Here is a 57,157-nt window from a genome sequence, read left to right on the forward strand (position 1 = left end):
ACGACGTCGCCACCAACGACGTCGCCGCCAACCACATCTCCACCGACGACGTCGCCACCAACGACTTCGCCGCCAACTACATCTCCGCCGACGACGTCGCCACCAACGACTTCGCCGCCGACCACACCTGCGCCTACTCCGCCGCCAACTACGCCGGAGCCGCCGCCGCCATCGACGCCGTCGACACCGGACCCCGATCCGGCAGAATGGCGCTTTGTGGCCGAAGCAGGCACCTATGACACGCTCATGTTGGGTGACGAGTTTACCCTGGATGGCTGTGGGTCAACGTTTGAGGCTCAGCTCTATTGTGAGCTGACAGACCTTGAAGAATTTGACCTTGTCTGGATGCTGGGCGACACGCAGATCGGCATGGGCAGAAGCCTTGACCTGACTGCAGGACTTGGTCTCTTTGACCATACCGGTGAATATACTGTGACGCTTCGGTGGCTTTATAACGGCCGCCTGTTGAGTGACAGTGATGTCATCACGGTGCCCACAGGCATCAACAACAACTGGTATTCGCCGGGTGACCTGATCTTCACGAGCCTTGATACGGCGATTATTCGTATCATCTCGGTACCGGTGCCGGAGCCTGCAGGCTTCCTCCTCCTCGCCCCCGGCCTCATTTATGTGGCGCGGCGCGAGAAGAAAAAGAAGCAGGAACGAGAAGCGCGGAAGAAGGAATAACCTTCACTGCCTGAAACGAGAAAAGAGCCGCGATTGCGGCTCTTTTTGTTGATGCATACTGAGAGCAGCCAGCCCAAAACAGAAAAGCGCGACGGTAGCCCGCCGCGCTTTTTATTCCTGAACCACGACCTGACGAAAGTCAGCCGGTCGCAGCCTGATTACATGCCGTATTCGTCAACGCCGCTCGCGAGCAGGCGTGCAAGACCAAGCACTTTCTTGCGAATGCGCGGGTCTGCAATACGGTAGTAAGCTTCTACAAGCTCCTGGGTTTCCTGACGCTCGAACGCGTCGCCGTCCAGGCCTTCGCTTGCAGCATTATAGCCCGGAAGTTTGGTTTCCGCGCCTTCGAAGAAATAGGATACCGGCACATCCAGAGTGGTGGACATACGGAACAGGCGGCTTGAACCAATACGGTTCGTACCACGTTCGTATTTCTGGACTTGCTGGAAGGTAACACCCAGTTCTGCACCCAACTGGGTTTGGGAAAGACCGAGCATCTTGCGGCGTGCGCGTACTCGTTGACCGACATGAACGTCAATCGGATCTGGACCTTTCGTCATTGTACTCTCTCTCTGGTGATTGGCTGGCCGCGTTTTTTTGGCGTAGCCGATTACTATCTCTAGTATAAAACACTGCAGGAACGGCTCGTGCTTCCGCCCTTGCTACTAGCTGTACATTCTCGACCCAATTTCCGTTCGGAACCTATAACTAGCCAAATATTCCACCAGATTGCAACATATAGTATTAACTTTTGCGACGAACCGATGCACTTAGCATGCGAGTTGGTTGAAACTGTGCTTTAAAGGCACCGTTTTGCGTTCAACCGAGCGATTTATCCACAAGTTCGCGTACATCGTCGCTTTCCACTTGTGCGCGTAAGCGTTCAAGCGCCGTTTTCATCAGCACTTGCCTGTCTTCACCCATCCGGCGCCAACGGCCAAGTGGCGCCACAAGGCGCGCAGCCGTTTGCGGGTTGATCTTGTCCACCCGCGCGATGGTATCGGCAAGCAGGCGGTAACCAGAGCCGTCCGCCTCATGGAAGCGCGCCTGATTGAGCATGGAGAAGCTGGTCACAAGCGAACGGAGCCGGTTGGGGTTCGCCAGCTTGAACGCCGGGTGCTGCATCAGCTCAAGCACCCGGGCAACCGCATCCTTGCGGGTGCTTTGGCCCTGCACGGCAAACCATTTGTCGATCACAAGGTCATCGTGCTGCCACTCGGTGTAGAATGCCTCAAGCACGGCTTCGCGGTCCGCCATGTCGCTGCTCGCGATCATTGCAAGCGCCGCAATGCGGTCGGTCATATTGTCGGCACCGTCCAGATGCGCACGCAGCACATCATCGGCGCCCGGCAACTGGCTGATGTAACGCAGCAGCGCGTTTCTCAGCCGCCGCTGAGCCTTGCTCTCCTGCTTGAGGTCATAACTGCCGGGTTTCAGGCTCATGTAAAGGCTTGTAAGCGCTTCACTATTTGCCTTCGCAAGCCCCGCAAGCAGTGCCTCGCGCGCGTCAAATATCTTGCTCGGCTCCAGCACATCCATGCGCTGGCCGATCGCGATTTCAGACGGCAAGGTCAGCAGTTCGGCAAGCAGAGCCCGATCGGTCACCGTATCCTTCAGCAAATGACTGAATGTGGTGCTGATCTCAGAAGGCACATCTTTCACATTTGCCTTGCCCGCCACGCAGGCGAGCAGGAAATCACCGTACATATATTGCGCCGCTTCCCAGCGCGCAAAAGCGTCCCGGTCGTGTTTGACGAGGAACGCAAGCTCAGTCGGCGACAGGTCATGATCAAGGCTGACGGGTGCCGTGAAGGCGCGCAGCAGGCTTGGGACTGCGCCATCTGGCACGTCGCGGAAGCGGTAAGCCTGGTGGGCTGCCGTCAGCTCAAGCAGGCAACCGTCTTCGGTCCAGACGCCCTCACCCTCTAGCGCGGGCTGAATTTCATTGCCGTCCGCGTCAAGCCAGCCAACGAGAACCGGCATATGCAGTGGCTTCTTCTCACCCTGCCCCGGCGTGGCTTTGGTTTGCTGCTCCAGCTTCAGGATAAGGTCAGTGCCGTCGCGCTCCCGCTTGATGGTGAGCGACGGCGTGCCGGCCTGCGAATACCACAGGCGGAAATGCTTGAGGTCAACACCGCTCGCATCTTCCATGGCGCAAACAAAATCTTCGCAGGTAACGGCCTGTCCGTCATGACGCTCGAAATAGAGGTCCATGCCGCGGCGGAAGGCATCGGCGCCGATAAGGCGGTGCATCATGCGGATCACTTCCGCGCCCTTGTTATAAACTGTCGCCGTATAGAAGTTATTGATCTCGATATATTTTTCAGGCCGCACCGGGTGCGCGAGCGGGCCGCCGTCTTCCGGGAACTGGATCATGCGCAGCGTGCGTACATCATCAAGCCGCTTGACCGCGCGCGATGTCATGTCGCTCGAGAATTCCTGATCGCGGAATACGGTCAGCCCCTCCTTGAGGCTGAGCTGGAACCAGTCGCGGCAGGTAACCCGGTTGCCGGTCCAGTTGTGGAAATATTCGTGGCCGATGACCCCTTCAACATGGTCAAAGTCCGCGTCTGTGGCCGTGGCCGGGCTCGCCAGCACATATTTGGTGTTGAAAACGTTGAGGCCCTTGTTCTCCATCGCGCCCATGTTGAAATCAGACACGGCGACGATGTTATAGACATCAAGGTCATACTCTAAGCCAAAGACCTCCTCGTCCCACTTCATGGAGCGCTGGAGCGACGCCATCGCGTAATCGCATTTCGCGAGGTCAGCTTCAGCCGCATAGATGTTCAGGGTTACTTCCTTGCCTGACGCTGTTGTGAAGCTGTCCGTCAGACAGCCAAGTTTGCCTGCGACCATGGCGAACAGATAGGCGGGCTTGGGGTGTGGGTCATGCCATTCGGCAAAATGACGGCCACCCGCGAGATCACCCATGGCACCAGGGTTGCCGTTCGAGAGCAGAACCGGAAATTTCGCCTTGTCCGCCTCGATGCGCACATTATAGCGCGCAAGCACATCCGGCCGGTCAAGATAATAGGTAATGTGGCGGAAGCCTTCCGCCTCACACTGCGTGCAATAGTTACCGCCGGAGAAATAAAGCCCCTCAAGCCGGGTATTCTCCTTGGGCCGCAGCTCCGTCACCACGGTGAGCGTGAAGGCATCGGGCACTTCATGAATGCTCAGGCTTTCGCGGTTCAGCGTATAAGCATTGCCGCCAAGCTCAACCCCATTGAGCGCAACGCGCTTCAAGCTCATATAGGGACCGCCATCAAGCGTGAGTGACCTAACGTCACCCTCACGCTTGAAATTGCTTGTGGCCTCAACAACCGCGACCTCGTCCTCAAGACGGAAAACAAGGTCGATTGTCTCAATGGAGAAGGCTGGCGGCTGATAGTCCGCGAGCCTGATTTCCTGTTTGGGTGCGTTCGCTGAGGCCCTTGCGTCCACGATCAGCCCCTCCTGCGGCGGGATTTATTCTCGTCGATCGCATAATCAAGCGGCAGTGCGGTCGTGTATTTGATGCGCTCCATCGCGAAAGAGGAGCTCACATCCGTCAGCTGCACTTTCTTGATCAGCTTTTTGTAGAAGGTGTCGTAGGCAGCCATGTCCGGCACCACGACGCGCATGAGATAGTCGATCTCACCGCTCATGCGGTAAAGCTCAACCACTTCCGGGAATTCGCACACAAGGCGCGCAAATTCATCCAGCCAGTCGAAGTTATGCTCGTTGGTGCGGATCGCTACAAAAACGTCCAGCGGCACGTTGACCTTGTTGCGGTCAACCAGCGCCACGCGGCGGGTGATAAAACCTTCCTGCTCCAGAATCTGGATACGGCGCCAGCACGGCGTCGTCGACAGGCCAACGGCTTCTGCAATCTCGGCGGTGCTGAGTGTTGCGTCCTTCTGCAACAGGTTCAAAATCTTGCGGTCTATTTCGTCCATTTTATTATCCTTTTAAACAGCGTATCCCCATCTGTCTGCCTGCCGTATTAGCCTATTTTTCTAGGGAATGAACAGAAAAATAGCTCATCCGCCTATTAAGCGGGGCTAATGTGGACCGCTTCTGCTATTTGGGCTCCCGGCTGCGAAATAAAAGATGGTCGAGCGAAATTTTACCGCCGCCCAGCATCACCACCGGCAAAAGCGCAGCAAGCCACGCGGCGTGCTCGGTAAAGTGAGTGGGGTATACAAATATCTGGATCACGAGGGTCATGCCCACAAGCCCCAGGCCTGACAGGCGCGACAGGAGGCCGAGCATCAACAGAAGCGGCAGGAAAGTCTCTGCATAGACCGCGAGGGTGGCAGCAAGTTCCGGCGGCAAGAGAGGCAGGTCATATTCGTATTCGAATAGCGTAAGCGCGCTATCAGACGGCGTCAGGAAACCATCCGCAACTTTGGTGCGGCCACTAGCATAAAAGATATTCGCCACCCAAAGGCGCAGCCACAGTAGCATATAGTCCCGCATGGCAAACATGGTTGCCGCACGAATTAAAAGTGCGTTTAACCGACCTTGCAGTTCCTTCATCACTTGCCCCTTCCCTCAGGCCTTCCCGGCCAGGACCCCCATGTCCAGCATACGTGCGATGCCCGCGTCTTCCTTTGCCGCGCCAGCTTCAAGCGCGACGAGTAACGCTTTCTCAGCACTGTCCAGCGCCATTATACGCACTTCACCAAAGGCCAGCACCACCGCCGCACATTGCCCGCCAGCCTTGAGGTTCACAGCCTCTGGCGGAATTTGCCCCGTGCCTGCCATCCACAGGTTCAGGACCGGGTAGCGGCTGTCAATGACCCGCGCATTGGGTGACAAGCGAACAGGTCCCTCGTCCACCACGTGTTCGTTTGAGACCTGCAGCTCATGCACGGCCCATTCAAGGCGGACGATATCCGGCAGGTAAGGAGCTTGCGCGACCGGTGGAAAGCCATCCAGAAAGTCTGCGAACGTCGCGCCGTAGGCCGACAGCATTGGCGCGCCCGGCGGCTCGCTGGTGATAAATTTACCCGCAACACCTTTCATGAAGGCTTCGCCGACAAAAACCTGTGCGACGGGGAAAATAGCCAGAAGCGCGGATGTTAGCGTCTGCCTGAAATTGTTCTGATGCACGCGCATGCGCTGCGCGCTCGTGAGCTTGCCCGCGACCACAGCCTCAAGCAACGCCGTGTCCGGCTCGCCCCCCTTTACGATGGCGGCTTTCATACCAGCTTGAATGCGCGCGAGGTCAGACATGCGCTGCCTCCAGCGCATTCATAACGGCCTTGGCCTTCTCGGCTTCTGCCACGAGTATGCTCAGCGGCGGGATATCCGTATCCCATTCAACCAGCGTTGGCTTTGGCCCCACGCGTGTGATCAGGCGCTCATATAGCGCCCATACGTCAGGTGATACCGCACTGCCGTGGTCATCAATGCGAAGCTCGACACCGTCGATATTCTTGACCGCATGGCCTGCGAGGTGCACCTCGCCAATCAGCGATGCTGGCACCGCGTCGATATACTCCTCGGGCGAGGTTTCCATATTGCGCGCGGATACATAAACATTGTTCACGTCCATCAACAGGCCAGCGCCTGTGCGCTCAGCAAGCCGGACAAGGAACTCAAGTTCCGGTATCTCGCTTGATTTGAAGGAGAGATAACTGGACGGGTTTTCCACAAGGACGGAACGCCCGATGGCTTGCTGCAGCGTATCGATATTACGCACGACCACATCAAGGCTTTCCACTGTTAGCGGCAGTGGCAGCAAGTCATTGAGGTATGTGCCGCCGGAGACTGACCAAGCCAGATGTTCCGACACAATAGTAGGCCTGTAACGCTCGACCACTGCTTTAAAGCGGGCGACATGGGCCGGGTCAAGCCCCTCGGCCGAGCCCAGCGACATGCCTACTCCATGCACAGAAAGCGCATAATGCGCGCAAATTTCTTCAAGATAGCGGTGATGGGCACCGCCTTCGGTCATGTAATTCTCGGCATGGACTTCGAGGAAATCAACCGCCGGGCGGCTTGTCAGAATATCGCTGAAATGCTCGGTCTTGAGGCTGATGCCAGCCGGCCTGCCTGTGCCTTTCGGCTGCCAAAGATAGTCGACGCTCACAACACTTCCCTCTCACCCATAAAACTGGAGCAGCATAGCATTCCCCTGCCACACTGCTCCAGCCCAACTCGTTCGCTCGCTACTTAGCCGTCGTGGCTCAGGACTTTTTCGGCTCCATCGAACCGCCCGCGATGCGCTCGCACATGCCAGCAGGCACATACATCCACTCTTCCGGGTGCTGGTCCTCGCTGGCTTGACCGGCGCAGCTATGCGCGGAGGTTGCGCAGTCGTTCATGCCCTTGGCAACAACGCCGTAGCATTTCTCTTTCTTGCCTTTCTTGTCATCTGCGGACACAGCGCCAGACGCCATGGTCAGTGCAAATGCAAGTACGCTTGTGGTTGCGACAGCCGTTTTGGCAAATTGATTGATCTTCATGCTCTCATTCCCCTGTTATGTAATGAATGGGTTAATCGTAATGCGGCTTACTGGATTACCGCCCTTGCAAAATCATCATCGCCCAGCCGAGCCAATTTGGAAAATAATATCCCTGTCACGAGTTGGTGAGACAAACGCGAGCATGTTTTTCCAGCATTTGAGTGATATTTGCCCTGCACTATTCGGCGCGTATCAACGGCAAGGTAACCGGCACGTTACCGGCCAGAGCTTGAAAAGTCGCTACGGTAATCGCGCATGAAGGATTGCAGCTTCTCGACACTTGCGATCTGGCTGGCGATTGCCCCCAGTTCACGGCCCGAAAGTTCCTGATCGTTGGTCAACAGGTCAAAGGCCTGTGCGAAATCGCCGCCCCGCATTTGTGAACCATAGCGCCGACGCATCTCAATCAGCCCTGCACGATCTTCCATGAAGGTAAGCGCGATGGTGAGGCGGATCAGGTTCAGGCGCTCAAGCGGGCTCAGTGCCTCATTGCGGCGCCAACCGTCCCCAAGCAGGTCTTTCACGGTGTTGGAGAAGCGCGACCAGGCCTTGGAGCCCCAGAAGATATCAGCGCGCAGCTCATTGGCTTCTTGGCTGCGGTCGCCTTCAAGCAGCACCTCGGCCTCCTCATAGCGGCCAAGCTCAATCAGCGCGCGGGTTTCCACGTGGCGCCGCGTGGCATCAATATCCTCCGGCAGGCGCGGCTCCCGCGTGGCACGCATGATCTCAAGCGCCTTTTGCGGCTGCTCATTAAGGATATGGATTTTGGCGAGGTTGGCAGCAATCTGCGCTCGTGCCGCGCCTTCGGTGCGCACCCGCACCTGATATTCCAGCAGTTCGGCGGCGCGGTCCAACAGGTCAACTGACACCAGACGGTCCGCAAGGCGGCGGATCATCAGGTCACCTTCCGAGCCAAGCGGCGTGAGGTCACGGAATTTATAATAGAGGCTGATGGCGGCGATAGGCGAAAGCTCGTCAGCGCGGCCACTAAAGAACAGTTCGCGGAACATATTGGCGGACCGGGCCACCATCTGTTTCTCGCGCGCGAGCTCAGGGAAATAGGAAATACCCTGCCGCAACGCCTCAAGCCCCAGTTCATACTGCTTGGTATCAAAATAAAGGTCAGCCAGATCGTCCAGCAGTTCCGCTTCAAACCGTGCGCCGCGCCAAGCAAAGCGAAGGCGCTCAAGCTGGTCGATGGCATCCACTGCCGTCAGATCACCATTCTTGAGCCCCTGTTTGGTGCGGGCATAACGTGCGCGCGCTGAAATCCAGCGGTAGGGCGCGTCGGCCAGGTCATCAAACTGCGCAAGCGCCTGGTCCATCTGGCCCTGCATCGCGGCGATACGCGCGCTTTGGAACACTGATTCTGCCAACTGCTCATCATTGAGATTAAGGCCGTTCAACAGATCCAGTTCACGGATCGCAAGCTCGATACGGTCAAGCTCAAGCGCCGAGCGCACGACGGCAAGCTGGATTTCCGCACGGTCATAGTCGTCATAGGTGCCCATGACATCCTTGCCGCGGCGGTAGTGCTCAAGCGCGGCGTCATACTGGCCGCGCGCTTCGGCCACAAGGCCGCGCCACAGTTCCGCGTCCTGCTCCGCCTCAAGGCCACGGGTCGCAAGATCAACAGCCGCTTGTTCAAGCCGCCCCTGTTTGAAATTCGCAATACCGCGGATGGCGAGATATTCGCTGTTTTGCGCCAGCAGCGGATCTTCCGCCATCATGCGTTCCAGCACGCCAAGGGCTTCGGCTGCACGGCTGTGTGCCAGATAGAAGCGCGCCAGCTTCCAGCGCGCCGCGTTCCGGTCATCCATCGGCTGGAGCGAAAGCTCATACAGCAAGATCGATTTATTCTTGCGGTATTCCCACTCGTTACCAATGCGCCACGCCGCAAAATCAACCAGCCGCTTGAAGTCGCTTTTGTTCGCGCGTGGGCCAGCGCCCGTATCACGCGACAGATTGGTAGCCGACAGCATGTTGTTGCCGGTGGTGCGGATAGCGATACCGTCGGTGAAGCGTTCCACATCGACAAAGTCGGACTTGGGCATCACGACGACACCCTGTGCGGTCTCCAGAAGTTGCGACGACGCATAGCTATATTCCTGCGCCATACCACGGCCTTCGCCAATCATCGGCAGCACAACGAGGAAATCGCCAATGGCCGGGTCCTCGACCTCGATCTTACGGCCAATGTCGGTTGCGGGCACAAAAATCTGCTGGCCCTGCACACCTTCAGCCTGCCGGGACGGTTCAAGCGGGAAACGTGGCTTGGCGGGTGTATGCTTGAGGCTGATGAGCCATGTGTTGCCGTCACGCTCAACAACAAAATACTGGCCCTGCACCACGTCAAACCGCAGCACAAGCGCATCCTTGTTGTCATGAACTTCCGCGGCGGTCAGGTATTTTTTGAGCATACCATCAGCTTCACGCAGTCCGCCGGGGTCGAGCTTGTACGGCCGGTCAAAAATGACCCACAGTACACCGCTGCGCTCAAACACGGCGGAGCCCACTTCTTCATCCCACGGGAATTGAAGCTGCAGACCATCCTCAACCTCAAGCGGGAGGACGGGCACAACTTTATCTTCAGCCGTAAACGCGGTCACACCGCGTATCTCGATACCTGTCTGGGGTTCGCGCACAGGCGGCTGTGCCCCACTTGTCGGCAGAGTTGCTGTCTCGTCCCCCACGCCAGCCGGGTTACCGGAAGGCGGTGTGGCCGCGTCATCTGCTGCGGTCTGTTCGTCCTGCGGCTGTGCTGCTTCGTCGTCAACCGGCTGTGGTGCGGTCCCGCCGGGCGCGGCGATGCTGCTGTCTTCCTGGCTGCCCGATACGGTTTGCGGGCGCGCGGCATTCTGGGAATAGACATCGACGACCAAGAACTGGCCGGACCAGAAGTCCCGTGTGCGAGCGTCAGCCGGAATATCGAACTGTACTAGCGTGCGGGCGCCAAGCCTGCGGAAGCGCGGATTGGTTGCCTGCCTGAGCGGCGAGCCAGCGAGCGCACTGAAATTGAAGCGGAAATCCCCATCAAAGGTAATGAGAAGCTGGTTGCCCTGCGTGGCCACGGTATAATTTGTGCCCACAGGTACAGTGAACGCGAGCCGAGCGGCATTGGACTGCTGAGCACCCTGAACCGACACAAGGCGGCCCGTTTCATCCTGCGCATAGATGGCCGGTGCGGCACACAGAAGTGCCACGACAGAAACAGCCCCTAAACTCTTATGCCGCCTAGAAAATGTCATAGGTGCCTTGTTCGCGTTTTTCATTAATCAATACGATATCGATACGTTCCGCCCATTCATAGCGGCTTTTTACATTGTTGAAATGTTCAAGGCTTCTGAGGCGTGTATCGGCATAACCGAGAACGGTCATTGGTTGCTGGTAACCGGCGTTCGAAAGCGTGCCGGCAACAACCCGCGCGCGGGTCAGCGACAGCTCCCAATTGGAGCGGAAAAGCCCGGTCTTGACCGGCGCACCATTCGTATAGCCTGCCACTTGCACCTTGTTGCGCACCTGCACAAGTGCGCCTGCGAGCGCACGCAGCGCCCGGTTGGCGTCTGGCGCAAGTACCGCCAGCTTGGGCTCAAACAGCAGGCTGGCGGGCAGTGAAATCACCACAGTATCCTCAACCCGGTGGACCACCGCTTCCTGAAACAGCGGCACCTGCTTGAGCTGCCGGTCAAGCAGCGCTTCAAGGTAGGTGAGATTGAGCCCCGGAATGCTGCGTGTCATCAAGGACGGCGGCGTGTCATGCGGCAGGATCTCAACCATCGGGCGCTTGGGGTTGAACTCCTCGTTCATGGTGTGCACCACCGCTTTCCAGCTTTCATACTGCACCGTGTTCATGGAGAAGACGAGCACAAAGAAAGTGAGCACCAGCGACAGCAGGTCAGCGAAGGTGAGAATCCACGGCGCAGATGTATCATCTTTGCGGCGGCGTGCGGGCTGGGAGTGCGGCATTATTGCGGCCCCCCATTCAACGTTGCGGTCGTACCGTCCGCAGGCACATTGCGGAAGACCGCAAGGATCTTGCCTTCCTCGATACCCACAAAGCCGGTGATGAACGCGCCGTCCTGCACACCCTGCCCTTCAAGGTAACGCGCGAGCGACCCTGCGCGGCGTACAGCAACCTCTTGCGAGCGTGTCATGTCACGCGAGACCGGCGCGACACCTGAGCCAAACATCAGGGCCAGTTGCTGATGTCCTTCGCTGATGCCCTGCCTTTGCGCCTCAATAAGCTGGTCCAGGAAACCATGTTTATCAGGCCGCACATTAAACGAACCCGGGGAAAACAGATATTCCTCCGGAAACTCGACCTCGAACACGTTGCCGCCCCTATTGGTAAAACGGCCCTCGAGCTCGAACTCGGCATAAAACAGGTTTCGGATTTTCTGCAGGGACGCATCGTTCGATGGGTCATGGCTTGCCCGCGGGTCAAGATTGAAGCGCTTGTTGTCGGTCTTGCGGTCAAAGGTATTGTTCACGCTGTCCATGGCCATCACGGCGCGCGGGGCTTCCTGCTGTGACATGGCGGTCAGCACAATGAAAAAGGCAAGCAGGATCAGGTACAGTGCAACAAAAAGCCCAAGGGTGTTGTCACTGCCAAAGATGCGTTTTGTGCGTTCCTGCTCAATGAACATTGTGCCTGATTACCCCGCGAGCAGGCCGGTCAGTCAAAACTGGCGAGAATAGCGTCAATCTCTGCCTGACTGTTGCCTTCACCTTCGAGCTGCGGACCGTGCAGAAGATCGCTATCGTCTTTCGCGACACCTTCATCATCCACTTCGATCACCTCTTCCGGCGGCTCGATATAATCGTCACCGATCGCGTCTGCGAGGGCGTTGAGGCGTTCTTCCAAATGGCCAAGCGTGCGCATAACCTTGGTGATGCGCTGGCCGGTCAGATCCTGGAAGCTTGATGCCTGGAACAGCTCGGTCGAGACTTTCTCCAGCTTTTCAGCCATCTCGCCTTCCGCTTCTTCCGAGAGCATGCCCACGGTTTCAGCCGCGTCCATGATGGTCTCGGCGGCGTCTTCGGTAGATTTCACAATAGCGTCGAGCTGTTCACCCGCGTCCGGAATATCACGGTTCGAGAGCGATTTGGGCTGCATGCCCATAAGTTCGTTCTTGGCCGCCCCGATGTAGGACAGAAGTTCGCGCAGTTCGGTCGCGATCTTGTCAACCTCATCATCATGGGTCGTGCCCTTGACGAGACTGCCCACCACATGGGTGATATCGTCAATTGCTACATTGTCGCCCCGGTTCTGCCGAAGCGCTGCCGCTCTATCTTCCAGGCTTACTGCTGCTGCCTGTTTTGCCATTCCCGCTACTCCTCTGCCCCCAAAGGTAATTACACGCGGCCGCCTTGCGGCTGGCCCCAATCTTTTACCGGTTGTCCAGTTCCTCGACGCTCGGTGGCTGCGCCAGTGTCGCAAGCTCGGTCGTCAGGACGGATGCTTTCTCCGGTGTCATCTCCCCCATGAGTGCGGCCACCTTGGTCGGCTTCATCCGGGTCACAAGGTCAACCTGCGTCTGCAACGCCAGCGCTTCAAAGCGCGGGGCGGCATCTTTCGGCTTCATGGTCTCATAGACCTTCACAATACTTGCCAGCTTCTCGTCCTCGGCCTTCTCGAAGATGCGCAGATGCTCCTTGATGCGCGTCTCGAGCACCTGAAGCTGGGAAATCTTGTCGTTGATGCGTTTTTCTGTGCTCGCAAGCAGCTGTTCCTGCAGGTCGAGCTTGGTGGCGCGCGCCTCAAGCTCCTCCCGGCGTTCGCGAAGCTGGGTAATAAGTTCCATTTCTTCGTTGCTTGGCAGGCCAACCACAAGGGGTTGTGGGCTCGCGGCCATACGCTGGGCCTCGGCGTCCGTTGTGTCACCCGGTTGACGGGTAGCCTGCTCGGTCGCAGCGTTGTCGCCTGACGTATTTTCCTGGTCCTGCGCGAAGGCAGGGTCGGTCAGCAGGTTATAGCCGGTATAGAGGTCAATGCCCCGCAGCCCAAGCGCCACAAAGGACACAAGGATCAGAAGGGGGAAAATACGCACCCTGCTTAATATGCTGCCGTTCATCTCAACTGCCCTTCACTGGCGCTCTAGCACACATCAGCGTGCTTCCCTCAGCGCCGCAAGAATTTCCTGCTGCTGCTTGCTGCTGGCCTTCTCGGCCTTCGGCTGCGCAGCTTCACCGCGGTTTGCACTGGTCAAACCACGTTCAATCCGGTCTGCAAGATTGTTGCCAGCTTCGGTAATCATGCCCAGTTCATCCGCCAATGCACTGGCCTTCTGAACCCGCGCCTGCAGGATTTCTTCAATCTCCACCGCGGATTTTTTGAGGCCGGACACACTTGACTGCGCGTTCATGACCGCGCGGTTAAGCTCGTCCACCAGCTCACGAAGCTGGGCCTGCCCTTCACGGATGGTGCCAAGGCGCTTGTAGACGATGATCGAAACAATGATCGCCGTCACCAGCAGCACCGCCAGCACACCATCAACAATCATTCCTGAGACCAGATCCATATCGGTTCCTGTTTTCTAATCAATCGTCCGACGGCGCGAGCCGTTCGGCTGTATGCCGTACCTGCACCGCCATATGCTGGCCAGCGCGGCCAATGGCGCCGCTGACCATGGGGACATCACCGCATTTTAGCACAACTTCGTCGTTCGGGGTCTTGTTAAACATGATTGTTTGACCAACCTGAAGGTTCATCACCTCCCGAAGCGACATTGTGGTCTCGTCCATAATGGCATGAAGGTCCACATCGGCGCGCCAAAGCTCGGTCGCCAGGTGGGTTTCCCAGATGCTGTCACGGCCGAATTTCTCACCCATGAAGCGCTGCAGCAGAAGCTCCCGCACCGGCTCAAGCGTTGCATAGGGGAACAGCACCTCAAGGCGCCCACCGCGGTCTTCCATGTCGACGCGCAGTTTGATCAGGATCGCGGCGTTTGGCGGCCGGGCGATCGTGGCAAAGCGCGGGTTGGTCTCCAGCCGGTCAAAGGTGAAGTTCACCGGGCTCAGCGGCTCAAACGCGCCGCACATGTCCTTGAGCACCACCGAGATCATCCGCTCAACAAGCGTCTGCTCAATCGTGGTATAGGGCCGGCCCTCAATCCGCATGGCGGCGGTACCGCGGCGCCCCCCCAGAAGTACGTCCACGATGGAGTAGATCAGGCTACTGTCGATGGTCATCAGGCCATAGTTATCCCACTCTTCCGCGCGGAACACAGCCAGCATGGCCGGCAGCGGGATCGAGTTCAGATAGTCACCGAACCGCACCGACGTAATGTTATCGAGCGAGACCTCGATATTATCGGACGTGAAGTTCCGCAGGCTCGTGGACATCATCCGCACCATGCGGTCGAAGATGATATCCAGCATCGGCAGACGCTCATAGGACACCAGCGCGCTGTTGATAAGCGCGTGGATGCCAGTCATCTCACCGGCGTCACCGTCCCCGTCGAAGCCAAGCAGGCTGTCAATCTCATCCTGGTCGAGCACACGGCCGGGTGATGGCCCGCCGCCGTCGTCCTCTTCCTCGGCGCCGGCCATAGCCTCCCACTCGGCGGCCATGGCATCCTGGTCGGTGTCATCGTCGTCACCGCCACCACCGGCCATGGCTTCCCATTCCGCGGCTACGGCTTCGTCGTCAATTTCTTCATCGTCAGCCATAATCTCTGTCAGACCCCTGCGCGAACCTTAACCACCCTGCACCAGGAATTCCTGGAACAGCACATCCTTGACCCGTGTCGGCGCGACCGACTGGTTGATGCGCATCAGCAGTTCTTCCTTCAGGCGGAAGATGCCTGCAGCGCCGTCAAGGTCCTCGGGCCGTAGTTCACGCATGTAGACGTTAAATTCATCCAGAATACGCGGCAGCTTTGCATCAAGATCGGCTTTATAGCTTTCCCGGTCCACTTCAAGCTGGATTTGCACACGCAGGAAGCTGGACCCCTGCCCGCCCGTATTCAGGTTATATTGCTGCATCGGCAATTCGTAGAAGAGCGTCTTCAGCTTCTCAGCCGGCACATCTTCTTCAAGTTTCGCCTGCTCGCGCTTGGCGGCGGCATCTTCCGCCATCTGGTCAAGCGGATCTTCTTCATGTGCTTCGTCGCTACCGCCCATGAAAGACATGGCGCCAAGCACGGCCAGAAGGACAACAACGGCGCCAATAGCACCGATAACAACCTTCTTGCCGCTCAGCTTCTTGCGTTCAAGCCCTTCAACAAGTTCCGCTTCCCCAAGCGTATCGTCCATATTATCGGCCATGAAACTTCTGCAATCCTTTTGCCTGACGGGTCCTGCGCACGCACACGACCTCCTGCCCCTAATAATGGCATCAACTTTATCTTTATTTATACATAGTTAACAAGCCGTGAAGCCGTCGTAAAGAAATGAGAGCAGATAAAATCGCTTTAATTCGGTCAAATCTGCCGGGCCCGGCAAAAATGTCGACCTTTTCCGCCCCCTCGCGCCCCGGCACAAATCACCGAACCCTCCATAACCATTTGAAAATAATGGGAAAAATTTTTGGCACGCTTCCTGCTTATTGATGGGCAAACAAGTTGCGAAAAGCAGCGTCTGCAAAAGCAGGAGAAAAATTATGGATACCGCACTTTTTGTCGGGTTGGCACATAGAAGCGCACTGAAGCGGCGCATGGACGTGGTTGCACACAATATCGCAAACATGTCGACAACAGCTTTCAACAAAGAACGCGTGGTTTTCCGGCAGCACCTGATGGCTGCACCGGGCGCCGCAGCCACCACCGGTGGCAAGATTGCCTACGTTATGGATGCAGGCGTAAGCCGCAACACAGACACAGGCAACATGATTGCATCGAATAATCCTCTTGATGTCTTCATCAAGGGCCGGGGTTACCTCTCCGTCAAAGGAACTGACGGTCAGACGGTCTACACCCGCAACGGCCGCATGATGGTCGACAAGGATAGCGAACTGTCGCTGCTGTCGGGCGAAAAAGTGCTCGATGACGGTGGTCAGACCATCCAGTTCGACGAGGAAGACACCGAGATCCATATCGCAACGGACGGCACCATCAGCACCAACAATGGTGAAAAAGGCAAGATCGGCCTCGTTTCCTTCGCCAACGAGCAGGACATGAAGCGCCGCGGTTCCTCTCTCTATGAGACGAGCCAAGCCCCTGAGCCGCCAGAGAACATGACCGATGTTTCGCTTCGCGCGAAAGCTTTTGAAGGCTCGAACGTGAACGCCATCGAATCCATGGTCGAGATGATCGACGTGATGCGGGCTTATGAGCGCGCCTCCAAGAACTCATCTGGCTACGAAGATATGCGTAAGGACTCCCTCGACCGGCTTGCCCGCGTGCAATAACCGGCCTCCCCTGACGGGTACTTGAGGAAAGGATTAAGACGATGAAAGCACTTAGCACCGCAGCGACCGGTATGCTCGCTCAGCAACTGAATATCGAGGTCATCTCGAACAACATCGCCAACATGAACACGACTGGCTTCAAACGCCAGCGGGCGGAGTTCCAGGACCTTCTCTACCAGAACATCGAACGCGTTGGCGCCAACTCGTCAAACGCTGGCACCACGGTACCGAGCGGTATCCAGGTGGGTGTGGGTGTACGCGCCGCTGGCGTTTACCGCATCACTGACCAGGGCAGCCTCTCCAGCACCGGCAACCAGTATGACGTTGCGATCAACGGCCGCGGCTTCTTCAACATCCAGCTGCCGGATGGCCAGAACGCTTATACCCGCGCTGGTTCCTTCCAGGTTGACCAGGACGGCCGCCTTGTAACCCCTGAGGGTTTCCCGGTGCAGCCGGTGATCAACATCCCGCAGGACGCGATTGACGTTACGATCAACGAACAGGGTGAAGTTGCCGTCAAACAGGACGGCCAGACCAACCCGGCTGTGATCGGCACGCTTGACCTCGTGACCTTCCCCAACGAAGTGGGCTTAGAGGCTATTGGCGGCAATATGTACCTTGAAAGCCAGGCATCTGGAGCCCCGAACGTCAGCCAGGCTGGCCTGCCCGGTTTCGGCAAGATCGTTCAGGGTTACCTTGAAACCTCCAACGTGAACGCAGTTGGTGAAATCACCGCAATGATTTCTGCACAGCGCGCCTACGAGCTGAACTCCAAAGTCATCCAGACCTCGGACGAGATGCTCCAGGCTGCCAATAACCTGCGCTAATTAGGAGGCGGTAATGCTTAAGATCGGCAAAAAACAACGGCACGCAATCATCGCTGCCCTGCTGTGCGGGGCATGCTCCCCGGCAGCTTTTGCCGCTGACCTGCGCGAGAACCTGACGGTGATCGACCCGGTTATCAAACTCGGTGACCTGTTCACGGGTCTGGGTGCAGAAGCGGAAACCATCATTCTCGAGGCTCCGGCCCCGGGCAAGGCCACGCAACTGAGTTCCTACGAGCTTGATCGCATTGCCGAACAATACAGCCTGGATTGGGAGCGCCCGACCTACCTGAAGCGCGTCAGCGTTTTCCGCGAAGGCACGGCTTTCACCCTCGCTGACCTTGCAGACATTGCCCTGCGCCATGTGCAGGCAGAAGGTGTCAGCTCGAATGTCGAGATTGAAGTTTACGGTCGCCGTGACGGTCTCTTCATCCCGGCAGACGCCAGCGTGGACGATATCGAGTTCGAGAACTTCCGCCTCTCTGACCGGCAGGACCGCTTCACCGCTACGGTGGTGATCCCGACGGGCAGCAACCAGCCTGAACGCCTGAGCATCACCGGCCGCATCCAGGAAGTGCGCATGGTTCCGACCCTCGCCCGCATGGTGACGCCCGGTGAAGTGATCACCGAACGGGATATCGAGTGGACGAAACTGCCGGCGCGGCAAATCAACGCCCGCACCGTGATTTCCCCCAAGGAGCTCGTGGGCCAGTCGGCAAAACGTGCCCTGCAGCCGGGCCGTGCGCTCTACTCGAGCGACGTGATGCCGCCGGTAGTGGTGGAAAAAGGGACGATCGTGACCATGGTTCTTCAGGTGGGCAACCTGTCGCTGACCGCATCGGGCCGTGCGCTCGAGAACGGCGGTGACGGTGACACCATCCGGGTCATGAACATCAAATCAAAACAAACGGTAGACGCGAAGGTCCTGAACGCGGGCCAGGTCACCGTTACCAGCAACAGCCTTACGCTCGCCGCGATGTGAAGGAGGCAGCCATGTTTAAACAGATTGTGAAAAAATCCATCCTGCTCGGTGCTGTTATGTCGCTTGCCGCCTGTGGCGCAGCGGACCGCATCTCCAACATTGGCAAAGAGCCTGACCTCACGCCAATCAAGGACATCAAGGCGCCGGTGGCCCAGAAATCCATCAGCCTGCCGATGCCGCACAATGCGCCGGACAAATACCAGCCGAACTCGCTGTGGCGCACCGGTGCCCGCGCCTTCTTCAAGGACCAGCGCGCGAGCAACATCGGCGACATCCTGACGGTGAACATCAATATTTCCGACAGTGCACAGATCGGCAACTCGACCGCACGCTCCCGCACCACGGCGGAAAGCGCGGGCCTGCCGAACTTCCTCGGGCTTGAGCAGGCAATTCCTTACGCGCTTTTCAACCAGCGCGCAGCCGCAGCAGGTGCTGCAAACGGAAACGCCGCTGCCGCAAACGCCTTCGACCCCAGCACGATGGTTGGTGCAGACTCCGGCTCGTCATACGCTGGCACCGGCTCGGTTGACCGCTCTGAAGCGATCAACATGACTGTCGCCGCCATCGTCACCGAAGTGCTGCCGAACGGCAACCTCGTGATCCAGGGCCGCCAGGAAGTGCGTGTGAACTTTGAAAAACGCGAGTTGCTGCTCGCTGGTATCGTCCGCCCGGAAGATATCTCCAGCGGCAATACCATCTCGCACACCCAGATCGCCGAAGCCCGTATTTCCTACGGCGGCAAAGGCCAGATTACCGATGTGCAACAGCCACGTTATGGGACCCAGCTGTATGACATCATCTTCCCATTCTAATCGACTGAAACCAAGGAGGACTATGGAGAGAGACTAGGAGTAACTTTTACCGAAATAAAGCCAACTAGACAAAGGCCGGGCACATGTCCCGGCCTCTTTTTTTGCCTGTTAGGACTCCTAACGAATCGATTCGGAACGTGACGTTTCCAATGATGCACGAATCTACATGGGAACCGCGCACAAGCGCCACACTCACCTGTCCGATTTGAGGTGACGACCCCACCAAAATCCCATAGGATTTTCCTGTTCCAAGAAATATATCGTCATTTCGCTGATGGGGGATTTGACCAATGAAACTGTTCCTGAGCACGTTTCTTGTTGCCGCGCTTTTGGTGAGCACGGGTTTTACCGATGCGGCATTTGCTGACAGCTGGGAAAAACGCAAAGAGCTCGCCAAACGCTATACGCGCGAGCAAGACGCCAAAAAGCGGCTGAAGCTCGCCGACCAGCTCTGCAAGCTCGGCGAAGCCAAATTCTGCCTCTATGCCGTCACGGATGAACCATCACCCGAGAAGAAGGAAAAACGCCTGCGCGCCGTGTGCGATGCCCGTGCGCTTGACTGCGTCGAGGCTGCGGAAAGATATGCCCCTACACTGGCACTGCGCGACGAACTGCTGCAAACCGGATGCACCCGCGGCGCCAGCGAAGCCTGCGAAATACTTTTCTACGACCTTGCAACCCGAAGCGCGGACGGCAGCGATATCCCTAAGGCTCAAAACCTTGTGGCCCCCACCTGCCGCCGCAGCAGTAGTAACTTGAGTGACACGTGGACAAAAATATGCGCAGCCGCAAAGGACCTGAGCGAGCCAACCTCCCTCGCGTACCGCATTGCAGCGAAGACCGCGGAAGTGCGAAGCAGCCGGGAGTCCCTCGTTAACGCAGGTATCGCCCGTACGGGCAAGGTTGAGATTAATGGCGCCAATGCCGACACGTTGCTGCTCTGGTGTGAGGCCGGCAACATCGCCGCCTGCGACCAATATGTGCACAACGCACCATACACGGTTGAAAAGAACCGGAACTTCTACCTGCGCATGTGCAGCCTTGGCTCTGCCGCCGCCTGCGGGTCGGCGGATTCTGACGGCGCGCTCGAACGGGGCTGCTTCAAGCTTGGCTGGGATCATTTGTGTGAGAACTATTCGGCAAGATGGTCATCCAGTAACCCCGAAAAGGCAAAACTGGCTGCCGACGCACAGATGGTCGCCTGCGGTCTCAAGAATGATTTTGAATGTGCGTCTTATACCACTGTTGCCGCGCGCCTGGGGATCGAGCCCACGCCAGATGGCGGTAATCTGCCCACCATGGCGATCCTGAGCCACGAGGAGGCTGCACGTTTTGCCCGCTGGCGCGACAGGCGCCTGCCCGAAGGGGCCCATGAGGTTTGCCTCGTGCAGGAAGCCGACCGGCTGGCGGCGGCAGTGACACAAAATCCGGCGGCAAGCCGGCAAGCCCTCGATAACTTCTTGCGCAAATGTTCCGGTATTTATGACGCACGGGCCATGGCCAAAATTTGCCCGGCACGGGAAGAGCAGCCCGACGCCGGGCGGCTGGTTTGCGCCCTGCCCCAACTGGGCCTTGATACCCTCAAAGTGGGTGACCAGACGCTCGACGCCCGCTTCGCCAGCCTTCACTTCCAGTTCAGCTACCCGCGCATTCCGGGTAGCTCTATCACGCCGGACACTGTGTTCGGCAGCGCTGTATCCACCGCATCCGGCATGCAACCGCGTCTTTTCCCATGGGTAGGCAATACTCGCACAATCGGGATACTGCACGGCAAACCCTATTTCTTCTCCATCGAGGACAATATCATCCGGGTGATTGTGCCTAGCAGTTCGAGCGAAGTTGCCACGGCGCGAGACCCGTTTGGCTGGCCCTCGAATGGTGTCCTCTTTCAAACCTACAACTTGAACACCTTCATCTCACCTTACAGCAGCAGAAGTTCTGTGGAAGACCGCTTTAGCTGGGACGAAACCCGTGAGAACTGGGTGGCTGAAACCCGGATCACCTACACGCTCAATGAACCTGTCGAGGCGCTTCTCAAGCGCCTTGGCGACAAGGATATCTACTTCCTGCCTGTGCTGTTTGTGGATGAGTATCAGCAAGGCATCGTGCCATTCGCGTCCCAAGGCGAGATTGCCGAAGCTTATGGCCGCAGTTATTTCCGCCGCTTTTATGGCGGCGAGATAACGCCCGCAATCGCGAGCGCCATGCGCCAAGCCATGTTGCAACCCCCAGGCAGTACGATTGAAGAGGCATGCGGATACAGGCCTGGCGTGAACATAGGTGCGGTGCGCGGCGAATTTGGCGGGCTGAATGACGACCGCTACACCCTCTCCCGCCTCGAGGGGGAATATTACCAGCGGCTCGACTGGATGGACTGCGCTTTCCGTCACTACCGGGGAACACTGGCTGGCGCGCGTGACTATGCAAAGTCGCACGGCAGTGCACGACTGGACCAACCAGAACGCTGGATCGCTACCCGGCAAATGGAACACGCTTCCAACGTTGAAAAGCAGTTTGTCAGCGAACAGAAGGCTTTCGGCACTATTGGCGATCAGATGGGGCAGCTGTCAGAACAACTGAAGGAGCAGCGCCGCGCCACCCGCGCCGCCAACCGGCCGCGCGTAAGGCGTGAAACTGAGGGACAACGTTATATGCGCGCTATCGGCCCGGAACCGCATATGGAATGCCTTGCCCGGTCGACCACCTATGCCGCGCACCAGAACTGCTGGAACAACTGGCTGGGTGTCGACATGGATGCCGTAGCGCAGGATTATTACCAGTGGCATGACGATTATGAAGCCGCGCGGCGTGCCATGGAACAACAATGAAAAACGTGAGGCCGGGACGATGAATCCCGGCCTCTTTTTTTGCCTGTTAGGACTCCTAACGACTCGATTCGGACCTCAGGCTCTTCGCGGCGGATACCATGGCGCTGAGCGCGGGCTTCACCTCGTCCCATGCGCGGGTCTTGAGGCCACAATCCGGGTTCACCCAAAGTTGTTCCGGCTTCAAAACGGTGGCCGCTGCGGCTACTTTTTCGCGCAGTTCACCCGCTTCCGGGCACCTTGGTGAGTGGATGTCATAGACACCGAGGCCGATCTCGTTGCCATAGTCAAATTCGCGGAACACGCCGAGGAGCTCCATGCCGGATCGTGATGCTTCGATCGAGATAACATCGGCATCAAGCGCGGCGATAGACGGCAGGATGTCCTCGAACTCGGCATAACACATATGGGTGTGGATCTGCGTAGCCGCCCCCGCCGCACAGGCAGAGATGCGGAAGCAGTCCACCGCCCAATCAAGATAGCGCTGCCAGTCGGCCTGCCTGAGCGGCAAACCTTCCCTGAGGGCGGGTTCATCAATCTGGATGATGCCGATGCCCGCGGCCTCAAGGTCACGCACTTCGTCATGGATGGCGTAGGCAATCTGGCGGCAAGTCGCCTCTCGTGGCTGGTCGTCACGCACAAAGGACCACTGCAATATGGTCACAGGGCCCGTCAGCATGCCCTTCACCGGCCTGCTCGTCAGTGACTGGGCGTAAGCCGACCATTTCACCGTCATGGGCACGGGACGCGACACATCGCCAAAAATGATCGGCGGTTTGACGCAGCGCGAGCCGTAGGACTGCACCCACGCCTTTTTGGTGAAGATGAAGCCTTCCAGCAGCTCACCAAAATATTCCACCATGTCATTGCGCTCAAACTCACCGTGCACCAGCACGTCAAGTTCCACGTCTTCCTGAAAGCGGATGGCTTTCTCGGTTTCCGCACGGAGGAATTCGTCATACTGCGCATCTGAGATCACGCCTTTCCGGTAGGTAGCGCGCGCCTGCCGGACCGCCTGCGTTTGCGGGAAGGAGCCGATGGTGGTGGTAGGATAAGCAGGTAGGCCAAGTTTGGCTGCCTGCGCCTCTTCCCGCTCTGCGCGGGGGGCGCGGCCATCCAGTCGCTCGTTCGCGAGGCGGGCTGCCACCACCGGGCTATGCACCCGGCGCGACGCACGGCGTTCGGCCACCGCATCATCCGCGTCATGGAAGGCTGGGGCATAAGCTTCCCTGCCCTCATCAGCGGCACCGGCCAGCACCACCACTTCATCAAGCTTCTGCTGCGCGAACGCGAGCCAAGGGCGGATTTCCGCGTCCAGCGCTTCTTCCACATTCAGGTCCACCGGCACGTGAAGGAGCGAACAACTGGGCGCGACCTCAAGGAACTCGCTGCCCACAACGCTGCGTGCTTTCGCGGCCAACTTAAGCGCGGCGCTAAGGTCAGTGCGCCAGATATTGCGGCCATCCACCACGCCAAGGGACAGGGTTTTACCCCGCGGCCACAGGTCCAGCGCGCCATCGAGCTGTTCGGGCGCCCGCACGATATCGAGATGTAGGCCAGCGACAGGAAGCGTGAGCAGCGCAGGAAGCTTATCCGCGACGCTGCCAAAATAGGTTGCCAGCATGATATTGGGTGCCGCGCCCGCAAGCGCGCCGTAAGCCTTGGTGGCGGCCGCAAGCCAGTCATCACCCAGATCAAGGCAGAAGGCCGGTTCATCTACCTGCACCCAGCTCGCACCCGCGGCCTGAAGCGCGGCAAGAATTTCCGCATAAACCGGCAGCAGGCGGTCAAGGTAGTCAAGCGCGCCTTCGTCACCTGCCTTCACCTTGGCGAGGCGTAGGAAAGTAATGGGGCCAATGATCACCGGGCGGGCGTCAAAACCCTGCGCCTTGGCTTCCGTGAACTCATCCACAATGCGGCTATCGGCAAAGCTGAACGTGAGGTCCGGCGACAGTTCTGGCACAATATAGTGGTAATTGGTGTCGAACCATTTGGTCATTTCCATCGCCGGCAAGCCCGCCGTGCCGCGCGCCATGGCGAAATAGCGGGCGAACGGCGCGTCAAGCCCCTCCCCCCTATAACGTGCAGGCACAGCCCCCAAAGTGGTGATCATGTCCAGCATCTGGTCGTAGAAGGAAAAATCGCCACAGGGGATAATATCAAGCCCCGCATTCTTTTGCCGGGCCCAATGCGCACGGCGTAGTACTGCGCCCGTCGCCTCCAAATCCCGCGCGCGGGTTTTACCCGCCCAGAAGGCTTCAAGGGCGCGTTTCAGTTCACGGTCCCCACCGATGCGCGGGAAACCAAGGTTGGCAGATTTACTCATGATATTCAGTCCTCAATAAGGGACAAACTGATGCAAACGCACGCGCGCTTGCCGCGCATCAAAGATGCGGGACACACGGGTGCCATGCTCGAAATCGGGAAAGCGCCTTATGGGCGCGGGGGCATTCGTTTGCTCATCAGCTTATCTCCACCGGTTCACCCCGACCGGACACAAGATTAAAATTGCGCCGCAGGTAGGTCTCCTGGCTCGCGGACCATAGAATGCCCGCCTTCCCGGTGCATGCACACCAGTGGCAATTATGGGCATCCGTCTCCGCCAACAGTTGCGGGGGCAGCTTCGGACTGGGGCGCACATCCTGCACCCGGCACCGAATTCCCTGTTATTCCCTTGCGGGAACCAACGGCAAGAAAACAATATAAAGAAATCTTTATGTTTTCAAGAAAGATATAGTTGGCCAACAAAAAAGGGAGCCGAAGCTCCCTGAATTTTGTTCACTTGCGCCCGCGGCTTAGTCGTCGCGGTGTACCTTCTCGGCACGCTCATGCGCTTCTTGCGCTTCGATCGTCATGGTCGCGATCGGGCGCGCGTCAAGGCGCTTGAGGCTGATCGGCTCGCCGGTCACTTCACAGTAACCGTATTCACCGTTCTCGATCCGGCGCAGGGCGCTGTCGATCTTGGAAACCAGCTTGCGCTGGCGGTCGCGGGTGCGCAGTTCTACCGACCAGTCAGTCTCGGACGAGGCACGGTCCGCAATATCGGGCTCGCGCAGGTTGTCCTGCTGAAGGTTCTGCAGTGTTTCAGCGCTTTCGCGGAGAATATCTTTTTTCCAGGCTTCGAGTTTGCGCCGAAAATATTCGAGGTGGCGCGGGTTCATGAATTCTTCGTCTGGCGACGGCACATACCCCTCAGGCAATTCGGTCGCTGTCGCAGTTAAGGTTTCCGTCATTGTCACTCCCTAACAAATACACATTGCCAATACATACATATTGCCAGTCTTCGCCATAATCCCCCGAAGACCCGCGCCGTTATATAATGATTTCAGGCTAGGAGTACAAGGCGTAATAAAAACGTAGTGAAACTGCGGCTTTGCGCAAGATTGAAATAGCGGACAAGTCGTTGGAATTAAACGCCAAGTTTGGCCAGCTCAACTTCGGCCCGAAGTTCGATGTCGGCAAGCACGGCGTTGAGTTTTGCGTCTTCTGTCTTGCCGCGCTGATTCCTTGCGAGGTCAGCAAGGCCGCGAAGCTTCGTAATGGGGATGGAGCCGAGGAGCAGCCCTTTGCGGACTTCCTCAAGGATATCAAGCATTTCCTCAGCGCGCTTCAGGCCCTTTGAGCGGCTGTGCGTCGAGTCTGGCACTTCCTGCAGGGAAAGGAGCGAGTTTACAGGAGCAAGCGGGCTTGCCGCCGCCGCGCGGGCTGGTCCTTGCGCGGGGGCGCTGTCGTCAAGCGCGCCTGTGAATACGCTGCTGTCGCTCGAGGACGACTTGCGAGACGTCTTCTTGATCGTCTTGGACTGGATCTGACCGGGGCCTGTAATCTTCATGGCTACCAATTTATTCCTTGCACTAGGCGAGAGCAAGCCTTGCTACACCCATCCGGTAAATTTATCCATGTATATCTGAGCGCACTTAAAAAAACGTTACTTTTCAACATATTATCCAGAGCATCAATTTGGCACGGTCTTCGCATGTAAGGGGCATGAGAATTCATGTCCGGCAAATATGGCCGGGCGCGTTAAACCAAAGGTGCCGAACCATGTTGAAAAATTCACGCGTTCTGAAGCTGATCTCCGTCGCTGTCCTGAGCCTGGGTATTTCCCTGCCCAGCACGGCCGCCGGCACATCACGCATCAAGGATATTGTGTCCATCGAGGGCATTCGTGAAAACCAGCTGATCGGTTACGGCCTTGTGGTCGGCCTGAACGGTACGGGCGATACGCTCCGCAACACGCCTTATACGGAACAGAGCCTGACCTCGATGCTCGAGCGTCTTGGTGTCAACGCCAAGGGTGAGAGCATGCGGCCGGAGAACGTGGCTGCGGTGATGGTTACCGCCACCCTGCCCTCCTTCGCGCGCCAGGGTAACCGGATTGACGTGAACGTTTCCTCCATGGGTGACGCTGAAGACCTCAAGGGCGGTACGCTGATTGCAACGCCCCTGATGGGTGCGGACGGTGAAGTATATGCCGTGGCGCAAGGCGCTGTGGCTGTTGCCGGTTTCAGCGCATCGGGTGAAGCAGCCTCCATCGTGCAGGGCGTGCCGACCAACGGCCGTATCGCAAACGGTGCCATCGTTGAGCGTGAGATCGCGTTCGAGCTTTCCGACCTTACGTCGGTCAAGCTGTCGCTCCATAACCCGGACCTGACGACGGCAAAACGCATCACCAATGCCATCAACGACACCATGAAGTCCGACATGGCCCGCCTTCTTGACCCGGCGACGATCCAGCTGGACCGTCCGATCGGCTATGAACTGGCGCTTGTGGACATCCTCACCAATATCGAACAGATCATGATCGTGCCTGACCAGAAGGCAAAAGTGATCATTGATGAGCGCACCGGCATCATTGTTATGGGCTCTGAAGTGCGCATCAACTCGGTCGCCATCGCACAGGGTAACCTTACGATCAGCATCTCCGAACAGCCGCAAGTCTCGCAGCCTGGTGCTTTTGCCCAGGGCGGTCAGACCCAGGTTGTCCCGCGTAGCTCTGTCACGGTTGAAGAGACCGGCACGGAAAAACTGACCGTGCTGCCGCCAACCGTAACGCTGCAAGACCTCGTGGACGGCCTCAATGCCCTTGGCGTTGGCCCACGCGACATGATCTCCATCCTGCAGGCGGTTAAAGCTGCCGGCGCGATGCAAGCCGAAATTCAGGTGATGTAATGCAGACCCAGATGATCAATACGGCGCAAACGCAAGCGGTTGAGGCACAACTTGCCGCCGCACGCGGTGCCGCCGGTGGCCTGGGCTCTAACCTCACCGAGGAACAGAAACTCAAGGCCCGCGAAGCCGCAGAACAGTTTGAAGCCATCTTCATCGCGCAGATGCTGAACCCGATGTTCGAGACAATCGAGACCGACAGCCTGATGGGCGGCGGTCCAGCCGAAGGGGTTTACCGCTCGATGATGGTGGATGAGGCAAGCAAGTCCATCGCCAAAAAAGGCGGTATTGGCATTGCTGACAATGTTTACCGTGAACTTCTGAAAATGCAGGAGGCCTGATATGCCGCTTGATCCTCTACCGCTGAAGCCACAAACCAGCGACGCGCCGCCGCCGATCACCGGCCAGGGTGCGCAGCTCGTACGCCTGACCATTTCGCTGACAGAGCTTATCGCGCGCGAAACAGAACTTCTCAAGGCGCGCCGCCCGCGTGACGCCCAGAAGCTTCACGCCGAAAAAAGCCGCCTGATGGCCGAATACCGCGAAACGCTCAACCGCCTGCGGGTGAACGAGCAATCGCTTGGCCCCAAGGATTCGCCTGAGCGCAAATATATCCGCAAGCTGACGGACAAGTTCCGTGAAATGCTGCGTGATCATGCGCGTGTTGTGCTGCGCCTCAAGTCCGTGAGCGAAGGCCTTATCCGCAGCGTGGGCGAGGAAGTTTCCAAACGGAACCGCTCTGTTGTGGGTTACGGCAAAAATGCCGTGCAGTCGGCTGCGCGCGCACGTCCCACGTCGCTCAGCCTCAACCAGGTGATATGACGGGCGTTATTACCATACCGCAGGCAGCGCTTATGGCGCTGCTCAAACATGCCAATACCAGCACTGCCCGCCTGCCGGATGTCCCGGGACGCGGGCAGTTTCAGCATGAACTGTTGAGCTTTCAGCGCGCCACAACAAGCGCGCCCCAGATGAATACCCAGCTTGTTTCCTCAATGCGCCCATCGGTCTTCATTCCTGAAATTCAGGGCGCAGGCGCTTGCGCACCCACCACAACCCCAAAGCGTGGTGAAGCGAAGAAAAAAGACAAGCCGACTTCCGGCTCGGGCGGTGCCCGCCAGGCCGCCCCGCGCCGCTAGGCGCCACGCGGCACAATTTTCTCACATCCCAAAAGTCGTGCCACCCGGCAGATGTTGCTCTTTTTGCCGCACCCGCTCATGAGAATGTCCTGACTCATTTTTCCTCCCTTTGTGGCAAAAGATTCCAACGTTAAAAATAACTGTTATTTTTCAATATGTTACAACAATAAAAAACTGGCACACCTATTGCAATTAAGCAGGCAAGCCGAATTGGACGGCCGGGAAATATGTCATGAGAGGAGAGGTTAAATGACCTTTTCAATTAACGTAAACGCTAGTGCACTTGACGCACTCCGTAACTTGAACCTGACCAACAAGCAGTTGGAAACCACTCAGACCCACATCAACACGGGCCTGAAAATTTCCTCCGCAAAAGATAACGCAGCAGTCTTCTCAATCGCGCAGAAGTTGCGCGGCGACCTGAAAGGCCTGAACGCTGTTAAACAGTCACTCGACCGTGGTATCTCCACCGTTGACGTGGCACTTGCAGCCGCTGGTGCGATCTCCGACCTGCTTCTCGAGATGAAAGAGAAAGCGGTTGCCGCAGCAGACCAAGGCCTTGATACGATCAGCCGCGACGCGCTGAGCCAGGACTTTACTGCCCTTCGTGACCAGATCACGACCATCGTTGAAAACGCTACGTTCAACGGCACCAACCTGATTGACGGCGGCACCGACGCTATCGTTGCCATCACCAACGCTGATGCGACCCAGACGCTGACGGTAAGCCACCAGACGCTGACACTGGGCAGCACCAATATTCCGATCACCGCGACCCAGGCAATTTCGACCCAGTCGTCGGCTTCTGCCGCCGTGTCGAACATCACGGACGCGATCAACAACCTCAACGGTGTGCTGACCCGCCTTGGTTCCGGCTCGACCGCGCTTGAACAGAACCGCTCCTTCGCTGGCAAACTGGCGGATGTGATCGAAGTCGGTATCGGTAACCTTGTTGACGCCGATATGGCCAAAGAAAGTGCGAACTTGCAGGCCTTGCAGGTGAAACAGCAGCTCGGCGTACAGGCGCTCTCGATCGCCAACCAGTCGCCGCAAGCAATTCTTTCCCTCTTCCAGGGTTAAGAGCCGCCTGATGGCTGACACTCATGACATTTCCCGATACGTGCAAACCGGGGCCAAAAAGGCCCCGGCCAGCACGGTCAAAATGTCGTATGAGCCAGAAAATTCAGAAAGGCGGCGTGCCTTTCAGCGAAATGCCAAGTTTTCAGTACATTCCAGCGCGGCATCACATGCCCCAGCGCCCTACAGAACGTCCTTCAGCGCCGCAACCACGCGCGCTACATCCGCATCCGTCATCGCCGGGTAGATCGGCAAACTGAGCACCCGCTCATAATAGGCTTTTGCCCCCGGATAATCCGCTTCCCCGTATAGATCCAGATAGTAAGGCTGCCACGGCACCGGCAAATAATGCACCTGCGTGCCAACGCCATGCGCCTGAAGTGCCCGCATTACAGCACCGCGCTCACGGCCCGCAGCGTCAAAATCAATCAGCACCGGATAAAGATGCCAGCCCGAGGCGGCAAGCTTGGTCCTGCGTACCGGCTTCAACTGGTTCGACATGCTGGCAAACGCCTTGTCATACTGCTCGGCAATTTGTGCACGGCGGGCCACAAAGCCCTCAAGTTTCGTGAGCTGGCTTAGCCCCAGTGCGCACTGCATGTCTGTCGCACGGTAGTTATAGGCCAGTTCCTGCATTTCATAATACCAGGGGTTGGCCTCGCCTGTGCTGTCAAAGCCCTGCTCGGCCACTTTCCAGCGGTCGCTGTCGCGCTCCATATCATGGCCGCGAAGCTGGCGCATGCGGCGCGCCGCTTTGGCATCATTGGTGGTCACCACCCCGCCCTCGCCCATGGCGATGGATTTAACCGGGTGGAGCGAGAAGCAGGCAAAATCTTCAAACTGCCCGTCACCCGGGTGGCCGCCTTGCATATAGGTGGCACCAAGCGCATGGCAGCAGTCGGTAATGATGGCCGCGCCCACACGCTCCGCCACTGCTTTCACGTCATCCATGTCGACACACTGGCCATTGAGGTGCACCGGCATAATGGCCTTCACCGTGCCACCCGCGCGCGCTATAGCGTCCTCAAGTGTTTCCGCGGTCATGAGGCCGGTGTCAGCGTCCACGTCAGCGAACACAACATCACCGCCGCACATGCGCACCACATTGGCGGTTGAAAGGAAAGTGACAGCAGGCACCACAACCTTGTCGCCGGGGCCAATACCCGCCGCCAGCGCCGCCAGATGCAGCGCCGTTGTGCCGTTTGAGCACACGATCGCTTCCTTCGCCCCCACGGCGTCAGCAAACGCCGCTTCAAATTCGGTAACCTTGGGGCCGCATGTCAGCATGCCGTGCCTTAGCACATCAACGACGGCGGCAATATCGTCCTCGTCAATCTGATGGCGGCCATAGGGCAGGAAAGATTGGCTCATGGTGATTTGTGGCTATTCGCCACCCTCGGGAATAGTGGCCAGAATGTCGCGCAGCTCATCAACCGTCAGCCAGTCGTCATTCTTGTCGCTCGAATACTCGAAGCCTTCCGGGGTGGTCTTGTAGCCCTTCTCCACCAGATTGGTGCGGTCCCAGAAGTGCCATTCGGGCTCGATCACATAACGGTCGTCCATATCCACCGTGTGGCTGGCGTTATGTTCGGTGATCATGATCTCATGCAGCTTTTCACCGGGGCGGATGCCCACATTCTTGATCGCCATGCCGGGCGACAGCGCTTCCACAAGGTCTGGCAGCCGCATGCTCGGGATCTTGGGCACAAAAATCTCACCGCCCTGGATGATCGGCATGCACGACAGCGTGAAATTCACCGCCTCCTCCAGCGTGATCCAGAACCGGGTCATGCGCAGGTCGGTGATCGGCAGCTCGGTCGCGCCCTTCTTCAAAAGGTCGCGGAAGAACGGGATCACACTGCCGCGTGAGCCCAGCACGTTGCCGTAGCGCACCACGGCAAAGCGGGTACCCGTCGCAGCGGCGAGCGAGTTTGCCGCCACAAAAATCTTGTCCGACGCCAGCTTACTGGCGCCATACAGGTTGATGGGGTTCACCGCCTTGTCGGTCGACAGCGCAATCACCTGCTTCACGCCAGCGCGGATCGAGGCCTGCACCACATTCTCCGCGCCAATCACGTTGGTGCGGATACATTCAAACGGGTTATATTCCGCCAGCGGCACCTGTTTCTGCGCTGCCGCATGCACCACAACATCCACGCCGCGCATTGCCATCACCAAGCGGTCCATGTCGCGCACGTCACCGATGAAAAAACGTACTTTTTTCACATGTTCTTCAGGAAGCGAGTTTTGCAGCAGGAAATGATTATATTCGCCGCGGGCAAAAATGATCACCCGGCGCGGGTTATGGTCACGGAGGATAGCTTTCAGCAGCATCTTGCCGAACGAGCCCGTGCCCCCTGTGATCAGGATGGACTTGCCGTTCAGGTCGGTTTTTGATGTGTCAAAGCTCTTGATAGCCATGGGCCGCTCCCCTTGAACCTTCATATGCGCCAAAGACTAGCACCGCAAAAGGGCGCTTCAAAGAACTTCTTTATATTTGAGGGCTTTAGGAGTGCCGTACCAGACGAATGCGGTAGCGAATATATGGTCGCCCGATGTGGGCGCGGAGGTCTTCGTCGCTGCGGGAAGCGGTCTCGTCAGTTTCGCGGAGGGTGATGGCGGCGCGGGCGAAAAAGCTGTCGCCCACTGCCTCGCACTGAATGAGGCCGGCGCCCGCGGCGTCTGTCCGGTCCATCTCCACCCTTACGGCGTGCCTGTCGTCGCCCAGTTCCACATAGCCGCCAGTCATGCCAAGCCCCGTCGAGGCCGAGACAAGGCGCGAGACATGGTTGCCGTGGTTCACGGTCACCATACCGCGCTGCCAAAGCGCGTGACGGTCCGGCGTGCGGCCACCGTTATGCGCTTGATAATACAGCTTTTTCCGGTTGAAGGCGCGTGGGTTAAGGGTCACATGCGCCATGCGTTTGGGGCCGGGCATGGGCTTATCGGAAAGGCCGACATAACAGACCTCAAGCATATGGTCCTCAGGAAAATAGGTGATCTGTTTCTCGACAGGCCCAAAGCTTGTGTCGATCACCGCATAGACCTGAACGCCGCCGCGCTCCTCGTCATAGCCCCACGTCGGCTGGCAGCGCTGCAGGTCTGTCACCTTGTGGGCATTCAGCGGTTCGGCAACCAGATGACCGCTATAGAAGTCAGCGCCATACGCTATGTCTTCATAAAAGCCATGCGCCATGGTGCCAATCAGCCCGTTTGGTGATGGTGCGCCCGCCACATAGGGTTCGATGGAACCATAGCCAAAACTGTGTATCGCCATGCCGCGATAAAGGTTCAGCATCAGGTGACCATCGTCGGTCTCGATGCCGAGAAAACGGTTGTCGGGCAGCACGCGAATATGGGACGGAATTTCCGCACAGTTTCCGCACAGTTTCCGCACAGTGTGCGGCAGCGGCGAAAGGCTATTTCGCAAGGATTTCCAACGCTTTTCGGTGATATGGGTACGAAAATCGCTTGCCCACATTTCGCACAGTTTTTGCCACTCTTGCGGGTCTTTCACGCCTTCCGCGCGCATTTTTTCAAACAGCCGCCAGCAGTAGGTATTGAGGCCAAGGTCATCACGCCCCGTCACGGCCCAGCGCAGGATATTATATTTGCGCTGTTTCTTGACCGGCACCGGTGCCGCCGCGCTCTCAAGCCGGATGGGCTCAGCCCCCTCGTCCACCAACGCCAGCGCCTCGCTCGGCAGCCCAAGTTTGACCACACCGCTTGCCTTAAGCGCTTGAAGGAGAAGACGAATTCTCTCCGCCTCCAGCGCGCCACCAGCCATGGCGGCTTCGGTATTAAAGCGCCCGGGGCGGTAATCGAAAATCTCGGCGTCGCTCGTATAAACCGGCAGCGCCTTCACCCCGTTTTCGATCTGGAGCGTCAGGAACTCAAAATATTCCTCGGCGTCAATCTCCCCATGGGCATAGCGCTGGAATTTCTGGAACGATATGGCATCCGACCAAACCACAGGCATGACGCACTCGTCTGCACCAATAACCCTTTGAGGGATATGGTATTTTTCTCGCCCCCATTCCTTGTGGTGGCTCGCGGGCTCGGCCCAATCCATCATGATGGCGTCAAAACCGGCGGCTTTATATAGCGGCAGAATACCGGGCGCGTAGGCCTGTTCGTTAATCAGCGCAATCCTCGGGCGTACGCCCACAAGGCGTTCATAGTCTTCAAGGCCAAGCTTCAGGTTCCACTCGGTCATCTCAGGCGGCACAAGGGGTGCGATCATCTGCACGTGCCCGCTCGCGATCATCTCAACCGCGCCATTAGCCACAAGTTTCCGCAATGATGTCAGCCAGTTAGCGTCCACACGCTGGATAGCTTCGAGGGTATAGCCGGTGGCTTCGATGCCGATCGGGAAACCAGCCTCGGCGAGCTTCAGGAGCGGCCAGTAGCAGCGCTCCACAATGGTCGCGTGGTCTTCTTCCTCAACGGAGGAGAAGGCAAGGTTCAGATGGAAGGCGGTATATGAAAGAATGCCCGACAAGGAAGCCCCTTCTCTTTTCAGACACAGTCCACCTTAAGGGCGAAGGCGTCAAGGGCTCTTTCAGCATTTTCAATGGCTTGGCGGCGATCATTGCCTGTCGCCTGCACCATGGCGACAGACGCCGCCGCATTCATTGCGCCGCCAATTTCATCGCCAATCTCGCACCAGCTATCGAAAGCGAGCACGCCGGGCGATGCCATGACGTCAGTCGCGCTTGCAAAGGATTTTATGGTTCCGCATTCGGGGATGAGCCAGCGTGTCGTGACCGGTCGGTGATATTTTTCCCGCCAGTCCAACGGGTTAAGCGCCTCACCCAGCGCCGTCCGTGCCGACGCTTCAACAAGGTCAATGCCGGTCGAGAGTGGAATCTGGTGGGTACAAAAATAACCGCCCGACAGGCGCGCGGCGAGCTCGATAATATAAGCCCTGCCCTCATGCACCACAATATCACCTTTGACGATGCCGCGGTCGATCCCAAGCGCCTGCGCGCCTTTGCTGACCAGGTCAGCGATTTCAGCCTTCATTGCATCCGGCAGCGACGACGGCATGTCACCCCCATTTTCCACAATGAAAGGGGCATAGCGGTCAAGAAATTCATAGGAGCGGTCGGACATGGCGGGCGTAATCGCCTCACCGCCAATCACGATGCTTTCGGTACTAACCTGCGGGCCGGAAAGGTATTTCTCCGCCATCACCTGCCCGCCGGGCGAGTTCGTGAGGGCATAGTCATAGGCCCATGCAAGATCACCCTGCTCGTCCATCAGGCTTACGCCCTTGGAACCACGGCTGTCGGTTGGCTTGATAACCAGTCGCCCCCAATCCGCAGCTGCGGCCTTGAGGTCGTCAAGGGAGCCGATTGCCCTGTACGGCGGTACCGGTACGCCAGACTCGGTGAAACGGTCTTTCATCGAGAGCTTGTTGACCGTGAGGTCCGCACTTGTGACCGGAATGCCCGGTAAGCCCAGCTTTTCGGCGATCCGCGCCACTATATGGGGCACATCACAGGCGAGGCACATCACTCCGTCAATCGGTGTATGGGCATGAAATTCAAGCACTGCCGGGATGCACTGGTCAGCATGATATACACTCGCGAGGATGCGGTGTGTGGTGAATTCGAAGCCGGGCGCTTCTTTGTCCATGTCGCAAACAACAAGCTCAAAGCCAAGCGCCTTCAGGCGTTTAAGCCCTTCTGCTGCCTGCCTGCTGCCGCCAAGAACAAGGAGCCGTTTCATCAGAAATACAGGCCGCCGTTCACGTTGATGGTCTGTGCGGTGATATAGCTTGAGCGGTCACTGGCGAGGAACACTGCGGTTTCCGCGACCTCTGCGGGTTCCGCAAAACGCTTCATCACCACCTGTTCCGCCGCAGCCTTCACCGCTGGGTTACTGAGCGCATTGGCTGCCATCTCCGACGCCACAAGACCCGCCGCGAGCGTATTGCTGCGGATGCCATCCTTGGCGAGAAAACGCGCGATCACTTGGCCGAGCGAGATAAGCCCCGCCTTGCTGGCGGCATAATGCGCCGTGCGCGGCCCGCCGTACTGGCCGGAGACCGAGCCGATATGGATCACGCTCGCGCTGCCCGAGGCGCGCAAAAGCCCAAGCGCTTCCTGGGTGACCACAAACGGCCCTTTGAGGTTTACACCAAGGATTTCATCCCAGTCCTCGTCGGTGATCTTGTCAAAGTCCTCAGGCTTGTTGATGCCTGCATTATTGACGAGCACGTCGAGTTTGCCGACGTCCGCCTCAATCTTCGTGAACACGGCCTTAAGCGCCGCGCGGTCACGCACGTCCGCCTGGAAGGCACGGTCTGCCGACAGGCCACATTCCACACATGTTGCCGTAGCCGCGTCCTTGTTCGATGCATAGGTAAAATAAACATCGGCGCCCTCGCGCACAAAGGCTTCCACGATGGCTTTGCCGATGCCGCGACTACCGCCGGTGACCAGTGCAACTTTACCCTTGAGTTCCATGAATGGCCCCTATTTCACCAGCGCGCGGCAGGCTTTGACAATCGCCGCGGCGTCAATTTCAAACATGGCTGGCAGTTCGTTATGCTCGCCCGATTTGCCGAAGCGGTCTTTCACGCCAACAAATTTCATGCGTGCAGGCGCATGTTCGGCAAGGCATTCCGCCACTGCGCTGCCCATACCGGCCATGATGTTATGGTCTTCGGCCGTCACAACACCGCCAGTCTCGGTCGCGGCGGCCACCATTTCGTCGACATCAATTGGCTTGATGGTCGCGAGATTGACAACCCGGACCGAGACGCCCTCACCTTCCAAGGTTTTGGCGGCTTCAAGCGCACGAGCAACCATTACGCCAGTCGCGACCACAGTCACATCCGTGCCCTCGCGCAAGCGGTGCGCCTTGCCGATCTTGAAGTCATGGTCAGCGCCATACACCACTGGTGTCGGGCTGCGGCCAATACGCATGTAAACCGGGCCTTTGTGGTCAAGGATCGCCCTGAAGGCGTGCATAAATTCGTTCGCGTCCGCCGGGCTGATCACTGTCACGTCCGGGATCGCACGCATGGTGGCGAAATCCTCGAGCATCTGCGCAGTCGCGCCGTCCGGCCCGACGTCGAGACCATTGTGCGAACAACAGAGCTTCACGTTGCGGCCGGCGTAGGCAATGGCGGTGCGGAACTGTTCGTGCGCGCGCATGCAGCCGAAGGCCGCAAAGGTGGACACCACCGGGATAAGCCCTGTGTCGGCCACACCAGCGGCTGCGGCCATCATATTCTGTTCGGCAATACCAAACTGCATCACGCGGTCAGGGTGCGCGCCGACAAGGGGCTTGGCACCGGTGCCACCAGCCACGTCAGCATCCAGAAGCACCCAGTCGTTCCGCGCTCCGGCCTCATGCACCAGAATGCGGCCAAAAGCCTCACGGACAGAGACTTCCTTGCCCTTTTCAAAATAGCCAAGCTCGCTCATCACGCTGACTCCAGCTCTTTAAGGGCGTCCGCCAGTTCCTGATCTTTCATCGTAACGCTGCCATGCCAGTAAAGGACACCCTCCATGAAGGAGACACCCTTACCTTTGACCGTGTCAGCGACAATGAACGTAGGCTTGCCTTTAACGGTTTTGCCTTCATCGAGCGCAGCTTTGATCGCCGATGTGTCATGCCCGTCAATCGCAATGGTATGCCAGCCGAAGTTCGAGACCTTTGCGGCCACGTCGCCAAGCGAAAGCTGGGTTTCAACCGGCGCGTCGCCCTGCAGCTTGTTACCGTCATAAATGACGACAAGATTGTCCATGCCCTTGAACCCCGCGCACATGATGGCTTCCCAGGTATTGCCTTCCTGCAGGTCACCGTCCCCCACAATCACGTGGGTGCGGAAGGATTTGCCGAGATGCTTCGCGCCCAAAGCCATGCCAAGCGCCTGGCTGAGCCCCATACCAAGGGAGCCAGACGGCGCGTCGACACCCGGGATGCGGTAATCAGGGTGGCCTTCCATGATGCTGTCGATCCGGCGCAAGGTTTTGGCTTCCTCCACCGGGAAATAACCACGAAGCGCAAGGGCCGCATAAAGTGCCGGACACGCATGCCCCTTTGAGAGCACAAAACGGTCCCTGTCCAGCCCGTCTGGCGCGCTTGGGTCAACGTTCATGGTATCGAAATAGAGAACCGCCAGCATATCGGCGATCGACAGGCTGCCGCCTGGATGGCCCGACCGTGCTGCATGGATTGCCTCAAGCGAAACCCGGCGGATTTCGCGCGCCTTCTCGTTGAGATCGTTCCTGATGGTCATGTGATGTGTCCCCGGAATTCTTGTATCGGGTGGCCCCAGCCACCCGCCCCTTTAAACGGTATTATGAGTTGCGAAGCAATTGCTGAATATCGGTTCGGCCAAGCTTCTGGCGGTCGTCCACACGGCCGCTCCAGTCCCAGTCAATACAGTCGCTGCAGACACAGCTTTTGGGAATGCTGTTGGTGATATGCTGCCCGCGAAGCGCCGCCATTTTTTCGTTCTGCCAGGCTTCGGCAATCGTCATATCCTTGATATTGCCAACCGAAAGCTCACCATCAATATTCTGGCTGCAGGGCACCAGTTCACCGTTCGATAGCACTACAAGACGTAGCCAAAGCTGGCGGCATGGCAGGCGGTCTTTCTGGTCCCGGTCCATGATGCTGCCCGAGTTCGGGTCTGCCTGTTCCTTGCGGATGGGAGCGCGGCCGATATAGTCAAACTGCGGACTGATATGGAAATGGTTCACGCGGTCGCGCCATTTTTCCTGATATTCGGCGATCTCTTCATCGGTCTCGCTGGTGCGCACATAGGTCATGGAAACCCATGGGTTCTTGCGGCCGTGTTTTTCCTTGTAGTAGAGCAGCCGGTCGAGATTGCGGATCACCCGTTCATAACTGTCGGTGCCGCGGATCTTCGCGTAATTCTCGCGGTCGCGGCCCTCAAACGAGATATGGATGCTATCAAGCCCATCGGTCACCAGTCGTTCAATCTCACTATCCTTGATCGTGGTGAGATTAGTGGTGACGGAAACGAGTGGAATGCCCTTTTCCTTGGCGTATTTGATGTAATCAATCGTCTTCCGGTTCATGAAGGGCTCACCAAAGAAGAAGAAGTGCGTGGCATATACGCCAAATTCCGCACATTCGTTGATGGCCTTCATGGCCACGTCTTCCTCAATGGCGTTCACACTCCGCTTCATGTCCGGGTGTACGCACATCACGCAGGTCTGGTTGCAGTTGTTCGTCGGCTCAATATGAACCGTGAACGGAATTTTTGTGTTCAGCTTCAGGTTATAGGCAAGCTGGTTGAGGCGCTGATATTCTTCCCGCGTGCGAGGCACAAAGCCCGAAAGGCTCTTGATCTCATCCGCCGTCAGGAAATCGCTAATATACTTCATTCAGCTTACTTTCTGTTGTTGGTGCAGTAGCAGCCTACAGCTGCCTGAAAAATAACGCAAAAACTACGCCAACTTAGGACTTTTTCTGGCCATATACGATGGCAAGGCGCCCAAACCCTGATGCGGCCAGCGTATCATAGAAGCTGCCATAAAGGCCATTGCCCGCCAGATTGATATCAAGCTGCTTCCTGAGGCCATGCAACTCTTTCCCGAGTGTTGGATCTTTGGTGTAATCCTTGCCCATGAGGAGGAACAGCTCCATCGGGAAGTTGGTCGACCGGCCCAGCACATCAAGCCCGGCGCCTTCAAACATCGCCTCAAGCGACGCGAAGCTGAAATAGTTGAGGTGATGCTTGGGCATGACCCACCAGCTTTTGGTGCCAGCACTTTTAACCGCCGCACCCTGTAAAGGGTTGAAATCATTGGGGACTGAGACACAAAGCACACCACCGGGCTTCAGCAGCCCCACCGCTGCGTCAAGGATTTCAAGCGGGTTGGGGATATGCTCCAGCACTTCGCTCATGTGAATGAAGTCGAACGCGCCAAACTGGTCTGCGCTCTCGGGCCCGAAGAAGCCGCAGGTGACATTGAGGCCACGCGAGGATGCGTGTTTGGCCGCCACGGGCGAAGGCTCCACGCCAACACCGTCCCAGCCGAGTTCCTTGGCGACTGCGAGGAAATCACCCGGTCCACAGCCGATATCCAGCACCCGGCGCGAGCCGCTAGGCAGCTTTTCAGCCGCACGGTCCAGCCGTTCGCGCATCTCGATCTGCTTCCAGGCGTAATCCGCGCCGGCATCAACGATATAAGTGTCTTTTTCGGACTGGTAGAATTCTTCCTCATAGAGGCGCTTGAGGTCTGCGGCGGACGGCAGATTGGCGATATGACGGAAACCGCATGCGGCGCAATCAATCACCTGATGACCGTCCGCCTCAATCACCACAGGACCGTGGTGCGCGCCTGCTTCAAGCTGTTGCCCGTCGGCCATCGGCTGCCTCCCTCTCCGTAATCAACGCATTAATACATAAGGCAAACTTTTCCCGTCCCTGACTGATGGCCTTGCGCACATCGTCAAAGGACGCATCAATTGTGGCGTTTCCAGACAGATACTCCGCCAAAAGGTCTACGGCCTCCGCCGGGTCAGCCGCAACAAAGCCCGGGAGTGCACCTTTGAGTGCCGTCCATTCCTCGGGTAATGCCGCGCCGATGGGGTCGGCCACGATGACAGGTTTGCCGGTTTGCAGCGCCTCAAAGAAGGACACGCCGAATACACACAGCACCACGTCACTTGCAGCCGCGAGGGCATGGATGCCGTTTGGCCGGTGGGTCAGCGAGAGGCGCTCATCAAGTTCTGCAGGGATTTCCGGATCAGTCGCATAAGGCCCAACAACCCAGTTGATGTGCACATCATCAGGAAGTTTCTCCGCGAACAGCGCGGGCCATACAGCGCCCATACCAGCCACATCACCGCCACCGGTGAGTACCAGGAGGCGCGTTTTCCCCTCCTCCGCCAAAGCTGCGCCACCGCCGGCTGCAGGGGCGATCAGATAGTGATCCCACCCATAGCTCATGCGGCCGTTCAGCCGCTGGCGGGTTTCTTTTGCGGTATAGAATGACGGCAGCCAGATATGGTCATATGCCGCCTCTTCCATCCTTTGGGGATCAATGGCGACGCGCAGCAGATTTTTACCCGCCGTTGCAAGCCAGTCTTCAAGCGCGTTGCTGTGAGCCTTGACGTCAACCACCACAACGTCAGCTTCGACCCCCTTAAGCACGGTCCCTTCATCGGTATCCGCATACCAATGGTGCGGCACAAGGGCGAGCTCATCCCGCTCAACCGCGTCCCCCTTGATATAAAGCGTGACTTTTGCACCCAAATAGTCCTGCAGCGCGGCTGCGGCGACCAAGCTACGCGACAGGTGACCAAGACCGATATGCGGGGCAATTTCGGTGATGATGGCGACGCTGGGATTTTTCTCAGCCACGCGCTTCTGGTGCACATGTTTGTTGATGGCGGCAAGCTCGGGCTCGGCCGCGATCCGCTTGATCACATGTTTGAGGTCAACAATGCTATCTGCCGGGTGCTCCCCGTACCAATCTTCATAAATACGACGCATGAAGCGATAGTCTGACGGCGTGTCGACCGACACACGGTGGTCAACCCCTTCATAAACCGCAGGCTCCCTAGCCCACGCAACCGCCTTTGGCTTTACCTTGTGCAGGTGGTGGTAAACGGCGCCGATATGTTCCCGCTCAAACGGTTCATGGGCGACCTTGACCATCGCATCCCAGAAACCGCGCTCGTAGATATCAAAGCCCTCATGCACAAACTTGCCGCCGGGCTTATTCGCCTTCAGATGCGCCGTTCCCGCACTTGGATTGGCGTGCATGGCCGCGATCAGGCGGGAAATGGTTTCAGGCTCCACAAGGGGGCTGTCGCCACATACATAGAGAAGATAGTCTGCACCCGATTGCTTCACCGCTGTGTCGACGCGGCCAACCAGATCGTTCACATCGCCCTCATAGGACAGGCAATCAAGGCCGTAGGCCGACGCCCAATCACGGAGCGGCTTATTATAGTCGTCTGCCGTGGTGGCGAGCATGATGTGGTCGATACCATCCACACGTTCCAGCCGGTTTACCAGCCGCTCAATCAGCGGCATCCCTGCGAGCGGCAGAAGCTGCTTGCCGGGCAGGCGGCTGGAATTTAGCCGTGCGCCGATGATGGCAACTACGCGCCCTGCCATGTTTTCCTCACTTCCAGGGTTGGCCTGAGGCCATCGCTCGGGTCTGCGCGCCATGGCCGGTCGGCGATTTCTGCTGTCGTTGGGGCTTTTTCACCGCTGCCGTCAGCGTCCTGAATGCGTTTGAGACCGTCGATCACAGGCTTGATTTCATGCGGCAGCCAGCAGTGGCCGGTTTTATATTCGGCCCCCTGCTCATCGAGATCGAGGTGGAATTCAATCATGCTGGCACCAAAACGGTGTATAGCGCGGGCGAGCACGGCGGGGTCACGCGAGTGGTCCGACCAGCCTGTGGCAACACCTGTCGCTACGCGGATCGTCTCAATAGCCGCTAGATTGCAAGCCTCCGGCGGCGCGGGGTAGCCAGACACACAGTGCAGGAGCGTAAGTTCCTCGCCACCCGCAGCCCTGAAAGCCGCAGCGGCCGAGGTTACTTCATCCAGCGTTGCCATACCGGTTGATAGCACAAGCGGCTTACCGGTTTTCGCGCATGCCTCAATAAGCGCCGTCCAAGGCAACTCATAGGAGGCGACTTTGTAGAAATCTACATAGGGTTCAAGAATATCCACAGCTTCCATGAAAAATGGCGTGCAGGAGAAGGCTATGCCCCGCTTGCGACAATGCTCTGTGATGGGGGCCAAAAATTCCTCCGGCAGCTCCCACTGCTTGCGCGCGCGGTGCTCCTCACTTTTGGCGAGGATTTCCGGGGCAAAAAGCTCTTCAATGCGGAAAAGTTGGAATTTGACCGCGTCGCAGCCGATGTCCGCCGCGGCATCAACAAAAGCAAGGCAACGCCCGAGGTCACGGGCGTGGTTACTGGATGCTTCGGCGATAAAATAAGGCTTTGCGCTCATCAAAGACCCAGTTTCTTCTGCACACGTGCCGTCGCACGCTCGACAAGCTCAAGGAATGTGCTCTGCTCATAGCCGTTTTCGACTTCGGCATTGGCTGCAAAGGGAATGCTGTCCTTGGTGCCAAAACACCACCAAGCTGAACCTTCAGTGAAAAGTACGGTGGGGCGACCTGAGGACAGCGCAAACATGCCTGGCGCCGAACACGCTGAAAGTACCACATCGCAATGCGCCATGATGGCAATATTGGCTTCAATATCCGCCTTCAGGTTGACGCCATCGAGGTGCGTTATCTCGATACCGTGCTGGTCCTTGATCTGCTTCAGGTCTTCCGTCACGTCGGAATACATCAGGTTCACAAAATGAACCTTGTCTTTGATGGCTTTGAGCGGCGCGAGATCTTCAACCGTCGCACAGAAATGTTTGCGCGCGCCGCCGGACATACCCGTCCGCCATGCTAGGCCAACGATCGGCTTGTCCTTAAGGTGCGCGAGCCTTTCGCCAAACTCCGCAAGCCGCTCCGGGTCGGGCTGCAGGAAGCCATCAGGGTGCGGCAGCACGTCTTCGGTATTTTTCCATGCAAAGCGTGAGGCGGAGCCTATGGGGATGGCGTAATCAATCTCAAGGTTGCCAGCCTCCATCTCGCGCTCAAGCTCGAGGAAAATACGGTAGCGATAACCTTCCTTCATGCGGTCCATATAGGGCATGACCATCGCGTCGGGAAAACGGCGCTGAAACAGCGACACGAGACGCGGGTCAACGCCGATATATAGCTTTTCTGCCTCGTCATAGAGAAACGGCAGATAGTTGCCGAACATGACCTCGTCGCCCACCCCCTGTTCTGCCGCCACAAGAAGCGTCTTGCCCTTGAGCGGTGAGCCATCCCATTCCGGTATTTTGTGAGTATAGGTGAGGTTCTGGGACTGCGCACGCCGAGAATCCAGCCGGTAAGCGTAATGGTGCCAGCCTTCAAGCAGCTTTCCGCGCCGGAACAGCTCAAGCGCCATATTGATATGGAGCTCAGGGTTCTCCGGCTGCAGTTTGAGCGCATGAGTGGTCAATTCCACGGCGCGGTCGCTGCCTTGCAGGGCAGCTGAGAGGTTCGAGAGCGCCTTATAGTTATCAGGATCAAGCCGCAACGCTTCTTCATAAAAAACCACGCTAGCGGCATTACCGTCACGGAACCGCACGGAGGACGCGAGCACATTCCAAAGGTCGGAACTATCCGGGAACATGGGCAGCACCTGCTGCGCGATATCGATAGCTTCGGTGTATTTATCCTGCCGGTTCAGCGCGGTCATGACGTTGATATAGTGTTTCGCGACCGACGGCTCCATCGCGATCAACTGGTGACCGAGCTTCTCAGCAATCTCATTGAAGCCCATTTCAAGCGCGAGTTGCTGGATGACAGAACACACATCCGGCGTGGGCTTGTGATGCTGCAGTGCGCGCTCAAGCACGTAGATGGCATGTTCTCTTACGCCAAGCTGTGTCAGCGCATGCGCGAGGACCGTGAGAATATTGAGATCTTCAGGGAAAGCATCCCATGCGATCAGCAGTTCCTTGACCGCTTCCGGCCATTCATTCCGCTCCGCATGTTTCTTGCCTGCATTCAGGGCGCGCTTCACTTCAGCCAGAGACAAACCCGCCGCTGCAGCCGATTTCCGGATTTTGTCCGCATTGGATTGACCGAAAGATGCCGGTTTTTGCGATTTGCCCCTGGGTGCCGCCACAGCCCTTGCCTCCATATGCTTAACAAAATTCCCTCGTGCAGCAGTCTGCACCGGTGCAGAGAAGCTTGCAAGGGGGGTGCCAAACACCTACTCTTGGTAAATTACAGGCACCATCCTTATAATATGTTAAGGATTTGGAATTAAAGTCGGCTGCAGGTTGCCATATGAGCTGGCTTTTGAGGGAGGACTATATGGCGCTCAAGCTTTCGCTAAAGCCGGATGAAAAGCTCGTTATAAATGGCGCGGTTATTGCTAATGCTGATAGGCGTACAACGCTGATCGTGCATAACAAGGCATCGATCCTTCGCGAGAAGGACATCATGCAGGAAGAAAATGTGGATACGCCGGCCAAGCGCATCTACTTCCCGATTATGCTGATGTATATGGATCAGGGTGAAACGGATAAATATTATGAAGAGTTTGTACTTCGTATGACCGAATTCATGAGCGTGATCACGACACCAGCTGCGATTGAGAACTGTGTGAAGATCAGCCGGGACGTCATGGACCGAAACTATTACCGGGCGTTGATCAACTGTAAAAAACTGTTGGCATTTGAAGAAGAACGTCTTGGGGGAAATGGTTAGTAAGGGCCGAACCGAGAAGAGAGTATGTCATACCAAGCGTATCAAAAAGCACAGCAGTCATCTGAAAGCCCGAGCCAGGTGGAGTATCGCCTGTTCGCACAGGTGACCAACTCGCTGATCGAAGCCAGGGACAAGAACTTCAAGGGTGCCGACCTTGCGAAGGCGCTGGACTGGAATCGGCGTATGTGGTCTGTGCTTTCTTCAGATTGTGGCGCTGAAGGCAATGCCCTGCCGCCGAACCTGCGCGCAGGTATCATCTCTTTATCTATATGGGTATCAAAACACTCATCTGCCGTGATGCGCGGGCAGGAACCGATTGACGACCTTATCAACATCAATCGTACCATCATGGAAGGCCTTGCTGACCAGGCACGCCTTCAGGCGAAAGCTGCCGCAAGCGCGCCTGCACCGGCAAATCCGGGCTCCATTAACTCAAGCCTGTAATTTTTGCCCACCCATGGGGAAAAAAATTCCCCATGGGATGTGAAAAAACTTCCCACTCGGCACTTTTTACCTAGACAAAATTCTACGCCACAGCTCAGCACAAAAAATTTTCCCCATAAATTTCAATATATTAAGCTGATTTCGATAAAATTTTAGAAATTGGCACACCCCGTGCAATTATGGTTTCGAAAGCAAAATGCTTTCATGAGCAAAAGGCTCAATTGACTCTCAGAATGGAGAAACAAAATGGCGTTTTCTGTAAACACCAACGCAGGTGCGTTTGCAGCCCTGCAAAACCTCAACAACACCAACTCTCAGCTCAAAACTGTTCAGACCCAGATTAACACGGGCCTGAAAGTATCGTCTGCCAAAGACGACGCAGCTACCTTCGCAATTGCCCAAAAGCTCCGCGCAGACGTTTCCGGTCTTAACGCCGTGAAATCCTCGCTCGACCGTGCGACTTCCACGATCGACGTTGCGATCGCTGCTGGTGAAGCAGTATCTGACCTGCTCATCGAGCTGAAAGAAAAAGCAGTTGCCGCGAAAGATACCGGCCTTGACACTGCAAGCCGTAACTCGCTGAACAACGACTTCGCACAGCTCCGTTCGCAGATCACCTCGATTGTGGACAACGCTGAGTTCAACGGCACCAACGCTGTAAACTCTGGCGGTTCCGCGATCATCGCAATCACCAACGACACTGGCGGCAACAAGATCTCGATCGCTTCTCAGGACCTTTCTGTAGGCGGCGCGAACGTTACCCTGTCGTCGGGCAACACCATCAGCACGGCTGCCGGCGCTTCCGCATCGGTTGCAGCGATCGAATCTTCGATCACTAACGTGAACGATGCTCTGTCGGCTCTTGGTTCGGGTGCGAAACGTATCGAACTGCAGCGCGGCTTCGTTGACAAACTGTCTGACGCAATCGAAGTGGGTGTCGGTAACCTCGTTGACGCCGACCTCGCCAAAACGAGCGCGAACCTGCAATCCCTGCAAGTTAAACAGCAGCTCGGCCTCCAGGCGCTTTCGATCGCCAACCAGGCACCGGGTACGGTACTCTCCCTCTTCCGTTAAGAGGTACCATATTCCTGAAACGACTTTGGGGCCCCATCGGGGCCCCATTTCTATTTCAGCCACGCGGCAAAAGCGGCTCGTTCAGGCAAAAGATGCCCGGCAATCTCTCCCCGCCCCTCCTCCGTCATTCGCAAAATACCCTTTAGAAACAAGTCTCTAATTCTGGCACAGCGATTGCGCATACGCACGCAAGAGCAGAAAGGCTCAATGCAAATCCAGAAAGGAGACAACGATGACTTTTTCCGTAAACACGAACGCTTCTGCATTGTCGGCGCTTCAAAACCTGAACAAAACAGCAAGCGGTCTGGAAAGGGTACAGACTCAAATCAATACGGGGCTGAAAGTGGCTTCATCGAAAGACAACGCTGCAGTATTTGCCATCGCACAGTCGCTTCGCGCTGATGTGGCTGGCTTCCGTGCAGCTACTGCGTCGCTCGACCGCGCCCTTTCAACCGTTGATGTTGCTATTGCAGCAGGTGAAGCTGTGTCCGATTTGCTGATCGAACTGAAGGAAAAAGCCGTTGCCGCCAAGGATTCGGGTCTTGATACTGCAAGCCGCAATTCCCTGCACAACGACTTTGCCCAACTTCGTTCGCAAATCACCTCGATCGTGGACAACGCTGAATTCAACGGCACTAACGCCGTGAGCAGCGGTGGTTCCGCGATTGTGGCAATCACCAACGACGATGCGTCGAACAAAATCTCGATCGGCGCACAAAACCTGTCCGTTGGCGGTGGCATCGTAACACTGTCCGCAGCAAACACCATCAGCACCGCGGCTGGCGCCTCCGCATCCGTCATCGCGATCGAATCTTCGATTGCAAACGTCAATGACTCGCTCTCTGAGCTTGGTGCCGGCGCACGCCGCCTCGAGCTTCAGCGTTCGTTCGTGGCCAAACTGATGGATACGGTTGAAGTGGGTATCGGCAACCTTGTCGATGCAGACATGGCAAAAGCTTCTGCAACCCTGCAGTCCCTGCAGGTGAAGCAACAGCTTGGTCTGCAAGCCCTCGGCATCGCGAACCAGGCCCCGCAAGCGGTTACGAGCCTGTTTCAGTAAAACATACCGACCGAGCTACGGCTCGGTCGGCATTTTTTTCCCCTCCAGCCTCAAAAAGCAGGCGCTTTTTACCCACTCGGCAAATTTTTCCCAGGCACAAGTCAGCAGCAACTTGGGTGGTAAATGAATTTTATTCATTAAAATCATATATTTAAATATTATTATCCCAAAACAAAACATGGCCCATCTTTTGCATCTATGCACCCGGGACAAAAGGTCCCGAGGGCAAAATGCCCACTAAAAAACTCCAAAAAGGAGAAGCAAAATGGCTTTTTCGGTAAACACCAACGCAGGTGCATTTGCTGCCCTGCAAAACCTGAATAAAACAAGTTCAGGGCTCCAGACTGTCCAAAGCCGGATCAACACCGGCCAGAAAGTCTCCACAGCAAAAGACGACGCTGCTACCTTCGCAATCGCGCAAAAACTGCGTGGCGACGTAGCAGGCCTCAACGCAGTGAAATCCTCGCTTGACCGTGCTTCTTCCACGGTTGACGTGGCAATTGCTGCTGGTGAAGCAGTATCTGACCTGCTCATCGAACTGAAAGAGAAGGCCGTTGCGGCGAAAGACTCCGGTCTTGACACTGCAAGCCGTAACTCCCTGAACAACGACTTCAACCAGCTTCGTTCGCAGATCACCTCGATCGTGGACAACGCTGAGTTCAACGGCACCAACGTTGTGAAAAGCGGTGGTGGTGCAGTCGTTGCGATCACGAGCGATGACGGCAGCAACAAAATCTCCATCGGTGCACAAGACCTCTCCGTTGGTGGTGGTAAAGTTACCCTTTCGTCGGGCAACACCATCAGCACCGCAGCTGGTGCTTCTGCAGCCGTTACGGCGATTGAAGCTTCCATCAACAACGTGAACGACGCCCTCTCCGAACTCGGTTCCGGCGCAAAACGTATCGAACTGCAGCGCGGCTTCGTTGACAAGCTGTCTGACTCGATCGAAGTCGGTATCGGTAACCTCGTTGACGCTGACCTGGCTAAAGAATCTGCAAGCTTGCAAGCACTGCAAGTTAAGCAGCAGCTTGGCCTCCAGGCTCTGTCGATCGCCAACCAGGCGCCTTCGACGGTACTGGGCCTCTTCCGTTAATAGGTATATGGGTGAGCCTACTGGCTCACCCATCCTCTTGATTGGTAAGAGCAGCTAGGACGATGAGAAGTGACGCACAAGCGTATCACTCGGAGTGGACCGATGACTGAGATTGGAAATACAAGCGGTGTTGCCCAGGTCGTAGACCTGCGTTCCAACCGCACGAGTAGTTCCGGGTCAGCTGGTATCGACCGCTTTTCATCCTCTGTTCAAACGGAGAAAAGCGGGTCGGAACCCGCACTGGTAAAAAGTGTTGAAACTCTCGGCGGAGAGGACGTTCCAGTAAATTCGCCCCTTGATAAGGCGGCCAAGGCACTGGAAAAATTTATCCCCGAAGATCAGGCACTACCTAATACCCGGTTGCGAATTGACCGCGATGACGAGACTGGACGTTTCGTTTATCTGAATATCGACAATGAATCTGGCGAAGTGATTAAACAGTTTCCGCCGGAGAGCATTCTCGAATTCCTGTCCTACTACCGCGAGGTAGCGGGGCTGACGGTCGACGACAAAGCTTAGTTTGGCGCCGCGTATTTTAGATTAGCGCAGCGCCGAACTCTGCGCGTGAAATTTGATCCTGTATCCGCCCTACCCCATCAGGCGCGGAACGGGTTTTTATTGTTTGTAGCATAGTGACTATTCATTTTTTCCGCTGGACTTTGAGCGCCTGAGCGCTAGCTAAGAGACAAAGATTTATACCCGCCACAAACACGCTGCCAGAGCGCGCGTTACCAGTACGTTGGGAGACCCAGAGTATGAAATTTGCCGGCACCGAAAAATATGTTGCCACCGAAGACCTGAAAGTGGCCGTCAACGCGGCCGCAACCCTGCGCCGCCCCCTGCTTATCAAGGGCGAGCCCGGCACGGGTAAAACAGTTCTTGCGCAGGAAGTTGCTGACGCATTTGGCATGCGGCTGATTGAATGGCACATCAAATCCACGACCAAAGCGCAGCAAGGCCTTTATGAATACGATGCCGTATCCCGCCTGCGCGACAGCCAGCTCGGCGACGAAAAGGTCAAGGATATCAAGAACTACATCAAGCGCGGCAAACTGTGGGAAGCGTTTGAGAGCGACGAGACGCCGGTGCTGCTGATTGACGAGATTGACAAGGCGGATATTGAATTCCCGAACGACCTCTTGCTGGAGCTCGACCGCATGGAATTCCATGTCTATGAGACCGGCGAGACGATCAAGGCGAAAAACCGCCCAATCGTAATCATCACCTCGAACAACGAGAAAGAACTGCCGGACGCCTTCCTGCGCCGCTGTTTCTTCCACTTCATCAAGTTCCCCGACAAGGACACGATGAAAGACATCATCGCGGTGCACTACCCGGATATCCAGCAACTGCTGGTCAAGGAAGCGCTCAACATCTTCTTCGATATCCGCGAAGTACCGGGCCTGAAGAAAAAACCGTCCACCAGCGAACTGCTGGACTGGCTCAAGCTTCTGATGGCGGAAGAACTGCCGCTTGACGTGCTCAAGTCCAAGGACCCAAGCAAGCTGATCCCGCCGCTGCATGGCGCGCTGCTCAAGAACGAGCAGGATGTGCATCTCTTTGAGCGCCTCGCGTTCATGAACCGCCGCACCTCGGGTTAAGCCCATCATGTTCACAAACTTCTTCTATGAACTCAAAGAAGGAGGCGTCCCTGTCAGCATCAAGGAATACCTGATGCTGATGGAGGCGATGAAAGCCGGCTGCTCCAATTTCAGCGTGGATGACTTCTATTACCTGTCCCGCTCCGCCTTCGTGAAAGACGAAAAAAACCTCGACAAGTTCGACCGCGTATTTGGAAAGGTCTTTGAAGGCATCGAATTTATCGGCGACGATACGGTCGATATTCCCGAGGAATGGCTGAAGAAAATGGCGGAGCTCTATCTCTCCAAGGAAGAGATGGAAAAAATTGAGGCGATGGGCTCGTGGGACGAGATCATGGAAACCCTCAAGAAACGCCTTGAGGAACAGGAAGGTCGCCACCAGGGCGGCAACAAATGGGTCGGCACCGCGGGCACCAGTCCCTTTGGCGCCTATGGCTACAATCCTGAAGGTGTGCGCATCGGCCAGAAAGAGGGCCGCCACGGCCGCGCCATCAAGGTGTGGGACAAGCGGGAATACAAAAATCTTGATGACACCATTGAGCTGGGTACGCGCAACATCAAGGTAGCGCTCAGGAAACTACGGCAGTTTGCCCGCGAAGGTGAAGCGACAGAGCTTGATCTCGATGGCACGATCAAAGCCACTGCACACAACGGCTTCCTCGATATCAAGATGGTGCCAGAGCGCCACAATGCGGTAAAAATCCTGCTGTTTCTTGATGTTGGTGGTTCCATGGACCCGCACATCAAGGTGTGTGAGGAACTGTTTTCCGCCGCGCGCAGCGAATTCAAGCACCTTGAATTCTTCTATTTCCACAACTGCCTTTATGAGCGTGTATGGAAAGACAATGTGCGGCGCATGAGCGACACCACACCCACCATGGATGTGATGCACACCTTCCCGCATGATTATAAAATCATCTTTGTCGGTGACGCGTCCATGAGCCCTTATGAGATCACCTATCCGGGTGGCTCGGTCGAGCATTGGAACGAAGAATCTGGCGAAGTATGGATGCGGCGCATGACCGACATTTACCAGAAGGCTGTGTGGCTGAACCCCATCCCCGAGAAACACTGGGAATATTCCCACTCCATCCAGATGATGAAGACCTTGATGGAAGGGCGCATGTTCCCGCTCTCCCTTTCGGGCCTTGAAGACGCGATCAAAGCTTTGCGCTAATAAAAAAGGGGCCGAAGCCGGCCCCTTTTCCCTACCCAATCATTGATATTTCTATTCCGCATCCAAAATCTGGATGCTGGCTGTCACCGGGCCACGGTTGCTTGCAATCTCGCGGCTCGTCACCGATGCCTGACGCTCAAGCGCCGCGGCTTCCTGTGCCGAACCTGCAATCGCATAGTTGAGCTGAAGCGCAAAGCTGAGCTCCTGCCCACGATAGGCTGCTGGAAGTGCCGGGAAATCGGCGCGCTGCAGTACACGTTTTGCCGCCGCATTGATGTGCCAGCTATCGGCTTTCACCATTTTCTCGGATGCAACAACGTTGCCGTCCCGGTCAACCGTGACGTGGATGCGTGTCATCCCTTCTTCACCGCGCTTGAGCGCCATCGTCGGGTAGACCATCACCTCGTCAACCGCCACACCGGCGGATTTGGCCCATGCGTTGAGGCCGTCGTCCTGACCCGCATTTGCCGGTGCCGCCATTGCCAATGCACCAAAGGTTGCCGCCACTGCCGCAGACTTGATGAATCCATATTTCATGAAAGTTCTCCTCGCTAGATTGTGTCGTGTTTCGTTTATGTTTTTAGCCGCGACGTTTTGCCGCTGACATTTATTACATGGTGAAAGACGCGAGGATTTCACCCCCTATTCGGCAAAATGAACGAAATATGCGCTCTGTCGATAAACCGATAAGTCTAAAGTTTATCAGCTATTTACCGAAGGTTAGAACCGTATTCCATTACTCCTCTTGCACAAATTCGGCTGACTGACTCTAAAGCGTCAAATTCACCTTTTATTGAGAAGCGTTTTCTTGCTACAGCTAAAGCGCATACGGCGCCCAACACCAACCGTTAATGCACATAGGGGACTATAAATGACAAAAGGGGTCATTCGCGGCTTCATCCTCGCCGCAATTCTTAGCGCCAGCGGCACCGCCGCCGACGATACCATCGGCACGACCGAAAGCTGGCTCAAAGACGGCGAAAACGCCATCGCCGAGCGCGCTGCATACAAGATCAACAACAAGCGTGCCAAAAACGTAATTCTGTTTGTTGGTGACGGCATGGGCGTTTCCACGCTGACGGCAGCCCGTATTCTTGAAGGGCAGCTTCGCGGGGAAACAGGCGAGGAAAACTACCTCAGCTTTGAGAAGTTCCCCAACACCGCCCTCGTGAAAACCTATAATGTAGATGCGCAGGTCGCAGATTCCGCGGGTACGGCATCGGCCCTCAATACCGGCATAAAAACCCGCATCGGCGTTATCAACACGCCACCGACCCAGCTGCAGAAAACCTGTGCAGATGATACCTTTACGGCCGTAACGCCGCTTGCGTATTACGCTGAGAAAATCGGCCTCAGCACAGGCATTGTCAGCACCGCTCGCCTGACCCACGCGACGCCGGCTGCGGTATACGCTCACTCGCCCATGCGTGACTGGGAATCAGACAAGGATGTACCAGCGGAAGCCAAGGAAGCAGGCTGCCGCGATATCGCGCAGCAAATCCTTGACCCCATGATGGGCAACGGTCTTGAGGTTGCCCTTGGTGGTGGCCGCGCGAACTTCCTGCCGACAGGCACCGGCAAAGGCAAGCGCGAAGACGGTCGCAACATCACTGAGGAATGGGTAGCTAACAACAAAAACGCTGTTTATGTGGAAAACGCAGCCGACCTCGCCGCTGTTGACCTTTCAAAGACAGACAAGCTCCTCGGCCTGTTCGACAATTCACACATGCAGTTCTCGGCCAGCCGTAGTGACGAGCAACCTGAGCTCGCCACGATGACGGAAACCGCCATCAACATGCTGAGCAAAAACAAGAACGGCTACTACCTTATGGTGGAAGGTGGCCGTATTGACCACGGCCACCATGCAGGCAGCGCCTATAACGCGCTCAATGACGCCGTTGCCCTGTCCGCAGCTGTGCGCAAAGCAATGGAAATGGTTGACCTTGATGAAACACTCATCCTTGTCACCGCTGACCACAGCCATGTGTTCACGATCGCCGGCTACCCGAAACGCGGCAACCCGATCTTTGGCCTCGTGACCGAAGTGCATGAGAGCGAGCACGCGCTTGCAGGCGACCATAAGCCGTACACCACGCTTGGCTACCACAACGGCCCAGGTGCCGTGCCGGGCGAGCGCCCTGAGTTGACCGATGAGCAAGTTCAGGACCCGAAATTCCTGCAACAGTCCCTTATCCCACGTGGTTCGGAAACCCACGGCGGTGAAGATGTTGCGCTCTTTGGTATTGGCCCGCGCTCTCATTTCGTGCGCGGCACGATGGAGCAGAATGTGGTCTTCCATATCATGGACAACGCGCTCGACCTTCGCAAACGTGCTGCCAAGAAATAGCATGGCTTGACGAGCGCCAGACCATCTAAAAATCAAGGGGCCGAAAGGCCCCTTTTTCATTCCGGACTATTGCGGTAACTAGTCGGTGTATTTCTGGATTGCGTCATTCAGGCTTTGGGTCAGCTTCTCGCCAATCTCGCCACCATTACCGCTCACCCGGCCACGGATGACCGCACGCATGGCATCAAGGTGGGATTTGATCAGCTCAACCTGACTATCCGAGATCGCATCGCGCTGGTAGGTGAAGCCATAGAGGCTATCGGCGAATACGGTGATCAGCGGGTAGCCGAAGGTACCGCCCTGCCCCTTCATATCGTGGGCGATGCGGTGAATTTCCTCAAAGCATTCGCGCCGCTTCTCGGGTGTATCCACACAGCGCCCATGCTGTTCCTGAAGCTTCACAATCAGGCCGGATACCCAATCAGGATAATCCTCAGCCATCTTGGTCAAGGCTTGCTCCGCGGCCTGCAGCGCTTCAGGCGAAATACCGACCTGCCCAGGTGCGAGGCCTGCGGTTTTTTCCTTGAGCCGGTTCTTGAACCGGTAGAAGCGAACGATGACTGGCTTTTTCTTATCCACGGATAATCTCCACACCTTCGCTTTTGTCTGTCAGGACACGGCGTTCGGGGCCATCATGCTCGAGCTTCTGGCGCCTGCGATCAGGACCGAAAAAGTCTTTCGTGTGCACAAACTGGCGTGGTCGCTCGATGATATTGATCAGCTTCTCACCGATATTCTTGATGGTGAACGGCTTGGCCAGCATATCCGTCACGCCCATTTCCCGCGCCTGCAAAACACGCTCGGGCTCGGTGTAGGACGTGATCATCACAAAGGGCACAAAGCGGTCTGGGCTGTCCTTGTGCCGCCGCACCCAGCGCAGGAACATCATGCCGTCGATGGGGTGCATATCCCAATTGGAGATGATGATATCAATCTGCTGCACGCCCACTTTCATGGGCTCGTTCTTCACGCGCTGCAGGAAATGAATGGCGTCGCCGCCATGCTCCACGGCAAATACGTTGCCGACACCCAGAACTTTCAGGGAATTTACAAGCAGAGAGCGGATAAACGGGCTGTCTTCCGCCAAGAGGATATTGACCCGGTCAAAATCATAATCGGTCATATAGTCGCCTTACATTACCCCCGCCCCGAAAGCACTAAAAACGCATGCCCCAGTTGGGCTTATAACCTTGATATCGTTTGTAACGCCTGTTTTCAGTACTGGTCAATCATTTCGGCATCACGAATCTCTTTTAACCGCACGGCGATTGCGTCACTAAGTTGCTGCAAACGTTCATGAAGCACTTCGAAATGCTGCGCCGCACATTGGCTATTGCCTGCGGCCTTCTCGTCATGCTCGGCGCGCTCGGCGGCTACCGCAAGCCGCCACGCACCGATGCCGCGCGCCGCCCCCTTGAGCTTATGGGCACTTCCCTGCCATGCGCTCGCATCTGCCGCTTCAAGGGCCACGAGATACGTTGGCGCACTCTCTTGAAATATTTGCAGCACCTGCGCTTCAAGGTCTGTATCGCCCCCGGTGAAGCCGCGGAGGTGAGTGGCGTCGAGCACAACACTTTCGTCCCAACCGGTCTCTTGCCTCATGGCCGCTTCTCAAGCGCCATGCGACCGGCCTCAGTCAGACGGCAAACAAGCCAATCCGGTTTAATGGGGTTACGGTGCCAAGGTTCACACCATCCGTGCGACAGGCATGCCCTGATCGTCTGCTCCTTTATGCGTTGTCCGTCCCGGTCAAAAAGCGGCAGTTTTCCGCCCGGTTCCTTCAACCCACGTTCAAGATAGCGCTTTTGTGCCGCCGTCAATTTGGCGGCAGGCGCGCTGGTCTGCACTGTTGTGGTATCGGCCATGAAAGCCCCTCACACCTAGCCCTAAAACCTCTCCCCTTTCGCAATGATGCCATAAGTCCGTAACAAAATGCCAGCCGCGATAAGAAAAGTCCCTACCTAGGCATTGACGGATAGGGTCTAATCATAAACTGTAACACCTTAACGGGTGAGGAAGTTGAGGGGCAGAATGTCGAAGGCGGAAATGGATTTCCCGGATACCGAAGAGAAACAGGCAAGCGAAGAGCTTGCGCGCGCCATCGTTCTTGACGACGGCGAGAAAAAAGCCGTTAGCGCCCGCAATACGCGTCGTTTATTGCCTTTTACCCTCGCACTCACGTCCACGCTCCTGTGGCTCGCTGCGGCAGCCTATTATCTCTATGATGCTGGCGCGGTCACAGAGTTCACATCCAACCCGGCGGCCCTTGTTGGTCTTATCGGCGGCCTCACAACACCTGTCGCCGTTTTCTGGCTCGTGGCACTTGCATTCCAGCGTACAGATCCGCTTCTTGAACGCCGCCTTGCCATGGCGCAAAGCCTGCACAAGGCAGTTGCCCCGGTAGAAGTGGCCGAACAGCGCCTTGCGCAGCTCAACAAGTCTCTCGCCAAGGAACTGCAAAACATTGAGGCCGTTGCCGACCTCGCTGGCGACCGGATCGACAATCTGGAAAAACGCTTTCAGGAGCAGATCAGCAATCTCTTCTCCGCGACAGCAGACACCGAAGCCCGCACGTCTTCCATCCGCGATATTCTGGAACGTGAACGTGGCTCGATGACAGACCTTACCAAGGACATTGAAAACCGCTTCAATGCGCTTGAAACCATTGTCAGCACCATCGCCGCACGGCTTGAAGGTGCAGGTGAACATGCCGCGACAACAGCAGACAGCGCCAAAACCCGCGTAGACAGCAGCCTTGATGCACTTGCCAGTGCGACCGAGGCCATGGAAGCGCGCCTCGGCAACGCCAGCAAACATGTTGGCCTCAAGGCAAACGAAGTGCAGGAAATGGTGGTTGACGTTGAACTGCGCCTGCAGTCCGTGACCGACAATGTCATTTCCGGCATGGACCGTTTCAGAAACGATGTGGAAGGCCTTGAAGGCCGCTCGGCTGAGCTGTCCGAACACATGAAAACGCAGGCGAGCGTGCTTGGCGAACTGGCACAGCTTGCAGCGCAAGAGTCTGCCAAAATTGAAGAAACACTCAGAAGCCACGTCGGCGAAGTCCGCACGGCGGCGACTGACGCCCTCGAACGCACGGACGAGGTTTCAAGCCTGATTGCGGAGCGCACCAAAGCAATGTCCGCGCAGGTATTTGACACCGTGGACCGCGCAAAATCCCTTCTGGATGAAGCAGGGCAATCGCTTGAGGAACACTGTGCATCAGCGCTATCTACCAGCGAACAGGTGAACAAGCGCACGCTTGAGACCACGGAAGCCACCGGAAAAGCGGTGCTTGAGCACGCCGAACATGTGGATAAGGTACTGGCTGACGGTCTGACCCGCGCAAAAGATGCACTCGCGGAAACCATGGCTGCTATCAGTGGTCACAGCGACGAGGCTGTCGCGAAAGCGGAACACGCGGCAGAGCGTACGCTTCAGCATATCCGACAGCTGCGTGCAGGCGTCGAGGAGCAGATTGAAGAACTCACCCGGGCGGGCGAAACCGGTGCGGCCGGCCTTGAAGCCAGCGCGGACCAGATTGCCGCCAAAGCGTCTGAGCTCTCGGACGCGATGAAACAGGAAGCTGACACGCTTCATCAAACAGCTTCCGCCGCAAACGAAGAGCTCTCCACCGTGCGGGAGCAAATGAGTCACCAAAGTGGTGTTCTCGCAGGCGTGCTTAATGAGACACGCATGAAACTCGCACAGCTTGAAGAAGACCTGACCGCCCAGCGCGATGCACTCAAT

General features: G+C 57.0%; 57 protein-coding genes and 1 riboswitch (1 of these 58 cut by a window edge). Of the genes, 22 read left to right on the plus strand and 35 right to left on the minus strand.

What is annotated here, in order from left to right; genetic code table 11:
* Together B150_RS23325 and B150_RS0116180 are read left to right on the plus strand one after the other, a co-directional pair.
* A partial coding sequence (locus B150_RS23325; protein WP_040565515.1) for a hypothetical protein occupies positions 1-239 on the plus strand: 239 nt, incomplete at its 5' end.
* Positions 217-687, plus strand: a complete 471-nt coding sequence (locus tag B150_RS0116180) for a hypothetical protein (protein WP_020400992.1) — start codon at positions 217-219, stop codon at positions 685-687. The genes B150_RS23325 and B150_RS0116180, both read left to right, overlap by 23 nt.
* Before the next feature lie 158 nt (positions 688-845).
* Here the strand turns inward: B150_RS0116180 and B150_RS0116185 are convergent, their stop codons facing one another.
* The 15 genes from B150_RS0116185 to B150_RS0116255 form a co-directional block, all read right to left on the minus strand.
* On the minus strand, positions 846-1,247 hold the full coding sequence (locus B150_RS0116185; RefSeq protein ID WP_020400993.1) for a helix-turn-helix domain-containing protein: 402 nt from the start codon (positions 1,245-1,247) through the stop codon (positions 846-848).
* Between the two features lie 259 nt (positions 1,248-1,506).
* Positions 1,507-4,134, minus strand: coding sequence for an aminopeptidase N (gene pepN, locus B150_RS0116190; protein WP_020400994.1), 2,628 nt, complete (start codon positions 4,132-4,134; stop codon positions 1,507-1,509).
* Positions 4,135-4,136: 2 nt separating this feature from the next.
* A complete protein-coding gene (locus B150_RS0116195) occupies positions 4,137-4,628 on the minus strand; it encodes an Lrp/AsnC family transcriptional regulator (RefSeq protein ID WP_020400995.1) in 492 nt (163 codons plus the stop codon).
* A 124-nt stretch (positions 4,629-4,752) separates the two neighbouring features.
* Positions 4,753-5,211: a DoxX family protein gene (locus B150_RS0116200; RefSeq protein ID WP_020400996.1), complete on the minus strand. Its 459-nt coding sequence runs from the start codon at positions 5,209-5,211 to the stop codon at positions 4,753-4,755.
* 15 nt (positions 5,212-5,226) lie between these two features.
* Positions 5,227-5,910: an HvfC/BufC N-terminal domain-containing protein gene (locus B150_RS0116205; protein ID WP_020400997.1), complete on the minus strand. Its 684-nt coding sequence runs from the start codon at positions 5,908-5,910 to the stop codon at positions 5,227-5,229.
* On the minus strand, positions 5,903-6,769 hold the full coding sequence (gene bufB / locus B150_RS21575; protein WP_020400998.1) for an MNIO family bufferin maturase: 867 nt from the start codon (positions 6,767-6,769) through the stop codon (positions 5,903-5,905). The genes B150_RS0116205 and bufB overlap by 8 nt, the downstream gene beginning before the upstream one ends.
* Positions 6,770-6,866: 97 nt before the next feature.
* On the minus strand, positions 6,867-7,145 hold the full coding sequence (locus tag B150_RS0116215) for a BufA1 family periplasmic bufferin-type metallophore (protein ID WP_020400999.1): 279 nt from the start codon (positions 7,143-7,145) through the stop codon (positions 6,867-6,869).
* 215 nt (positions 7,146-7,360) lie between these two features.
* The gene (locus B150_RS0116220; RefSeq protein WP_020401000.1) at positions 7,361-10,348 is read right to left on the minus strand and encodes a tetratricopeptide repeat protein; all 2,988 of its coding nucleotides are present in this window, start codon (positions 10,346-10,348) and stop codon (positions 7,361-7,363) included.
* 31 nt (positions 10,349-10,379) lie between these two features.
* Positions 10,380-11,111 (minus strand): OmpA/MotB family protein, encoded by a 732-nt coding sequence (locus B150_RS22665; RefSeq protein ID WP_020401001.1) that lies wholly within the window; start codon positions 11,109-11,111, stop codon positions 10,380-10,382.
* Positions 11,111-11,791, minus strand: coding sequence for a flagellar motor protein MotB (locus B150_RS0116230; RefSeq protein WP_020401002.1), 681 nt, complete (start codon positions 11,789-11,791; stop codon positions 11,111-11,113). Before B150_RS0116230 ends, B150_RS22665 begins: the two co-directional genes overlap by 1 nt.
* A gap of 29 nt (positions 11,792-11,820) precedes the next feature.
* Positions 11,821-12,471 carry a protein phosphatase CheZ gene (locus tag B150_RS0116235; protein WP_020401003.1) on the minus strand — a complete coding sequence of 217 codons (651 nt, stop codon included), beginning with the start codon at positions 12,469-12,471 and terminating at the stop codon, positions 11,821-11,823.
* A 64-nt stretch (positions 12,472-12,535) separates the two neighbouring features.
* A complete protein-coding gene (locus B150_RS0116240; protein WP_020401004.1) occupies positions 12,536-13,219 on the minus strand; it encodes a MotE family protein in 684 nt (227 codons plus the stop codon).
* 33 nt (positions 13,220-13,252) lie between these two features.
* Complete coding sequence (locus B150_RS0116245) at positions 13,253-13,666, minus strand: DUF6468 domain-containing protein (RefSeq protein ID WP_155860109.1); 414 nt, start codon at positions 13,664-13,666, stop codon at positions 13,253-13,255.
* Between the two features lie 19 nt (positions 13,667-13,685).
* On the minus strand, positions 13,686-14,816 hold the full coding sequence (gene fliM / locus B150_RS0116250) for a flagellar motor switch protein FliM (RefSeq protein ID WP_020401006.1): 1,131 nt from the start codon (positions 14,814-14,816) through the stop codon (positions 13,686-13,688).
* A gap of 27 nt (positions 14,817-14,843) precedes the next feature.
* A complete protein-coding gene (locus B150_RS0116255; RefSeq protein ID WP_020401007.1) occupies positions 14,844-15,413 on the minus strand; it encodes a flagellar basal body-associated FliL family protein in 570 nt (189 codons plus the stop codon).
* Between the two features lie 334 nt (positions 15,414-15,747).
* Here B150_RS0116255 and B150_RS0116260 point away from each other — a divergent pair, with 334 nt between their 5' ends.
* The 5 genes from B150_RS0116260 to B150_RS0116280 all read left to right on the plus strand — a co-directional run bounded on the left by B150_RS0116260 (position 15,748) and on the right by B150_RS0116280 (position 21,940).
* Positions 15,748-16,494 carry a flagellar hook-basal body complex protein gene (locus B150_RS0116260; RefSeq protein ID WP_020401008.1) on the plus strand — a complete coding sequence of 249 codons (747 nt, stop codon included), beginning with the start codon at positions 15,748-15,750 and terminating at the stop codon, positions 16,492-16,494.
* Positions 16,495-16,535: 41 nt separating this feature from the next.
* Positions 16,536-17,321 carry a flagellar basal-body rod protein FlgG gene (gene flgG / locus B150_RS0116265; RefSeq protein ID WP_020401009.1) on the plus strand — a complete coding sequence of 262 codons (786 nt, stop codon included), beginning with the start codon at positions 16,536-16,538 and terminating at the stop codon, positions 17,319-17,321.
* 13 nt (positions 17,322-17,334) lie between these two features.
* Positions 17,335-18,300, plus strand: a complete 966-nt coding sequence (gene flgA / locus B150_RS0116270) for a flagellar basal body P-ring formation chaperone FlgA (RefSeq protein WP_020401010.1) — start codon at positions 17,335-17,337, stop codon at positions 18,298-18,300.
* Between the two features lie 11 nt (positions 18,301-18,311).
* On the plus strand, positions 18,312-19,112 hold the full coding sequence (gene flgH / locus B150_RS0116275; RefSeq protein WP_020401011.1) for a flagellar basal body L-ring protein FlgH: 801 nt from the start codon (positions 18,312-18,314) through the stop codon (positions 19,110-19,112).
* Between the two features lie 290 nt (positions 19,113-19,402).
* Positions 19,403-21,940 carry a hypothetical protein gene (locus tag B150_RS0116280; protein WP_020401012.1) on the plus strand — a complete coding sequence of 846 codons (2,538 nt, stop codon included), beginning with the start codon at positions 19,403-19,405 and terminating at the stop codon, positions 21,938-21,940.
* A gap of 55 nt (positions 21,941-21,995) precedes the next feature.
* Here the strand turns inward: B150_RS0116280 and metE are convergent, their stop codons facing one another.
* The 3 genes from metE to B150_RS0116295 form a co-directional block, all read right to left on the minus strand.
* The gene (gene metE / locus B150_RS0116285) at positions 21,996-24,263 is read right to left on the minus strand and encodes a 5-methyltetrahydropteroyltriglutamate--homocysteine S-methyltransferase (protein ID WP_020401013.1); all 2,268 of its coding nucleotides are present in this window, start codon (positions 24,261-24,263) and stop codon (positions 21,996-21,998) included.
* 175 nt (positions 24,264-24,438) lie between these two features.
* A riboswitch (cobalamin riboswitch) is annotated at positions 24,439-24,640 on the minus strand.
* Positions 24,641-24,732: 92 nt separating this feature from the next.
* Positions 24,733-25,170 (minus strand): RNA polymerase-binding protein DksA, encoded by a 438-nt coding sequence (gene dksA / locus B150_RS0116290; protein WP_020401014.1) that lies wholly within the window; start codon positions 25,168-25,170, stop codon positions 24,733-24,735.
* A 176-nt stretch (positions 25,171-25,346) separates the two neighbouring features.
* Positions 25,347-25,769: a flagellar assembly protein FliX gene (locus tag B150_RS0116295; RefSeq protein ID WP_020401015.1), complete on the minus strand. Its 423-nt coding sequence runs from the start codon at positions 25,767-25,769 to the stop codon at positions 25,347-25,349.
* A gap of 212 nt (positions 25,770-25,981) precedes the next feature.
* Between B150_RS0116295 and B150_RS0116300 the strand changes: the two genes are divergently transcribed.
* From B150_RS0116300 to B150_RS0116320, 5 genes are all read left to right on the plus strand, one after another.
* Positions 25,982-27,109, plus strand: a complete 1,128-nt coding sequence (locus tag B150_RS0116300; protein WP_020401016.1) for a flagellar basal body P-ring protein FlgI — start codon at positions 25,982-25,984, stop codon at positions 27,107-27,109.
* Positions 27,109-27,447 carry a rod-binding protein gene (locus tag B150_RS0116305; RefSeq protein ID WP_025896087.1) on the plus strand — a complete coding sequence of 113 codons (339 nt, stop codon included), beginning with the start codon at positions 27,109-27,111 and terminating at the stop codon, positions 27,445-27,447. Before B150_RS0116300 ends, B150_RS0116305 begins: the two co-directional genes overlap by 1 nt.
* Position 27,448: 1 nt before the next feature.
* A complete protein-coding gene (locus B150_RS0116310) occupies positions 27,449-27,928 on the plus strand; it encodes a hypothetical protein (RefSeq protein WP_020401018.1) in 480 nt (159 codons plus the stop codon).
* Positions 27,925-28,245 (plus strand): hypothetical protein, encoded by a 321-nt coding sequence (locus B150_RS0116315; protein WP_155860110.1) that lies wholly within the window; start codon positions 27,925-27,927, stop codon positions 28,243-28,245. Before B150_RS0116310 ends, B150_RS0116315 begins: the two co-directional genes overlap by 4 nt.
* Before the next feature lie 249 nt (positions 28,246-28,494).
* The gene (locus B150_RS0116320; protein ID WP_020401020.1) at positions 28,495-29,325 is read left to right on the plus strand and encodes a flagellin; all 831 of its coding nucleotides are present in this window, start codon (positions 28,495-28,497) and stop codon (positions 29,323-29,325) included.
* Between the two features lie 180 nt (positions 29,326-29,505).
* Here B150_RS0116320 and pseC read toward each other — a convergent pair whose 3' ends face one another.
* From pseC to B150_RS0116380, 12 genes are all read right to left on the minus strand, one after another.
* Positions 29,506-30,693 carry a UDP-4-amino-4,6-dideoxy-N-acetyl-beta-L-altrosamine transaminase gene (gene pseC / locus B150_RS0116325; RefSeq protein WP_020401021.1) on the minus strand — a complete coding sequence of 396 codons (1,188 nt, stop codon included), beginning with the start codon at positions 30,691-30,693 and terminating at the stop codon, positions 29,506-29,508.
* 12 nt (positions 30,694-30,705) lie between these two features.
* Positions 30,706-31,743 (minus strand): UDP-N-acetylglucosamine 4,6-dehydratase (inverting), encoded by a 1,038-nt coding sequence (gene pseB / locus B150_RS0116330; RefSeq protein WP_020401022.1) that lies wholly within the window; start codon positions 31,741-31,743, stop codon positions 30,706-30,708.
* An 85-nt stretch (positions 31,744-31,828) separates the two neighbouring features.
* Positions 31,829-33,823 carry a hypothetical protein gene (locus B150_RS21585; RefSeq protein WP_020401023.1) on the minus strand — a complete coding sequence of 665 codons (1,995 nt, stop codon included), beginning with the start codon at positions 33,821-33,823 and terminating at the stop codon, positions 31,829-31,831.
* Between the two features lie 17 nt (positions 33,824-33,840).
* On the minus strand, positions 33,841-35,055 hold the full coding sequence (locus tag B150_RS21590; RefSeq protein ID WP_020401024.1) for an ATP-grasp domain-containing protein: 1,215 nt from the start codon (positions 35,053-35,055) through the stop codon (positions 33,841-33,843).
* Positions 35,055-35,795 carry an SDR family NAD(P)-dependent oxidoreductase gene (locus B150_RS0116345; protein ID WP_020401025.1) on the minus strand — a complete coding sequence of 247 codons (741 nt, stop codon included), beginning with the start codon at positions 35,793-35,795 and terminating at the stop codon, positions 35,055-35,057. The genes B150_RS21590 and B150_RS0116345 overlap by 1 nt, the downstream gene beginning before the upstream one ends.
* Positions 35,796-35,804: 9 nt before the next feature.
* Positions 35,805-36,761 carry a transketolase family protein gene (locus B150_RS0116350; RefSeq protein ID WP_020401026.1) on the minus strand — a complete coding sequence of 319 codons (957 nt, stop codon included), beginning with the start codon at positions 36,759-36,761 and terminating at the stop codon, positions 35,805-35,807.
* Entirely contained in the window at positions 36,761-37,579 is an 819-nt protein-coding gene (locus tag B150_RS0116355; RefSeq protein ID WP_020401027.1) for a transketolase, read from the minus strand. The genes B150_RS0116350 and B150_RS0116355 overlap by 1 nt, the downstream gene beginning before the upstream one ends.
* A 61-nt stretch (positions 37,580-37,640) precedes the next feature.
* Complete coding sequence (locus B150_RS0116360; RefSeq protein WP_020401028.1) at positions 37,641-38,696, minus strand: radical SAM protein; 1,056 nt, start codon at positions 38,694-38,696, stop codon at positions 37,641-37,643.
* A gap of 73 nt (positions 38,697-38,769) precedes the next feature.
* Positions 38,770-39,684 (minus strand): class I SAM-dependent methyltransferase, encoded by a 915-nt coding sequence (locus tag B150_RS0116365; RefSeq protein ID WP_020401029.1) that lies wholly within the window; start codon positions 39,682-39,684, stop codon positions 38,770-38,772.
* A complete protein-coding gene (locus B150_RS22670) occupies positions 39,662-41,443 on the minus strand; it encodes a cytidylyltransferase domain-containing protein (RefSeq protein WP_020401030.1) in 1,782 nt (593 codons plus the stop codon). The genes B150_RS0116365 and B150_RS22670 overlap by 23 nt, the downstream gene beginning before the upstream one ends.
* Complete coding sequence (locus B150_RS0116375; RefSeq protein ID WP_020401031.1) at positions 41,428-42,294, minus strand: N-acetylneuraminate synthase family protein; 867 nt, start codon at positions 42,292-42,294, stop codon at positions 41,428-41,430. The genes B150_RS22670 and B150_RS0116375 overlap by 16 nt, the downstream gene beginning before the upstream one ends.
* Positions 42,294-44,024, minus strand: coding sequence for a tetratricopeptide repeat protein (locus B150_RS0116380; RefSeq protein WP_155860111.1), 1,731 nt, complete (start codon positions 44,022-44,024; stop codon positions 42,294-42,296). The genes B150_RS0116375 and B150_RS0116380 overlap by 1 nt, the downstream gene beginning before the upstream one ends.
* A gap of 164 nt (positions 44,025-44,188) precedes the next feature.
* Here B150_RS0116380 and flbT point away from each other — a divergent pair, with 164 nt between their 5' ends.
* The 8 genes from flbT to B150_RS0116425 all read left to right on the plus strand — a co-directional run bounded on the left by flbT (position 44,189) and on the right by B150_RS0116425 (position 51,060).
* Positions 44,189-44,611: a flagellar biosynthesis repressor FlbT gene (gene flbT / locus B150_RS0116385; RefSeq protein WP_020401033.1), complete on the plus strand. Its 423-nt coding sequence runs from the start codon at positions 44,189-44,191 to the stop codon at positions 44,609-44,611.
* A gap of 24 nt (positions 44,612-44,635) precedes the next feature.
* On the plus strand, positions 44,636-45,055 hold the full coding sequence (gene flaF, locus B150_RS0116390; protein ID WP_020401034.1) for a flagellar biosynthesis regulator FlaF: 420 nt from the start codon (positions 44,636-44,638) through the stop codon (positions 45,053-45,055).
* Positions 45,056-45,301: 246 nt separating this feature from the next.
* Positions 45,302-46,129, plus strand: coding sequence for a flagellin (locus tag B150_RS0116395; RefSeq protein WP_020401035.1), 828 nt, complete (start codon positions 45,302-45,304; stop codon positions 46,127-46,129).
* Positions 46,130-46,361: 232 nt separating this feature from the next.
* Positions 46,362-47,189, plus strand: coding sequence for a flagellin (locus tag B150_RS0116400; protein WP_020401036.1), 828 nt, complete (start codon positions 46,362-46,364; stop codon positions 47,187-47,189).
* Positions 47,190-47,454: 265 nt separating this feature from the next.
* The gene (locus B150_RS0116410; protein ID WP_020401038.1) at positions 47,455-48,282 is read left to right on the plus strand and encodes a flagellin; all 828 of its coding nucleotides are present in this window, start codon (positions 47,455-47,457) and stop codon (positions 48,280-48,282) included.
* Positions 48,283-48,384: 102 nt separating this feature from the next.
* A complete protein-coding gene (locus B150_RS0116415; protein WP_020401039.1) occupies positions 48,385-48,801 on the plus strand; it encodes a flagellar protein FlaG in 417 nt (138 codons plus the stop codon).
* 236 nt (positions 48,802-49,037) lie between these two features.
* Positions 49,038-49,883 (plus strand): AAA family ATPase, encoded by an 846-nt coding sequence (locus B150_RS0116420; RefSeq protein ID WP_020401040.1) that lies wholly within the window; start codon positions 49,038-49,040, stop codon positions 49,881-49,883.
* 7 nt (positions 49,884-49,890) lie between these two features.
* Complete coding sequence (locus B150_RS0116425) at positions 49,891-51,060, plus strand: vWA domain-containing protein (RefSeq protein ID WP_020401041.1); 1,170 nt, start codon at positions 49,891-49,893, stop codon at positions 51,058-51,060.
* A 51-nt stretch (positions 51,061-51,111) separates the two neighbouring features.
* Here the strand turns inward: B150_RS0116425 and B150_RS0116430 are convergent, their stop codons facing one another.
* Positions 51,112-51,597 (minus strand): energy transducer TonB, encoded by a 486-nt coding sequence (locus B150_RS0116430; protein ID WP_020401042.1) that lies wholly within the window; start codon positions 51,595-51,597, stop codon positions 51,112-51,114.
* 334 nt (positions 51,598-51,931) lie between these two features.
* On the opposite strand from B150_RS0116430, the gene B150_RS0116435 reads away from it, so the two are divergent.
* The gene (locus B150_RS0116435; protein ID WP_020401043.1) at positions 51,932-53,407 is read left to right on the plus strand and encodes an alkaline phosphatase family protein; all 1,476 of its coding nucleotides are present in this window, start codon (positions 51,932-51,934) and stop codon (positions 53,405-53,407) included.
* Between the two features lie 78 nt (positions 53,408-53,485).
* Here the strand turns inward: B150_RS0116435 and B150_RS0116440 are convergent, their stop codons facing one another.
* From B150_RS0116440 to B150_RS0116455, 4 genes are all read right to left on the minus strand, one after another.
* Positions 53,486-53,986: an Hpt domain-containing protein gene (locus B150_RS0116440; RefSeq protein ID WP_020401044.1), complete on the minus strand. Its 501-nt coding sequence runs from the start codon at positions 53,984-53,986 to the stop codon at positions 53,486-53,488.
* Positions 53,979-54,530, minus strand: coding sequence for a response regulator (locus B150_RS21600; RefSeq protein ID WP_020401045.1), 552 nt, complete (start codon positions 54,528-54,530; stop codon positions 53,979-53,981). Before B150_RS21600 ends, B150_RS0116440 begins: the two co-directional genes overlap by 8 nt.
* 92 nt (positions 54,531-54,622) lie before the next feature.
* Entirely contained in the window at positions 54,623-55,009 is a 387-nt protein-coding gene (locus B150_RS22675; RefSeq protein WP_020401046.1) for an Hpt domain-containing protein, read from the minus strand.
* Positions 55,006-55,272, minus strand: coding sequence for a hypothetical protein (locus tag B150_RS0116455; RefSeq protein WP_020401047.1), 267 nt, complete (start codon positions 55,270-55,272; stop codon positions 55,006-55,008). Before B150_RS0116455 ends, B150_RS22675 begins: the two co-directional genes overlap by 4 nt.
* 166 nt (positions 55,273-55,438) lie before the next feature.
* On the opposite strand from B150_RS0116455, the gene B150_RS0116460 reads away from it, so the two are divergent.
* Positions 55,439-57,157 carry the 5' portion of a hypothetical protein gene (locus tag B150_RS0116460; RefSeq protein ID WP_020401048.1) on the plus strand. It continues 1,104 nt past the right edge of the window, so the window shows 1,719 of its 2,823 coding nt (coding positions 1-1,719); it begins with the start codon at positions 55,439-55,441; the stop codon falls past the right edge of the window.

This window comes from Kordiimonas gwangyangensis DSM 19435 = JCM 12864, assembly GCF_000375545.1.
GTDB classification, from domain to species: Bacteria; Pseudomonadota; Alphaproteobacteria; order Sphingomonadales; family Kordiimonadaceae; genus Kordiimonas; species Kordiimonas gwangyangensis.

Coding starts and splice junctions, on each gene's coding strand:
- B150_RS0116185 (WP_020400993.1), bottom strand. CDS start 1,247: ATGACGAAAGGTCCAGATCCGATTGACGTTCATGTCGGTCAACGAGTA.
- B150_RS0116195 (WP_020400995.1), bottom strand. CDS start 4,628: ATGGACGAAATAGACCGCAAGATTTTGAACCTGTTGCAGAAGGACGCA.
- B150_RS0116200 (WP_020400996.1), bottom strand. CDS start 5,211: ATGAAGGAACTGCAAGGTCGGTTAAACGCACTTTTAATTCGTGCGGCA.
- B150_RS0116205 (WP_020400997.1), bottom strand. CDS start 5,910: ATGTCTGACCTCGCGCGCATTCAAGCTGGTATGAAAGCCGCCATCGTA.
- B150_RS0116215 (WP_020400999.1), bottom strand. CDS start 7,145: ATGAAGATCAATCAATTTGCCAAAACGGCTGTCGCAACCACAAGCGTA.
- B150_RS22665 (WP_020401001.1), bottom strand. CDS start 11,111: ATGCCGCACTCCCAGCCCGCACGCCGCCGCAAAGATGATACATCTGCG.
- B150_RS0116230 (WP_020401002.1), bottom strand. CDS start 11,791: ATGTTCATTGAGCAGGAACGCACAAAACGCATCTTTGGCAGTGACAAC.
- B150_RS0116235 (WP_020401003.1), bottom strand. CDS start 12,471: ATGGCAAAACAGGCAGCAGCAGTAAGCCTGGAAGATAGAGCGGCAGCG.
- B150_RS0116240 (WP_020401004.1), bottom strand. CDS start 13,219: ATGAACGGCAGCATATTAAGCAGGGTGCGTATTTTCCCCCTTCTGATC.
- B150_RS0116245 (WP_155860109.1), bottom strand. CDS start 13,666: ATGGATCTGGTCTCAGGAATGATTGTTGATGGTGTGCTGGCGGTGCTG.
- fliM (WP_020401006.1), bottom strand. CDS start 14,816: ATGGCTGACGATGAAGAAATTGACGACGAAGCCGTAGCCGCGGAATGG.
- B150_RS0116255 (WP_020401007.1), bottom strand. CDS start 15,413: ATGGCCGATAATATGGACGATACGCTTGGGGAAGCGGAACTTGTTGAA.
- B150_RS0116260 (WP_020401008.1), top strand. CDS start 15,748: ATGGATACCGCACTTTTTGTCGGGTTGGCACATAGAAGCGCACTGAAG.
- flgG (WP_020401009.1), top strand. CDS start 16,536: ATGAAAGCACTTAGCACCGCAGCGACCGGTATGCTCGCTCAGCAACTG.
- flgA (WP_020401010.1), top strand. CDS start 17,335: ATGCTTAAGATCGGCAAAAAACAACGGCACGCAATCATCGCTGCCCTG.
- flgH (WP_020401011.1), top strand. CDS start 18,312: ATGTTTAAACAGATTGTGAAAAAATCCATCCTGCTCGGTGCTGTTATG.
- B150_RS0116280 (WP_020401012.1), top strand. CDS start 19,403: ATGAAACTGTTCCTGAGCACGTTTCTTGTTGCCGCGCTTTTGGTGAGC.
- metE (WP_020401013.1), bottom strand. CDS start 24,263: ATGAGTAAATCTGCCAACCTTGGTTTCCCGCGCATCGGTGGGGACCGT.
- dksA (WP_020401014.1), bottom strand. CDS start 25,170: ATGACGGAAACCTTAACTGCGACAGCGACCGAATTGCCTGAGGGGTAT.
- B150_RS0116295 (WP_020401015.1), bottom strand. CDS start 25,769: ATGAAGATTACAGGCCCCGGTCAGATCCAGTCCAAGACGATCAAGAAG.
- B150_RS0116300 (WP_020401016.1), top strand. CDS start 25,982: ATGTTGAAAAATTCACGCGTTCTGAAGCTGATCTCCGTCGCTGTCCTG.
- B150_RS0116305 (WP_025896087.1), top strand. CDS start 27,109: ATGCAGACCCAGATGATCAATACGGCGCAAACGCAAGCGGTTGAGGCA.
- B150_RS0116310 (WP_020401018.1), top strand. CDS start 27,449: ATGCCGCTTGATCCTCTACCGCTGAAGCCACAAACCAGCGACGCGCCG.
- B150_RS0116315 (WP_155860110.1), top strand. CDS start 27,925: ATGACGGGCGTTATTACCATACCGCAGGCAGCGCTTATGGCGCTGCTC.
- B150_RS0116320 (WP_020401020.1), top strand. CDS start 28,495: ATGACCTTTTCAATTAACGTAAACGCTAGTGCACTTGACGCACTCCGT.
- pseC (WP_020401021.1), bottom strand. CDS start 30,693: ATGAGCCAATCTTTCCTGCCCTATGGCCGCCATCAGATTGACGAGGAC.
- pseB (WP_020401022.1), bottom strand. CDS start 31,743: ATGGCTATCAAGAGCTTTGACACATCAAAAACCGACCTGAACGGCAAG.
- B150_RS21590 (WP_020401024.1), bottom strand. CDS start 35,055: ATGAAACGGCTCCTTGTTCTTGGCGGCAGCAGGCAGGCAGCAGAAGGG.
- B150_RS0116345 (WP_020401025.1), bottom strand. CDS start 35,795: ATGGAACTCAAGGGTAAAGTTGCACTGGTCACCGGCGGTAGTCGCGGC.
- B150_RS0116350 (WP_020401026.1), bottom strand. CDS start 36,761: ATGAGCGAGCTTGGCTATTTTGAAAAGGGCAAGGAAGTCTCTGTCCGT.
- B150_RS0116355 (WP_020401027.1), bottom strand. CDS start 37,579: ATGACCATCAGGAACGATCTCAACGAGAAGGCGCGCGAAATCCGCCGG.
- B150_RS0116360 (WP_020401028.1), bottom strand. CDS start 38,696: ATGAAGTATATTAGCGATTTCCTGACGGCGGATGAGATCAAGAGCCTT.
- B150_RS0116365 (WP_020401029.1), bottom strand. CDS start 39,684: ATGGCCGACGGGCAACAGCTTGAAGCAGGCGCGCACCACGGTCCTGTG.
- B150_RS22670 (WP_020401030.1), bottom strand. CDS start 41,443: ATGGCAGGGCGCGTAGTTGCCATCATCGGCGCACGGCTAAATTCCAGC.
- B150_RS0116375 (WP_020401031.1), bottom strand. CDS start 42,294: ATGAGCGCAAAGCCTTATTTTATCGCCGAAGCATCCAGTAACCACGCC.
- flbT (WP_020401033.1), top strand. CDS start 44,189: ATGAGCTGGCTTTTGAGGGAGGACTATATGGCGCTCAAGCTTTCGCTA.
- flaF (WP_020401034.1), top strand. CDS start 44,636: ATGTCATACCAAGCGTATCAAAAAGCACAGCAGTCATCTGAAAGCCCG.
- B150_RS0116395 (WP_020401035.1), top strand. CDS start 45,302: ATGGCGTTTTCTGTAAACACCAACGCAGGTGCGTTTGCAGCCCTGCAA.
- B150_RS0116400 (WP_020401036.1), top strand. CDS start 46,362: ATGACTTTTTCCGTAAACACGAACGCTTCTGCATTGTCGGCGCTTCAA.
- B150_RS0116410 (WP_020401038.1), top strand. CDS start 47,455: ATGGCTTTTTCGGTAAACACCAACGCAGGTGCATTTGCTGCCCTGCAA.
- B150_RS0116415 (WP_020401039.1), top strand. CDS start 48,385: ATGACTGAGATTGGAAATACAAGCGGTGTTGCCCAGGTCGTAGACCTG.
- B150_RS0116420 (WP_020401040.1), top strand. CDS start 49,038: ATGAAATTTGCCGGCACCGAAAAATATGTTGCCACCGAAGACCTGAAA.
- B150_RS0116425 (WP_020401041.1), top strand. CDS start 49,891: ATGTTCACAAACTTCTTCTATGAACTCAAAGAAGGAGGCGTCCCTGTC.
- B150_RS0116430 (WP_020401042.1), bottom strand. CDS start 51,597: ATGAAATATGGATTCATCAAGTCTGCGGCAGTGGCGGCAACCTTTGGT.
- B150_RS0116435 (WP_020401043.1), top strand. CDS start 51,932: ATGACAAAAGGGGTCATTCGCGGCTTCATCCTCGCCGCAATTCTTAGC.
- B150_RS21600 (WP_020401045.1), bottom strand. CDS start 54,530: ATGACCGATTATGATTTTGACCGGGTCAATATCCTCTTGGCGGAAGAC.
- B150_RS22675 (WP_020401046.1), bottom strand. CDS start 55,009: ATGAGGCAAGAGACCGGTTGGGACGAAAGTGTTGTGCTCGACGCCACT.
- B150_RS0116455 (WP_020401047.1), bottom strand. CDS start 55,272: ATGGCCGATACCACAACAGTGCAGACCAGCGCGCCTGCCGCCAAATTG.